General features: G+C 34.1%; 39 protein-coding genes and 1 other RNA gene. 9 read left to right on the top strand and 31 right to left on the bottom strand.

The window, feature by feature from the left end:
• Window positions 1-135 precede the first annotated feature (135 nt).
• From MJG50_RS18700 to MJG50_RS18685, 4 genes are all read right to left on the bottom strand, one after another.
• Complete coding sequence (locus MJG50_RS18700) at window positions 136-267, bottom strand: YuzL family protein (RefSeq protein WP_240257286.1); 132 nt, start codon at window positions 265-267, stop codon at window positions 136-138.
• Window positions 268-328: 61 nt separating this feature from the next.
• On the bottom strand, window positions 329-1,102 hold the full coding sequence (locus MJG50_RS18695; protein ID WP_240257285.1) for a class I SAM-dependent methyltransferase: 774 nt from the start codon (window positions 1,100-1,102) through the stop codon (window positions 329-331).
• A gap of 60 nt (window positions 1,103-1,162) precedes the next feature.
• Window positions 1,163-1,597: a BrxA/BrxB family bacilliredoxin gene (locus MJG50_RS18690; protein ID WP_240257284.1), complete on the bottom strand. Its 435-nt coding sequence runs from the start codon at window positions 1,595-1,597 to the stop codon at window positions 1,163-1,165.
• Between the two features lie 91 nt (window positions 1,598-1,688).
• Window positions 1,689-2,804: a conserved virulence factor C family protein gene (locus tag MJG50_RS18685; RefSeq protein WP_240257283.1), complete on the bottom strand. Its 1,116-nt coding sequence runs from the start codon at window positions 2,802-2,804 to the stop codon at window positions 1,689-1,691.
• 240 nt (window positions 2,805-3,044) lie between these two features.
• On the opposite strand from MJG50_RS18685, the gene MJG50_RS18680 reads away from it, so the two are divergent.
• Window positions 3,045-4,028, top strand: a complete 984-nt coding sequence (locus MJG50_RS18680) for a C40 family peptidase (protein ID WP_240257282.1) — start codon at window positions 3,045-3,047, stop codon at window positions 4,026-4,028.
• A 64-nt stretch (window positions 4,029-4,092) separates the two neighbouring features.
• Here MJG50_RS18680 and MJG50_RS18675 read toward each other — a convergent pair whose 3' ends face one another.
• Together MJG50_RS18675 and MJG50_RS18670 are read right to left on the bottom strand one after the other, a co-directional pair.
• Window positions 4,093-5,973 carry an ABC-F family ATP-binding cassette domain-containing protein gene (locus MJG50_RS18675; protein ID WP_240257290.1) on the bottom strand — a complete coding sequence of 627 codons (1,881 nt, stop codon included), beginning with the start codon at window positions 5,971-5,973 and terminating at the stop codon, window positions 4,093-4,095.
• Window positions 5,970-6,611, bottom strand: a complete 642-nt coding sequence (locus tag MJG50_RS18670; RefSeq protein WP_240257281.1) for an HD domain-containing protein — start codon at window positions 6,609-6,611, stop codon at window positions 5,970-5,972. The genes MJG50_RS18675 and MJG50_RS18670 overlap by 4 nt, the downstream gene beginning before the upstream one ends.
• A gap of 199 nt (window positions 6,612-6,810) precedes the next feature.
• On the opposite strand from MJG50_RS18670, the gene MJG50_RS18665 reads away from it, so the two are divergent.
• The gene (locus MJG50_RS18665) at window positions 6,811-7,053 is read left to right on the top strand and encodes a hypothetical protein (RefSeq protein ID WP_240257280.1); all 243 of its coding nucleotides are present in this window, start codon (window positions 6,811-6,813) and stop codon (window positions 7,051-7,053) included.
• Window positions 7,054-7,055: 2 nt separating this feature from the next.
• Here the strand turns inward: MJG50_RS18665 and MJG50_RS18660 are convergent, their stop codons facing one another.
• Both MJG50_RS18660 and MJG50_RS18655 read right to left on the bottom strand, forming a co-directional pair.
• Window positions 7,056-7,898 carry a DegV family protein gene (locus tag MJG50_RS18660; RefSeq protein WP_240257279.1) on the bottom strand — a complete coding sequence of 281 codons (843 nt, stop codon included), beginning with the start codon at window positions 7,896-7,898 and terminating at the stop codon, window positions 7,056-7,058.
• Window positions 7,899-7,917: 19 nt separating this feature from the next.
• Window positions 7,918-9,606: a formate--tetrahydrofolate ligase gene (locus MJG50_RS18655; RefSeq protein ID WP_240257278.1), complete on the bottom strand. Its 1,689-nt coding sequence runs from the start codon at window positions 9,604-9,606 to the stop codon at window positions 7,918-7,920.
• 195 nt (window positions 9,607-9,801) lie between these two features.
• Between MJG50_RS18655 and metA the strand changes: the two genes are divergently transcribed.
• Window positions 9,802-10,710: a homoserine O-acetyltransferase MetA gene (gene metA / locus MJG50_RS18650; RefSeq protein WP_240257277.1), complete on the top strand. Its 909-nt coding sequence runs from the start codon at window positions 9,802-9,804 to the stop codon at window positions 10,708-10,710.
• A 54-nt stretch (window positions 10,711-10,764) separates the two neighbouring features.
• Here the strand turns inward: metA and MJG50_RS18645 are convergent, their stop codons facing one another.
• From MJG50_RS18645 to MJG50_RS18630, 4 genes are all read right to left on the bottom strand, one after another.
• Window positions 10,765-11,445 (bottom strand): class I SAM-dependent methyltransferase, encoded by a 681-nt coding sequence (locus MJG50_RS18645; RefSeq protein ID WP_240257276.1) that lies wholly within the window; start codon window positions 11,443-11,445, stop codon window positions 10,765-10,767.
• Window positions 11,446-11,461: 16 nt separating this feature from the next.
• On the bottom strand, window positions 11,462-11,830 hold the full coding sequence (locus MJG50_RS18640) for an SCP2 sterol-binding domain-containing protein (RefSeq protein ID WP_240257275.1): 369 nt from the start codon (window positions 11,828-11,830) through the stop codon (window positions 11,462-11,464).
• 105 nt (window positions 11,831-11,935) lie between these two features.
• Window positions 11,936-14,089 carry a type IA DNA topoisomerase gene (locus MJG50_RS18635; RefSeq protein WP_240257274.1) on the bottom strand — a complete coding sequence of 718 codons (2,154 nt, stop codon included), beginning with the start codon at window positions 14,087-14,089 and terminating at the stop codon, window positions 11,936-11,938.
• 93 nt (window positions 14,090-14,182) lie between these two features.
• Window positions 14,183-15,124: an HD-GYP domain-containing protein gene (locus tag MJG50_RS18630; RefSeq protein ID WP_240257273.1), complete on the bottom strand. Its 942-nt coding sequence runs from the start codon at window positions 15,122-15,124 to the stop codon at window positions 14,183-14,185.
• A 238-nt stretch (window positions 15,125-15,362) separates the two neighbouring features.
• Here MJG50_RS18630 and cspD point away from each other — a divergent pair, with 238 nt between their 5' ends.
• Window positions 15,363-15,563 carry a cold-shock protein CspD gene (gene cspD / locus MJG50_RS18625; RefSeq protein WP_240257272.1) on the top strand — a complete coding sequence of 67 codons (201 nt, stop codon included), beginning with the start codon at window positions 15,363-15,365 and terminating at the stop codon, window positions 15,561-15,563.
• A gap of 86 nt (window positions 15,564-15,649) precedes the next feature.
• Here the strand turns inward: cspD and MJG50_RS18620 are convergent, their stop codons facing one another.
• Both MJG50_RS18620 and MJG50_RS18615 read right to left on the bottom strand, forming a co-directional pair.
• A complete protein-coding gene (locus tag MJG50_RS18620) occupies window positions 15,650-15,826 on the bottom strand; it encodes a zinc-finger domain-containing protein (protein ID WP_240257271.1) in 177 nt (58 codons plus the stop codon).
• Between the two features lie 66 nt (window positions 15,827-15,892).
• Window positions 15,893-16,552: a ribonuclease H family protein gene (locus MJG50_RS18615; protein ID WP_240257270.1), complete on the bottom strand. Its 660-nt coding sequence runs from the start codon at window positions 16,550-16,552 to the stop codon at window positions 15,893-15,895.
• Between the two features lie 114 nt (window positions 16,553-16,666).
• Between MJG50_RS18615 and MJG50_RS18610 the strand changes: the two genes are divergently transcribed.
• Window positions 16,667-17,053, top strand: a complete 387-nt coding sequence (locus MJG50_RS18610) for a reverse transcriptase-like protein (protein ID WP_240257269.1) — start codon at window positions 16,667-16,669, stop codon at window positions 17,051-17,053.
• Between the two features lie 36 nt (window positions 17,054-17,089).
• On the opposite strand, the gene MJG50_RS18605 is transcribed toward MJG50_RS18610, so the two are convergent.
• Complete coding sequence (locus tag MJG50_RS18605; protein ID WP_240257268.1) at window positions 17,090-17,368, bottom strand: DUF6123 family protein; 279 nt, start codon at window positions 17,366-17,368, stop codon at window positions 17,090-17,092.
• Between the two features lie 60 nt (window positions 17,369-17,428).
• Window positions 17,429-17,890, bottom strand: a complete 462-nt coding sequence (locus MJG50_RS18600; protein WP_240257267.1) for a divergent PAP2 family protein — start codon at window positions 17,888-17,890, stop codon at window positions 17,429-17,431.
• A gap of 103 nt (window positions 17,891-17,993) precedes the next feature.
• Between MJG50_RS18600 and sspL the strand changes: the two genes are divergently transcribed.
• Window positions 17,994-18,131 (top strand): small, acid-soluble spore protein L, encoded by a 138-nt coding sequence (sspL, locus tag MJG50_RS18595; RefSeq protein WP_240257266.1) that lies wholly within the window; start codon window positions 17,994-17,996, stop codon window positions 18,129-18,131.
• Window positions 18,132-18,302: 171 nt separating this feature from the next.
• Here the strand turns inward: sspL and MJG50_RS18590 are convergent, their stop codons facing one another.
• From MJG50_RS18590 to MJG50_RS18570, 5 genes are all read right to left on the bottom strand, one after another.
• A complete protein-coding gene (locus MJG50_RS18590) occupies window positions 18,303-19,151 on the bottom strand; it encodes a 5'-3' exonuclease (protein ID WP_240257289.1) in 849 nt (282 codons plus the stop codon).
• Between the two features lie 320 nt (window positions 19,152-19,471).
• On the bottom strand, window positions 19,472-23,158 hold the full coding sequence (locus tag MJG50_RS18585) for a dynamin family protein (protein WP_240257265.1): 3,687 nt from the start codon (window positions 23,156-23,158) through the stop codon (window positions 19,472-19,474).
• A 304-nt stretch (window positions 23,159-23,462) separates the two neighbouring features.
• Window positions 23,463-23,996: an isoprenylcysteine carboxyl methyltransferase family protein gene (locus tag MJG50_RS18580; protein WP_240257264.1), complete on the bottom strand. Its 534-nt coding sequence runs from the start codon at window positions 23,994-23,996 to the stop codon at window positions 23,463-23,465.
• Between the two features lie 2 nt (window positions 23,997-23,998).
• Window positions 23,999-25,090 (bottom strand): type III polyketide synthase, encoded by a 1,092-nt coding sequence (locus tag MJG50_RS18575; RefSeq protein ID WP_240257263.1) that lies wholly within the window; start codon window positions 25,088-25,090, stop codon window positions 23,999-24,001.
• Window positions 25,091-25,271: 181 nt separating this feature from the next.
• A complete protein-coding gene (locus tag MJG50_RS18570) occupies window positions 25,272-26,360 on the bottom strand; it encodes a PRK06851 family protein (protein WP_240257262.1) in 1,089 nt (362 codons plus the stop codon).
• Between the two features lie 465 nt (window positions 26,361-26,825).
• Here MJG50_RS18570 and MJG50_RS18565 point away from each other — a divergent pair, with 465 nt between their 5' ends.
• The 3 genes from MJG50_RS18565 to MJG50_RS18555 are packed head-to-tail and all read left to right on the top strand — an operon-like array spanning window position 26,826 to window position 29,158.
• Entirely contained in the window at window positions 26,826-26,981 is a 156-nt protein-coding gene (locus MJG50_RS18565; RefSeq protein ID WP_240257261.1) for a cytochrome c oxidase subunit 2A, read from the top strand.
• Between the two features lie 54 nt (window positions 26,982-27,035).
• Complete coding sequence (locus MJG50_RS18560) at window positions 27,036-27,506, top strand: cytochrome c oxidase subunit II (protein WP_240257260.1); 471 nt, start codon at window positions 27,036-27,038, stop codon at window positions 27,504-27,506.
• A complete protein-coding gene (locus tag MJG50_RS18555; protein WP_240257259.1) occupies window positions 27,506-29,158 on the top strand; it encodes a b(o/a)3-type cytochrome-c oxidase subunit 1 in 1,653 nt (550 codons plus the stop codon). Before MJG50_RS18560 ends, MJG50_RS18555 begins: the two co-directional genes overlap by 1 nt.
• Before the next feature lie 42 nt (window positions 29,159-29,200).
• On the opposite strand, the gene MJG50_RS18550 is transcribed toward MJG50_RS18555, so the two are convergent.
• From MJG50_RS18550 to MJG50_RS18505, 10 genes are all read right to left on the bottom strand, one after another.
• Window positions 29,201-30,721 carry a carboxypeptidase M32 gene (locus tag MJG50_RS18550; RefSeq protein ID WP_240257258.1) on the bottom strand — a complete coding sequence of 507 codons (1,521 nt, stop codon included), beginning with the start codon at window positions 30,719-30,721 and terminating at the stop codon, window positions 29,201-29,203.
• 60 nt (window positions 30,722-30,781) lie between these two features.
• Window positions 30,782-32,713 carry an ATP-dependent DNA helicase gene (locus MJG50_RS18545; protein WP_240257257.1) on the bottom strand — a complete coding sequence of 644 codons (1,932 nt, stop codon included), beginning with the start codon at window positions 32,711-32,713 and terminating at the stop codon, window positions 30,782-30,784.
• A 47-nt stretch (window positions 32,714-32,760) separates the two neighbouring features.
• Window positions 32,761-33,900 carry a THUMP domain-containing class I SAM-dependent RNA methyltransferase gene (locus tag MJG50_RS18540; protein ID WP_240257256.1) on the bottom strand — a complete coding sequence of 380 codons (1,140 nt, stop codon included), beginning with the start codon at window positions 33,898-33,900 and terminating at the stop codon, window positions 32,761-32,763.
• Window positions 33,901-34,032: 132 nt separating this feature from the next.
• Window positions 34,033-34,430, bottom strand: an RNA gene (gene rnpB / locus MJG50_RS18535) — RNase P RNA component class B.
• A gap of 83 nt (window positions 34,431-34,513) precedes the next feature.
• Window positions 34,514-34,819 (bottom strand): cell division regulator GpsB, encoded by a 306-nt coding sequence (gpsB, locus tag MJG50_RS18530; protein WP_240257255.1) that lies wholly within the window; start codon window positions 34,817-34,819, stop codon window positions 34,514-34,516.
• Between the two features lie 87 nt (window positions 34,820-34,906).
• Window positions 34,907-35,464 carry an SLOG family protein gene (locus MJG50_RS18525; protein WP_240257288.1) on the bottom strand — a complete coding sequence of 186 codons (558 nt, stop codon included), beginning with the start codon at window positions 35,462-35,464 and terminating at the stop codon, window positions 34,907-34,909.
• Window positions 35,465-35,618: 154 nt separating this feature from the next.
• Window positions 35,619-35,855, bottom strand: a complete 237-nt coding sequence (locus MJG50_RS18520; RefSeq protein ID WP_240257254.1) for a spore coat protein — start codon at window positions 35,853-35,855, stop codon at window positions 35,619-35,621.
• Window positions 35,856-36,241: 386 nt separating this feature from the next.
• Complete coding sequence (locus tag MJG50_RS18515) at window positions 36,242-37,516, bottom strand: ribonuclease H-like domain-containing protein (RefSeq protein WP_240257253.1); 1,275 nt, start codon at window positions 37,514-37,516, stop codon at window positions 36,242-36,244.
• Window positions 37,517-37,550: 34 nt separating this feature from the next.
• Window positions 37,551-39,824 (bottom strand): DEAD/DEAH box helicase, encoded by a 2,274-nt coding sequence (locus MJG50_RS18510; protein ID WP_275695668.1) that lies wholly within the window; start codon window positions 39,822-39,824, stop codon window positions 37,551-37,553.
• 147 nt (window positions 39,825-39,971) lie between these two features.
• Window positions 39,972-40,619 (bottom strand): phosphatase PAP2 family protein, encoded by a 648-nt coding sequence (locus MJG50_RS18505; protein WP_240257252.1) that lies wholly within the window; start codon window positions 40,617-40,619, stop codon window positions 39,972-39,974.
• Window positions 40,620-40,914 lie beyond the last annotated feature (295 nt).

The following is a 40,914-nucleotide window of genomic DNA, read 5'->3' as shown; positions in this document are numbered from 1 at the left end:
CTTTAAAAATCTGAGGCATCCGCCGGAGGCTTTAACTTTATTCAGTCGGGGTTTGTACCCTCACTGAATTGGAAACTGATTTGCATTCTTCTCACCACTTATAGAAGTGGGAGACTTCTGCTGAATAAAGTTAAATCACATTCTTTTTTTCTTTAATCTTTTTGAGTCTTTTTTATATTTACCAGTCTCAGTTTCAGTTGTTCCTTGTCCCTCAATTTCAGGTGAACTTAATCCCATAGTTGAAGGGTCCTTGCGATGCTTTGGCACAAATATCACCTCCGTTATTAAAATAACCAAAGGTGTTAAAAAATATCAATGATTCCCATTTTTACAATTCAATTACACCGAAATGAAATTTTGCGGTTTTTCTTTTAAATACTGTGAAACCCAGTTTTTCAAATTGGTTATTTTTCCAATGGTCTTTCAGCACAATTCTATTTCTAGCGACTCTTTTCGCTTCATTGATCACTTCCATTGATAATTTACCTTTTATAGCAAATTTCCTCAATCCTCGAATTCCATCAGATTCTTCAATCGTTTCTTCAAACATCGGATCAAAATAGACAACATCGTAGCTATTATCTGGACAATGCTTCAAGTAATTTATATAATTATCATGTTTTACTTGAATGTTTGCCATTGCTATATTGATTGGCAATATCCCGCTATCCCAAGATAGAAGACCTATTTTAAGCAAATAATATAAGTATTTATTTCCTTCAATTGCTGTTACCCTTCCTGTCTCCCCTACAAAATAACTAGCAACAATACTATCTGACCCCAGTCCGAGAGTACAATCTAATAGTGTATCACCTTTTTGTAATCCGGACACTTGAATAAACGGATCATAATCCCCTCTCATTAAACGTTTAATCCGAAACATGCTTGAGTTAGGGTGGAAAAATAACGGTTCATCTGAGTGAATTGGATGTATTTCAATACGATTTTTCCCAACTACTAGAACGTCCTCATGGATGTCAGTCTGCATTTGTTTTATTGCTCTTTTTTCCCTATGAATATAAGAAATTCCTAATTCTGTTGATACCTTTTTAGCTAACTCTATCATATCAACATTCGTTCTTCCTGCAGTCGTTACAATCAAAATACATCACCTTATATTGGACTTAATGTGAAAAAAAAGATGTCATAATGACACCCTTCTTTAACAATATTTATTTATTGCAGAAGCGATATTGTCCATAATCACTTCCATTGGATATGATTCGATATCATGCCGCGGGATAAAGTGGACTACTTCTTTTCCTTTTAATAGGGCCATTGATGGTGAAGATGGTTCAAAGCCAACAAAATATTCTCGCATTTTTGCTGTTGCTTCTTTATCTTGACCCGCAAAAACTGTCACGAGATGGTCAGGTTTTTTCTCACTAGAAACGACTGCTTGAGTTGCTGCAGGTCTTGCTAATCCAGCTGCACAACCGCAAACGGAATTCACAACGACTAATGTCGTACCTTCCGCACTCTCCATAAAATTCTCAACTTCTTCTGATGTTGTAAATTCGTCAAACCCAGCATTTACTAATTCTTGACGCATTGGTTTAACAATTTGCTTCATATATTCATCATATGCCATTGACATACAAAAACCTCCTCCTTCTTCATTCATATGCACTAGCATACAACAATAAGGCAAGTAAAATCAATTTACTACTATTACGAACTTATTATATTTATCGATTTTCTGTCATTTGTTTCCAAACAGATCCTTTTGCTTCTTCGCCGCCTTCTATTCGTTCAATTGCTAGTTTGATTTGCATTTTCACTTCAAATTCCGGGTCATCTTGAGCAACCTTTAAAGCAGGTAATGCCGACTCATCGCCCACCTCAAATAAGAACATTGCTGCTCGCCACCTCACAAGTTTACTTTTATCTTTTAATGCTTCTGTCATTGCTCCAATTGCCAAAGCATCACCTATATCTGATAAACAATCTCCTGCTGTACGTCTTACAGTAACAGACTTATCTTTCAATGCTTCAAATAGGTATGGAAGAACAGAAGGTTTTTCGATCATTCCTAAATATACGGTAGCTAATCGACGAATCGATGGCTTTTCATCATGTAATGCTTTACTCAAAACCGCTAAATCATCTTCAGTTGGGTCCATTTGTTCCAAGCAAGCATATCGCTTTGTCCAATCAGAGTCATCAAGCATTTCAATTGTAACCTCATATGTCTCTCTTTTTTGAATAGGAGCATTTGATTGTCTAGAGACTTGACTAACAAGCCTATTTAATCGCTCATCAGAATACGCAGCTGAAAGCTCATCAATTACCTCTTTCCCAATTTCCGTTAAATCTCCATAACGGACACCCTGCTCCTTCCACTCCCGCTCAAGCACAACATTCTCTGCAATCTTTTGCGCCTCTAGTAATGCATTTCTGAATTTTTCAGGGATTGCCACTCGTACTTCTTGCTCACCATCATGCAATTTAACCTGCATTGGGATTCCTTTGTACATTTGGACAAATACTTTTACCTCACCATAATGTTCATCAACCTTTTTTTCAGCTGTTTCATTTTGATCGATCACTTCACCAAAAACTTTCCTTACATTTGGTAGGATCATCTGCCAATCATATTTGGCATTGCGCTCAATCGCGAGGAAGTCAGCAACATGATAAACTCCCTTTACACCTTCAATTGACATAATCTCTTTAATGATAGGAGGAGCCTGCTCAATGTTATCCTTCTTATAATTATTGCTTTTCCCCTTTGGAAGCTCTTGATCTAATATGACTTTCATTGTATTTGGACTTGGTGTTGGTTCAATTGACAATATTTTCATTACATCTACTCCTTTAGCATTTAGAAATTGCTATTGATTAATTGTATCATAGGGTTTCAACGTTTTTCCATTGATTGAATCCGTACAAAATAACTTGTCTTATTTTAGCACTAGAGTTGTTAATTTCATTTATTTTGTCATAATCATGTCATCAGAAAATATGCTTTAATAAAATTGTATTTTTTCTACGTTACTTTCTAGAATCATCAAACTGTAATTAACACCAAGGAGGAAACTTCAATGAAAAAAAGCAATGTAACTCGTGAAGCCCTAGTTGTAACATCAATTGCCGCCGGATTTTTTTTTGGTGCTCCACTTGTAGCAGATGCATCTGAGCAAAACTTAGACCCGACTCAACCTAACACATACCAATTCAATACAAATCAAATATTAAGATACGGTCATACTGGTTATTCAGTTCGATTTTTACAATTTGAGCTTAAAAAACAAAATTTTTATTATGAAACGATTGATGGCCTTTATGGCCCTCAAACACAGGATGCGGTAAGACGATTTCAGAAATTATATGATTTAAAAATTGATGGCATTGCGGGTGTAGAAACTCTACAAAAATTAAATGATATTATCCTCAAACCAAAACCGAAATTTTTAGGATTAGGAGACGAAGGTCCAGAAGTTGAACAAATTCAAGAAAAATTAATGAGGTTAAACTACTATAACGGAAAGATTGATGGGATATTTGGTAAGGTGACAGAATCCAGTATTATCTCTTATCAAGAAAAATATAAAATAGTAGATACGAAGGGATTGGCAACAGAGGAAACTATTGATCACATCCTCAAAAACAAAAATATTAAAGGGCCTACTATTAGGATAAAAAAGGTTCAGGTTGCATCAACTAATTCAGTAGATTCAAGTATTATTTCAATTGCGATGAATTATCTAGGCGTTCCATACGTTTGGGGAGGCACTTCTCCAAGTGGGTTCGATTGTAGTGGTTACCTTCAATATGTGTTTGCTGAAAAAGGGATAACAATTCCTCGTACAGTTGCTGGGATTTGGAACCATGGTCAAAGTGTTGAAAAACTTAGTGTTGGGGATGTTGTATTTTTCCAAACATACAAAAAAGGGCCTTCACATGCTGGTATTTATATAGGAAATGGGAATTTCATACACTCTGGGCTTAGTAATGGGATTAGTATTGCAAGTCTTGATTCAAATTACTGGAAAAGTCGTTATTTAGGTGCGAAACGAATCGGCTGAAATTAAAGAGGTATGAGAGTCTTCTCGAGTTCATACCTCTTTTTAGTTTACATCATATTTTTACTCATTCACCAACAAGTTCGGATAATTCAGTCCAGCGTTCCATTAACTTTTCTAGAATTTCATTTTCCTTCTCATGTTCTTCAATCGCCCTTTGAGCTACTTCATAGTTACTTCCAGCATTTTCAATTTCAGCAACTAATCGTGCACATTTTTCTTCTTGTGCTACTATTTTATCCTCTATCTGCTCCCATTCTCTCTGATCATTATATGAAAGTTTTTTCCTTTTCGACTTTGTTGAGCTTTCTACATTTTCCTTTATTACTTTTTCTGGTTGAATTTTTTGCTGTGTTGCCTTTGTTTCTAAATAATCTGTATATGCTCCAAAATAAGAAGTGATTTTGTTTTCTCCTTCAAAAATTAACAGCTGATCTGTTACTTTATCTAGAAAATAACGATCATGCGAGACCGTTATCACTACTCCGGGAAAATCCTCTAAATAATCCTCTAATACGGTAAGAGTTTGTGTATCAAGATCATTCGTTGGCTCATCAAGTAAAAGAACATTTGGTTCGCCCATAATAATTTTTAATAAATATAATCTTCTCTTTTCTCCCCCAGATAATTTTCGAATCGGGGTTCCATGGGTATTCATTGGAAATAAAAAGCGTTCAAGCATTTGTGCGGCTGAAATTGTCTTCCCGTCAAGTGTTTGAATGACTTCGGCAGTCTCTTTGATATATTCAATTATCCGTTGATTAACATTCATATCATGATTTTCCTGTGTATAATAGGCAATTTTAACGGTTTGACCAACATCAATTGTACCAGTATCTGGAGTAACTCTTCCAGATAAAATATTTAATAAAGTCGACTTACCACTACCATTTTTGCCAACAATTCCAATCCGATCCCCTGGTTTTGTTAAAAGATCAAAGTCCTTTATTACTGTTGTATTCCCATATACTTTTGAAACATTTTTCAATTCGATAACTTTTTTACCAAGTCTACTTCCGCCGACAGAGATTTCCAATGAGTCTAAATTATTCGAGGTCTTTGTATTGTCAATTTCTTCAAATCTTTTAATTCTTGCTTTTTGTTTCGTAGTCCGTGCTTTCGCACCTCTTCGAATCCAAGCTAATTCTCTTCTATACAGGTTTTGACGCTTTGATTCAGAAGCTTGTTCCTGTTCAAGTCGGGAAGCTTTTGCTTCTAAAAAGGTCGAATAATTCCCACTATAGCTATACAGATTTCCTTGATCAAGCTCAATAATCCGATTTGTAACACGGTCAAGGAAATATCGATCATGTGTAACTAATAATAATGCACCTGTGTACTTCGCCAAGTAGTCCTCTAACCATGTAATTGTTTCGTAATCCAAATGGTTTGTTGGTTCATCAAGAATTAATAAATCAGGGACCTCAATTAAGCTTTGGGCAAGAGCAACCCTTTTCTTCTGTCCTCCAGACAATTCCATTACACTTTTTGTAAAGTCTACAATTCCTAATTTAGATAATATTGCTTTTGCATTCGAATTTGCTTCCCAAGCATTCGCCGCATCCATCTTTTGCTGAACAGCAAATAAATTTCCTTGTATATCTGTATTTTCTGGGTCTCGCTCAATCAAAATTAAAGCTTCTTCATATTCCTTTAATAACTTTAATAAAGGGGTATTCCCTTGAAAGACTTGCTCGAGAACAGTATGATTGTTTGAGAAATTAGGCTGTTGTGATAAATAACTTATTGTATATCCTTTCGAGTGGGTAATTTCCCCTTGATCTGCCACTTCAATTTCTGCAATTATTTTTAATAAAGTCGATTTCCCAGTACCATTTATTCCAATTAACCCGATTCTCTCCTTTTCGGTAATACTAAAAGAAAGATCTTCAAACAAGATTTTATCAGCATAGCTCTTTGTTACATGCTCTACATTTAAAAGTTTCATCCCAGTCCATTCCATTCCTTGTAAAATTGATTCAAAAAGTCCTGCATAAATTCGTGTCTTGAGTTCGCCAATTCTTTGGCTGCTTTAGTATTTAGATTATTAGATAACTTAAGTAGCTTCTCATAAAAATGATTAATGGCTGTTGATTTTCCATTTCGATATTCATCCTTCGTCATTTGTTCACGATATGGAATTGCTGGATCATAGATTAAATCACCATGTGCACCAGCATAAGCAAATGTTCTGGCAATTCCAATAGCACCAATTGCATCTAAACGGTCAGCATCTTGAACAATCATACCCTCTAATGTCTTCATAGGAGGACGATTTCCACCTTTAAATGACATAGTTGAAATGATTTCAATAATCTCCTCTTTATTTGAAACATTTTTGTTCGATAACCATATTCTTACTTTATGTAATCCTTCTTCTTCTGACATATTTAACTTTTCATCTGCCACATCATGGAGAAGTGCCGCCATTTCAATGGTAAATAGATCAGCATTTTCCCTTTTTCCGATCAATAATGCAGTTTTACGCACTCTTTCAATATGCCACCAATCATGCCCACTACTTTCATTTTCCAAAATCTTTTTCACATAATCAGCAGTATCTATTAAAATCTCCTGTCTGTCCATTGTCAAATGTACCCCCAATAATATTATTACTATACATTTAATTGTACCATATGTAGATTAGGGCATTTTTTTTCAAAAAGAATCTCAAATAGGCTTATAAATCATAAGATATTAATGTATAAAAGAAATAATCATGCACCACGAAATATAAAAACTGGAAAACGATTGTTTTCCAGCCTATAAGAAAGGAGCTTATAATATGTTTTATAAGAACTTTAAACGTGAAATTGGAACAGCATGGTATGGAAGACATGTTGTTATAATAACTTGTAACTCAATCACAAATCAATTTATAAGGATCCATACAAGTCTCCATGCACCAACAGAACCACCAAATCCAAATTGTGCAGAGACGATCTCACAATTCATTAGTATTGGTTACAAAATAGCAGCAGTTGTTCCAATTTCAAATATTGAAGTTCAATATACGTTGATAAAATAGGATTATTTATTAATCCAACTTATCCCGATCGTTTCTTCACCAGCATGAACACCTAGAGCTGTTCCTAATGGATAGGCGTTTATTTTAACATGTTCTGCAAATTCTCTTATTTTCTTTTTCCACTCCATCGCTTTGTCATCATGTAAACCGTATAAAATAAATACTTCCTCAATATTATTTGATTTCAATGATTTTTTTAGATAATCTAGCACTCTTTCTGTTGCCTTTTTTTCAGAACGAACTTTTTCTTTTACGGAAAGAGTACCATCTTCAATTGAAATAATTGGTTTAATTTGCAACATACTTCCTAGATAATACTGCGCCGTATTCATTCTTCCACTTCGATGAAGTTGCTCCAAACTTCCAATTAATACATAAGTCTCATTACAATCAGCTAACCTTTTAATATGTCCTTCTATTTCTTCAATGGAGTCTCCGGTTTGATATCGTATAATACCTTCCTTTAATAAAGCAGATAAAGGATAGGTTAAGATTTTCGAATCAATTACCGTTACAGGAATTGAAACAATTTCCGAAGCTTGTAACGCTGAAGAATAGGTTCCACTAAGTTTTGAAGCCACATGAATTGAAATGACACGATCATAATTCTCGGCTAACTGGTTATACAAATCTACAAAACTGCCTATAGAAGGCTGTGATGTTTTTGGAATTGTAGATGTTGTTTTTAACCTTTTAAAAAATTCGTCGGGTTGTATTGTAACTCCATCGAGAAATTCTTCCTCATCAAAAAAGATCGTGATTGGAATAACGTATATATCTTTATTTCTCCTTAATTCTTCATCTAAGTAAGCGGTACTATCTGTAACCCATGCAATCCTCTCCAAGTAATTGCCCCCTTTCATCCTAGAATAATCCGACAGCCTTTCCTTCTTCATTGACGTCCATATTTAATGCAGAAGGCTTTTTTGGTAAGCCGGGCATTGTCATCACATCACCAGTTAGGGCAACTAGAAAACCAGCACCAATTGATGGCTTAAATTCTCTTATCGTTATTGTAAAGTTTGTTGGTCTGCCCAATAGAGTAGGGTCATCAGATAATGAGTATTGCGTCTTTGCCATGCAAATAGGGAGATTATCCCATCCGAATTTTTCAAATTCAATAATTTGCTTTTGAGCTTTACTTGAAAACTCAACATCCTTTGCACCATATACCATAGTTGCAATTGTTTTAACTTTTTCAATTATTGAAGATGAAACATCATAAAGTGGCGCAAAACAATTTTCTGCAGAATTGATTGTCTCCAGCACTAATTGTGCAAGCTCTACCCCTCCGTCTCCACCTTTTTCCCACACATCTGCAAGTGCAACGGGATATGATTGTTCAGCACACCATGTTTTAATTTTTTGTACTTCGTTTTTTGTATCAGTGACAAATCGATTAATTGCGATAACAAATGGTAGTCCAAATGCTTGAATTGTTTCAATATGTTTTTGAAGATTCTCCAGCCCATTCGATAAAGCCTCAAGGTTTTCCTGTTTAAGATTATCTTTCGGAACACCACCATGCATCTTTAATGCTCTTATTGTAGCTACAATTACAACGACCTCTGGTTTAATACCAGCCGCTCTAGCTTTTATGTCCAAAAACTTCTCAGCACCGAGATCTGCGCCAAAACCACCTTCAGTTATAACAAAATCCGCTAACTTAGCTGCCATTTTTGTTGCAATTACACTATTACAGCCATGGGCGATATTTGCAAATGGTCCTCCATGGATAAGTGCAGGAGTATGCTCAAGTGTTTGAACAAGATTAGGTTTTAGTGCGTCCTTTAACAATAGGGTGAGTGCACCTTCTACGCCTAGATCAGCAACTGTTACTGGCTCCTTTTTTATGTTATACGCAACGACAATTTTCGAAATCCTCCTCTTAAGATCTTGAATATCCGTTGCTAAACAGAAAATTGCCATTATTTCAGATGCAACGGTAATATCGAAGCCATCTTCTCTAGGCACACCTTGAAGAGGTCCCCCAAGCCCTACAATGACGTGACGTAATGCACGATCATTTAGATCAACAACTCGTTTCCATACTACTCTTCTCACATCAATTTGCAGCTGATTTCCTTGATGTATATGATTATCTAGAAGCGCAGCTAATGCATTATTTGCAGATGTAATCGCATGAAAGTCTCCAGTAAAATGTAGATTAATATCCTCCATCGGAATAACCTGCGAGTATCCACCACCTGTTGCTCCACCTTTAATTCCCATTGTCGGCCCTAAGGAAGGCTCGCGCATCGCAATCATTGCCTTCTTCCCTATCTTTGCGAATCCCTGACCTAGTCCAACAGTTATCGTAGATTTCCCCTCACCTGCTGGTGTTGGATTAATTGAAGTCACGAGAATTACTTTACCATCTTCTTTTGTTTTCAATCTCTCCATTAGATCTAAAGAAATCTTTGCTTTATAATGGCCATAAGGCTCTAATTCTTCTTCTAATAAATCTAATTGTTCGGCAATATCTTTTATTGGTTTTATTTCCGCCTCTTGCGCAATTTTTATATCAGACTTTATTTCTGTTGACAGCTCCATCCTTTTACCTCCAAGAATAATAATAAAATGTATTGTGTAAAATTTTTTCGATTATTTCTATTTTACCTTATTTTGAATACAGTAATATAAGTAAAATAACTTTTTTTCATAATTGTTTAATTAATTCCCATTGATTATTTTTTTTAGAATATCTATAATTATACAAATATAAACCATGGGGGAGGGAATATAACAATGCCAATCAATATACCACGAAATTTACCAGCAAAAGAAATATTGGAAGGTGAAAATATTTTTATTATGGATGAAGACCGGGCATATACCCAAGATATTCGTCCACTCAATATATTAATCCTGAATTTAATGCCTGAAAAAGAAAGAACTGAGACACAGCTTCTTAGATTACTAGGCAATTCACCATTACAAATTAACATCACTTTCCTTTTTCCTGAGACCCATACCGCCAAGACGACTGGGCAAAATCATTTGGACAAATTTTATACAAACTTTCCGGTGATTAAGAATAAGAAGTTTGACGGCATGATTATTACCGGTGCACCTATTGAGCATCTATCATTTGAGGATGTAAATTATTGGGATGAACTAACAGAAATTATGGAATGGACAAAGAAAAATGTAACCTCTACTTTACATATTTGTTGGGGGGCCCAAGCAGGTCTCTATTATCATTTTGGTATAAATAAGTACCCATTACCTAGTAAATGCTTTGGTGTCTTCGAACATCAGTTATTGAATAAAGACGTAAAACTTGTAAGAGGATTTGATGATGTCTATTCAGTACCACATTCACGTTATACTGATGTATCATTTGAGGATTTAAAGTCAAATCCTAACCTCGATATTCTATCAGTTTCAAATGATGCCGGTGTTTGTCTGGTTGCATCAAAGGATGGTAGACAGATTTTTTTAACTGGGCATCCCGAATATGATGTAACAACATTGAAAGAAGAATTTGAGCGTGATCAAGTAAAAGGTGTAAGAGTGGATGTACCTAAGAATTACTTTCCTGAAAACCGACCAGAGAATTTGCCAAAGCATACATGGCGATCACATGCTAATCTGTTATTCTCTAATTGGTTAAATTATTATGTATACCAAGAAACACCATATGAGTGGGAATAGCATATCAATCTTCCTCACAAATCAAAAAGCTAGAGCTAAGTGAAAAGAATTGCTCTAGCTTTTTTTTATTATAAATATCCACATAAATGATAATGATTGTTTCAATTCTTCTGGCAAACCATCTACTGTTTCGTTCCTAACCCCTTCTTTATAAACCGCTTTACCATCAAGTATATCCCAACCATTTTCTTGAACTAATTGCTTAAATTCCCATGGCATCATAGTATTGCAAATGACTGTCTCATTATATAAACGCCGAAATGAATTTTGTCTTGGACCCGCTGTAGGTCCAAGCAACGCAATACAACCTATTCCACCATTTTTCGTTACTCGATTTAATTCATTGATCGCAACTAATGGTCTCTCAGTCCATTCTAACGAGTTAATTGCCATAACGGCATTAAATGTTCCATTATCAAATGGGAGTGCCGATAAGTCAGATTGTAAAAAACTTAGTTTTCCAGCATATTGTCTAGGGTTTGCTTTTTCAATCATCTCAGTCGAAAGATCGATTCCAATTACATCATAGCCATTCTCTGATAATTTATAGGAACCATAGCCATCCCCACAACCAGCATCCAATACTTTTGAACCTTTACTAACATACTGTGAAAAAAACGGAATAATTGTAGAACGACTGCCTGAGTCCCACATCCTTTGACTTTGTTGATTCCAAAAATCAGCACGATTATTCCATTGTTTTTCTGATTCAGAATGCCAATTAAAATTTGTCATTTTTTCTCCAATCAACTTAAGATAGATGGTCTTTCATATTATATTGTTGAAGTAAGCTTTCGAGTTTTAACGCCTTACCGATATCACCGTTCATTTTTAACTTTCCTGTCATGAATGCCATTGTTCCATTTAACTTACCTAATAAAAATAGTCTAAAATTTGCAAATGATAATTTTAATGTACAATCTGCTTTTAGTTCAGAGCCAATCAAAACTTTGGCCTTACTATCTCCAAGCTGAAGTTGATATAGCGCTTCTTCATCTCCACTAATTTCAAATTGGTAGACAACATTTATTCCTTCAATTGGACCAGGGTTCTCGTTTAATATTTCTTCTATTTTCTCCATTACATTGGCTAATGAATCGTCATTAATTGTTTTAGACATATATTATTAATTCCCCCTATATTTTATATATACGATTATTTTACAATATTTGTTCCTAGTAAACAATCGTTCTATTAGAATATTGGAATAATTTTAACAACTAATTCATTTTAGAAATTCCATTTTCCAGCTATAATACTCATTATCGGGGTTTTTCTCATATTTTAAATTTGCATCAAATTTATTACCTTTTTTACTTGTTAAGCCTTTAACAGTTGCAACTCCATTTTTCAAAAGCATTTTCACCATTGTTTTTGTAGGCTTTTTCTTCATCGTTGCTAGAAATTTATCATTTTTCCAAATAACAAATTTACAGCCATTTTTCCAATTACTACAACCAAATCCTTTTTTTCCTTCGATTATTCCATGTCCACAAACAGGACATTTCCCCAATACCTCAATCGTAGTCTTTACCTGTGATAATTCATTGATTATTTGATCTTTATCAGTTTTTATCTTATTAACTGACTCTGTTGTGAAATCAAAAATAAAATTTAAAAAGTTTTCTTTCGTAAACTTTAGTTTTTCGATATCTGATAAGGTCTTTTCCAAACGACCAGTAAATTCTAAATCAAATAGGTCTTTAATTGGAAATGTTTCTACTAATTTCATACCAAGCTCAGTGCAAATTAGATTTTTATTTTGAGAAGCAATATACCCAACATCTTTAAGTTTTTTTATTGTTTCAGCACGTGTGGCAGGGGTACCGATACTATAACCACTTAAAATTGCAGCCATCATGTCCTCACTATCTTCATCTCCATAACCCCTCCCACATGTTTCCATCACTCTTAGTAATGTTTTTTCTGTATGATGTTTCGGTGGTTTTGTGGTATGAGAACTCAGATCGTGATCAATAATACTGACACGATCATTTTGATTAACAATCGGTAAAATTGTATCCATTGATTCAATTTGCTCTACCTTTTTCCAACCTTCAACAAGCTGAACCTTCCCCTTTGAAATAAACTCACCTTTTATTTCACTATTATTAATCTTCGTAAAAATCTTCGTTTCCTCATGAACAGCAACTGGCATAAACTGCATAATAAAACGATTTTTTATCGCAGTATAGACAATTTCTTCATCTCTTGTTAATGACTTCGGTAATAGATACGTTGGTATGATTGCACTATGACTTTCAACTTTGGAATTATCAAATACCCGCTTTGATTTTGTAAATGTAATTTCTTGTTCATATGATAAACCTTTTTTTAAGATATCTAATACCTTAGCTACCTTACCTACCAAACTCTCTTCTAAAACAACACTAGCTGTACGTGGGTAAGTAATATATTTTTTTTCATAAAGTGATTGGGAAACTTTTAATACCTTATCTGAGGTCCAACCTTTAAACTTGCTAGTAACGAAGCCTTGTAGATTAGATAGATTAAATAAATATGGGGGATACTCCCTTTTCTGTTCAACCTGTTTTCTCGTAATTGTTGCAGTTTGACTGATTAAATGTTGTTCGATAAATTCCAAGTCTTCTTTTGCCTTGAATTTATCCTCTTCTTGATCAAAATAAATACCTTCATATTCTTTATTGTCTTCCGTCTGAAACGTAGCAGCTAGCTTAAAGTATTCCTCTGGCTTGAAATTTTCGATAGCTTTATCCCGATCATAAATTATTTTTAATGTCGGTAGAAGAACTCTTCCTATATTTAATACTTTTCCTTTCCCTTTTTGATACTTTAAAGTTGCTACAGATGTTAAGTTAATTCCAATTACCCAATCTGCCCATTGACGACTAATACCTGCATCTTGAAGTGGCCTCATTTCTGAATTAGGCTTAATTTGCTGTAGTCCCTTTAATACTTCATCAGGTGTCCACTCATTTAATAAAAGACGATACACTTGTTTATGTGTCTTAAGATTATAAATGATTGTATCCCCAATAATTTGGCCTTCACGATCAAAATCACATGCAGATATAACCATGTCTACATCATTTCGTTTAATTAATTGATAAATTAATTTTAATTGCTTTTTAGCACCAAAGTCCTCCTTGTCCCTATTTCTTGGGTCACTTTTTACTTTATATCTAAACTTTTGAGGAATAAAGGGGAACTTTTCCAAACTCCATTTCGCCATTTTCTCATCATAATCCTTTGCATCAAGCAGTTGCAATAGATGACCAAATGCCCATGTAATAATATAACCGTTACCTTCATAATAACCATCATTTCTGCCCTTAATATTTAAAGCATCAGCAATATTTTTTGCTACAGATGGTTTTTCCGCAATAATCACTTTCAATTCAATGTCTCCTTTTTCATTTTAAAACTGCGTCTTTAAAATATTCTATCATAAATAAAGAAAACTCGGCATGGCCGAGTTTTAAATTTCAATTCAAATAATACGTTCAATTTGTATACTTTTTTCAATTGATAAATCTATTATTTTATTATTAATTTGTACCAATGGGTTTGTTAAATCGTAAGGATTCACCATCTTGATTACTCCATAGCTCCCATCTGTTAATAACACTTTGTTGCCAATAAGTGAATTCATAATTTTTGATATAAAAGGAACTAGAATTGTCGGATCAAATTTACCAAAAACATCGTCATTCATTTGTCTAATTACTATATAAAATGGGGTAGCATCATGATACACCCTATTTGATGACATTGCATGAAAAACATCGGCAATAGCTACAATTTTTGCTAAATAGCTAATTTCATTCCCCTGTATACCGTATGGGTATCCTTTCCCATCCTCACGTTCGTGATGCTGTAATGCTACAAGACTTATATCTTCTGATACTCCTTCAGATTTTTTTAAGATTTCGTAACCGAGTATTGTATGTTGTTTAACAATTTCATATTCTACTTTTGTTAATTTGCCAGGTTTATTTAAAATTTCTAGTGGAATTTTCACCTTTCCAATATCATGTAAAATTGCAGCAATAGTCAGTTTAGCTAACAATTTTTCAGGTAATGAAAGCCACTTACCAATTAATGTTGCTATTATGCCTACACCTATATTATGGCGATAAGTATATTCATCTGATGATTGTAGCTTAAAAAACAAATGGAAAAAGTGTGGAGTTGCTGAAGCTACTTTTATGATTGGAAGAATATTTTCTTTAATTTCATTAAGTGGTATTGTGTCACTTTGTTTAACGATATTAAAGATATCTTGAATTTGATTAACAGCATCGTCAATTTTCTGTGAGATTAAGGATATTGTGCGTTCCGGGAAGCTTTTATCGTTTTCAAGCATCTGAATTATATGGTCAAGCTCATGTGATTGCAATGATTTAATTTCTTGTTTTGTATTTTTTAACATATAAGCTCACTCCCAAAACATGGCTATTTGATTCCTATTATATCAAAAAATGGAATCACTACAATATTTTTCTTTTCCTTCTTAAAGTATCTGACAATTTACTCAATTACCTTATTTTCCCTTGACTTGGTTCCCTTTTTTTTGTATATTAAAAGCGTCATTTAGTATCATTTCATGTTACTAAACGATAATTTTTACATAGCAATATTGTGCTATTAGGTATTAGGAGGAAAGAAATATGCAAAACGGTAAAGTAAAATGGTTCAACAATGAAAAAGGATTTGGTTTTATCGAGGTTGAAGGTGGAGATGATGTATTTGTTCACTTTACTGCAATTCAAGGTGAGGGTTTCAAATCTCTAGAGGAAGGTCAAGAAGTTTCTTTTGAAGTTGTTGAAGGAAACCGCGGACCACAAGCTGCAAACGTAGTGAAACTATAATTAAATGATTTGATATATATAGTTACACGAAAAAAAGGCTGACATTGTTCAGCCTTTTTTTTGTTGGGTTATTTGTGAAATATGCTCTATGACAACTGTTTTCCATATTCCTTAAGCTTCTCGCCTACCGTACATTTTTCAATACAAAAAGATTGAGCATAACGTTTTCCATATTCTTTTCGAAAATAATCTTTCACAAAACAATCCTGACAGTATGTGTCGAGTACTTCACCAACTTCCAAAATCAGTTTTCTTCGTTTCAAAGTTAATTCAGCTCCTGTTTATAACTTACTCTATAGTAAATAATTATGTTTGTTAGGCTTATTTACTTAACCTTTAATTTCAATTTTGCTCGAAACAACCGTACCTTCTAATGCTTGGGAAGCTAGCTTATCGCTTTCACCATTTTGTTTACGAGAGATGGGATCATACATAGGATATATATTCAAACTTAAAATTTTTTCCTCAATTCGGTCAAGCCATCGATTTAAATTGCCCTCAAAACAAGGCCATTCACCAGATAATTGTTTTAACACAACATGGGAATCCCCTCTGAAAGTAACTGAACAATGCTGCACACCTATTTCTTCTAATGTATTAAGCATTAACCAAAATGCAGCATATTCTGCTTCATTATTTGACTCCAGCTCTTCAAAAATTTCATTCACTCTTACACGATACTGCCTCTTACTTTGAGAATAATAGATGGCCACACCCAAACCGGCTTTTCTTGTTTGGAGGTCGAAACCACCATCAAAATACGCAATTACATCCTGTGGCTCAGTTTCAATTATTTTTAATAATTTTTCAAGCTCTTTTTTCGTCCATTTTGTTTGTTTTTCATCATAAAAGGAAATTCCCTTCGTTCTTCCTGTTTTTTCAAAATCATCTGATATAAGAAGTGCCTCATCAGCAGGTAATTCATCTGATAATAGACAAACTTCCTTATTTTTAGGGGTCTTATATATCCACTCAACCTTAAGTTTCATAATGTCAGTCCTCTCTAAATGAAACTTAGTTTCATTTTCCCAATATTTTCATACATTATACACTTTTTAATATGGTAAAATACAACTAGTTTTAACAATGTGGGGGTAAAACGTTTGATCGAAGTATATATTGATGGTGCAAGTGCTGGGGATCCTGGCCAATCAGGAGCAGGTGTATTTATTAAAGGAAATGGTGTCGTTGAACAATACTCTTTCTCTCTTGGTATTATGTCTAATCACGAAGCAGAGTTTCACGCATTAATAAAGGGATTAGAAATTTGTATTGAAAAAGGATTCAAAATTGTTTCTTTTCGAACTGACTCACAATTAGTAGACCGTGCGATGGAGAAAGAATACGTAAAACATAAAAACTTTATTCCTTTATTAGACCGTTCACTTCAGTTATCCAAAGTGTTTGATCTTTTTTTTATAAAATGGGTTCCTAGCAATCAAAATAACGTTGCAGATAAATTAGCAAGGCAAGGAATTAGGCAAAAATAATTAATGTGATAAAGCCCTCTACTTCTCTGAGGGCTTTTATTGAATGATTTTTTTCATTTTCGTAAATTGTAATGCTTCTGTTCGAGTCAAAATATTATTTTCCTTTAACATTTCTAATAATGAAATAAAGAAGCTACCATCGAATTCTTTTTGTGCTTTTAATGTGAGTTCAATGGCAACTATGACTAGATCTTCTGAAGAATCAGTGTAACTCTGTCCAAACGCAATAAAACCAATCGCATCTTCCCCTAATTGAAATCCCTTTTGCGCTAAGAATTGTAGATATTCATCCACTTTTTTTCCTATTATCAACATTTGACATCATCCCAATAAAATAGCTTTTATAATTATCTTAGCGCAATCTTTGTCGAAAGACTATAATTTTTTTGTGAGTAAATAACCGATTGTTCCTGTTAACATTCCAAATAAAGCTCCTCCGACAACTTCCTTAGGTTGATGACCAAGCATTTCTTTCAAACGATCTTCTTTTCGATCATGATAGTGATGATCCTTTTGTCCTTCCATCCGTTCAATCTCTTCATCCAATTCATTTACCTTTAATGTTAATTCTCCAGCTTGTCTTCTAACTCCTTGTGCATCGTACATAACAATTAATCCAAATATTGATGATAATCCGAAATCAATTGTTGAAACACCTCTTCTTAAGGCGATATAGGTAGCTAATGATGAAACACCAGCTGAATGCGAGCTTGGCATACCGCCTGTTTCAAACATTGTCTTCCAGTCCCAAAAACCTGTTTTAAACTTTTTTATCGGAATTTTTATAAACTGCGCTAGGCCAATCGAAACTAGTGCAATATAAATTGCTCTGTTCACTTCCCTCACCTCATGAATAGTTTTCAAGTTAAGAATCATTTCTATTCAGAACATAATACAAACTTTGTTGGAAATAATACGTAATGGAGGTGAAAGATAACCAATGGCACAAAAAGCAAATAATAGAGGTAAAGCCTCAAAAGGAGTAAATCCACAGGGCTATAACGAAGATACTGCAGAATCAATGGCACCAAAAAGTCAATTAGAACAAAGAGCTAAAAAGAAAAATACTAAAATATAAGAAAAAATGCGCAAGCACAAATGGAAAGCGCAAGCACCTTGTTCAGGCCCGACAAGCAAATGTTCTGATGCAAAAAAGTCGCACTTTGACTTTTCTTGCATCAGGTTATTTGACCTCGAGGGCCTAGGTGCTGGAGTTAGATATAAAAAAGGGGTACTCATCATGAGTCCCCTATCCAATAAATTGATCTAATCCTTTAAATTCTAATTCTGAAAATTTTTCTAATACTTTTATCCGATTAATTTTGATTTGTGCATCATCCAATGAACATAATACAGGTACTTCACAATGAATTTTCGCAAGCTTACGTGATAAATGGAGCATTTCAAGGTCTTCTTTAATTTTTCCTTTTTGTGATTTTGTTAAAGACTCGACATTTTCTAAAATACCTTCAATTGAGTTATATTCTTGAAGAAGTTTTAGAGCAGTCTTCTCACCAATCCCTCTTACACCAGGATAATTATCACTAGAGTCTCCCATTAACGCTTTTAAATCAACCATTTGCTTCGGACTTATTCCTTTTTCTTCATAGAAATAGGATGACGTATATTCAGCGTAGTTTCCAATCCCTTTTTTTAATATAAGAACCGTAATATTCTCATCTAAAAGTTGTAAAATATCCTGGTCACCAGTCAATATAATCACTTCAGAGTCCTTACTATATTGACTAGCAAGAGTACCAATACAATCATCAGCCTCATAACCACTTAAACCCACATTTGGTATATCAAATGACTCAACGACTTCTTTTACAAGATCAAACTGCGGTATTAATTCATCTGGTGGTGCACCACGATTTCCCTTATACTCAGGGAAAAGCTCATTACGGAATGTAGAGCTGCCCATATCCCAACAACAAATCACATGTGAAGGCTTATACTTATTGATCGCTGTCATCATATGTTTGACAAATCCATGCATTCCATTCGTAGGGATGCCTTTACTATTTACCATAAAATAACCGCTCATCGCTGTTGCGTAAAATGATCTAAATAATAAAGCCATTCCATCAATTAACATTACTTTCTGCTTAATCAAAATATCCCTCCTGTCCAATTTTTCATAATTATTATTATAACATAAGAATGACTAGTAGAAATTGTCTATTCCTGCCATAAGACATTTAAAAAAACCCCCTAAAAGGGGGGATTCGCTTACTTGCTTTTCATTTTCTCTGCTTCTATTTCCGCGTATGAAGGAAAACGATATGGCATGGAATTAATTTGCTTATTATCTTTTTCGATTTCTTTTCGGTCTTGCTTATTTATTTTCATGAACTTTCGCTCCTTATTTTACGTTTTGTTTCATAGTATTAGCGAAAGAAAGAAAATAAATCCACATTATCGGACATTAATAATAGTACTTAATTGATTTTTAACATTTTCAAGATAATCGATATTAACATCTTCAGTTAATATTTTCATTACCCCTTCAAAATAATCATTTACTTCACGTATTGCTTTTTCTTGGAGCATATTAACGGTATCTCTAAATTGGATACGATAAGTATCCTGAATAAATTTCTTATTTTCCTCCAAATAGAAATCAACAGGCTCTTGCAAAAGTCCTTCAATTTCAGCAAGCATCTCTCTTTTTCCGTTTTTCTCAAAAAATACTTTCGGATTTCTAAATTGAGCCAATGCTTTTTTATATTTCAATTTATCTTCGTCCTGAAGTGCGTCATTAAACTCAATTTTATTAAATTTTTGATCAGTTAGATTCGATATTGTTACACTAGAGTGAATCATTTGGATTTCTTTATTTAACCCTACTACCATCTCGGTAAATAATTTTGAAATAAATTTTTCAATACGTAGAGAGGTTGCCCGAAGCTCTTGTGATAAGTCAAATCCAAAAGCTTGTAGCATTTCACCTAAACAGGCTTGCAACGCCTTTTTAATATCCCCACCATCATCCTTAAGAGAAGTCGGATTAAATGCCTCCTTGAACAGATCCGGAAGTCTAATAAAAACTCTTCGTTTTATATAATAGATAAGCTCCTTGATTTCTTGTTCCATCAAGCCTACTTGGAGATCGTGATCTTTTACTTTGATAATCGATTTGATTTGTTCAAGTTGCTTCGTTGCTTCCCTCAGTTTCGTTTCCTTTACATCTTTACTTTCCAAAGCAGATTCAATATATGATTCGACTACTATATATGCCCTTTCCATTTCTGCATAGGCTGCAGTTACTGCTACTTCCGTTAATTCTTCAATTATAAATGATTGAAAATCATGTTCAAATTTATCAATGCCTGAGCTTTTTAAAATCCCTTTCTCTTTTTCGGTACTTTCCTTTTGTTTTTCAAGTAATGCTACCCTACTTGAGATTGGATATAGTCGTGGAAGACGGATTCCATAGCTGATTAGCTCTCCTTCAACATAATCCTGCACTTCATTTAGCTCATTAGGCGAATTTGCCAAATCAGCAGCATTAATTATAAAGAACATTTTATCCATACTAAATGTATCTTTTACACGACCTAATTGAATCAAAAACTCACGGTCCGCTTGTGAAAAGGCATGGTTGTAGTACGTAACAAAAAGGACAGCATCAGCATTTTTTATATATTCAAATGCCACTCCAGTATGACGAGCATTGATTGAATCCGCTCCAGGAGTATCTACCAACGTAATCCCTTGCTTTGTCAATGGACAGTCATAATAAACCTCAATCCACTCAACAAAGCAAGCTTTATCCTCTTTTGCAACAAATTCACTAAATTCATTCATGGTAATTGTTAAACAACTACCAATATGGTTTGAAATATGCTCAAACCCATCAATGACCGCATTCAGAAATGAATAATGTGGTTTTTCCTTTGCATTTATATCCGTTCTATTTGACATCCTTATTCTGATAAGCGTTAAAGATTCATCTAGTGAATGAGCTTTTTCACCAAAGACCTGCAAAGAATGGTTAATATCTTGTAGTAATTGCTGTTCAGATTTAAGTTTTACAACAACAGTGCCATGTTGATGCTCAGTTGTCGGAAATGTAATTTTATTGATTGTTGCGGTTGTTGGATTCGGTGAAACTGGAAGAATCTGTTCACCCATTAGAGCATTTGCAAATGAAGATTTACCAGCACTAAATGCCCCGAACAGTGCGACTGTAAATTGGTTATTCTCAAGGCGTGATGCCTTATCTTTCATATCATTTGCAATTGTCGATAATCCAGTAATGGGTTTGATTAGCTCTTCGGCTTTTTTAAGATGTTGAATTGTTTTATTAGCATTTGTTTTTCCATTTAGCACTTTACCTTTAGAATTAGAATCGTCTTCAAGACTTCTTTTTTCCTCTACTTGTCGCTTTTCTATTTCGTTAAGGATCTCCTCAGTTGATGAAATCTCTATCTCTTCTTTTATAAATTCAGCAATAAAATCAGCAATATTGACATTACGGCCTTGATATTTTCCTGTGAGAATCTCCTGTAAGGATTGACGTAGTTCATTTCGATTTCTTTTAAGCTTTTCCAAGGCAGCTATAGAATCCATATATTCCAAATATTGATTTAGCTCCACCTTTAATTCTTTTTCTTGTTCAATAACATTGTTTTGCAAATGTACCACTAGCTCATTCAATAAATTAATTGCTACTTGTTTGTACCTTTTCTTTATCTCATTACTTACATCATTTGTATACGTTAATATATACTCGCCAGTTGGTCTAGCACTTGGTTTACGCAATTTATCGAGGTCAATTGGTTGGATACTTACTGACATTTCTTGTACCTTTGATAAAAGGAAATTCATGTTCGCGTCTTTTATCGCTTTCGTAATAAACTCCTTTAAATGCCATTCTAATGAAGTTGATATCTTCTCTTGTAGATCATGGAAAAATCTTTGATGTCTGTCATCACGTTCCCTTTCCGTCTTATTTTTCGAAAATAATAATCCAACCTTAAAATCTGATTGCATTGATTCTAAATAGACTCTTGCAAGTTCTCTTGTTTGAAATGGCATTAAATTTGCATTTGTAATTAGTTTGTCAACACCTGCCAAATAGGAATCACGGATATCATCACGTTCAATTTGTAATTGATTAATTTCCTCTTTTAAATCATCGATCGTTTTCGGAATAAGTTCCTTTTCTGCAGGTGTTAAGATTGATAATATTTCTTTATGACGTTCAGATTCTCCAGAATTTTGTTCATCTAAAAAAGCTAAATGGTCAAGGATAATTTGTTGTGCTGCGTTATAAACGCCATCGAGTAAAAGCTCATCCTTATGATTAATTTTTTCCAAAAGTAAACTTTTTACATCTTCCAGTTCATTTTTATCGTCATTACCACCTTTTAGAGTCGTAAAGAAAATATTTGAGTAGGAAACATTCCAATTATTGAATGCTTCCTTCACTCCTTCTTGAAAGCTAGAAAAGCTTAGTTCTGATTCTTTATGCTTATCAATTTGATTGACTATTAAATATAGTGTTTTATGATGATCGGTTAAATCCTTAGTAAATTGGAAATTCAATTCAGAAAGTACATGATTGTAATCCATCACATAAAAAAGCACATCGGCCAAATGAAGGGCCGATTCTGTAGATAACCTATGTGCAACATCAGTTGAATCAATTCCAGGTGTATCCATTATTGTTACATCTTGAGGCAAATGGCTATTCTTATGGCTTATTACAATAGAATCAACCGATTCACCATCTTTACAATATGATTTTATTAGATCGTAATCATAGTTTTCCGGGTATTCGATTATTTTTCCATTTTTATAATATATACGTGCATACTCTCTACCAGACCTTACTTTAACTAAATTTGCACTAGTCGGTATTGGACTCGACGGAAGCAAGTTTTCTCCCACAAGATGATTAATCATACTCGATTTTCCTGCAGAGAAATGGCCACAAAAGCCAATCATAAATTCAGAATGATAAAGTTTATCCATAAGCTGTATTATTTTTAAAGCGTTCTCATGATCTTCATTTTTTCTTACCATCTCATAAAATAAAGGTAAACGATTTAATAACTCATTTTTACTTACTTTTGGTGTTTTTACTGTTTGAATCATATCTCTTCCCCTTAAAAATACTTACATTTCATCTATATATTAGTATTTTACTCTATAATCTTATTTTTTGACATAAAAAAACCAGGGTATCCCTGGTTTTGTGTCATTACTAATCGAATGAAATACTTTATTATTTAGTGTGAATGACTAACCTTCTTAAGAACGTGATACATTATGTAGCTGTATACACTGATTGTAAGCGCTAGAAACGTGTAGATCATTCCATTCACCAACCTCTAAAAAATATATTGATAGTGATAATTATTTTCATCTACGCTCATTTTACCAACAATTACCGAACTTTTCAATTACTTTTTAATTCTATATGCTTCTCATTAAAATACCCTTGAAGTGCCCGCTCTTCAATTGGGATTCTTATCGAAAGTATAATCAAATTCATCAATGTGAATATGACAGCAGTTCCATATGCTTGAAATAAAAGTGGAATGAGGATGATTTCAAATGAGACGATAAGATAATTGGGATGTTTCAAATATTTATAAGGACCTACTTTGACAATTTGGTGTGTGGGAAGAACGATTATTTTCGTATTCCAATATCTACCTAGTGAAGAAATTGCCCAAAGACGAACAATTTGTGTAACAAAAAATAAACCAAAGAGTAATGGATAGAAATATGAGAGATTTTTATCAAATAGACTCACTTCTACCATCAAAGTCAAGAAAAAGAAGATATGCATGAGCACAATAAACTTATAATGCTTATGACCGACTTCATAGCCACCTAGTGATTTAATCCACTTTTCATTTTTCCTTGCATGCACTAATTCAACAATTCGTTGTAATATGATAAATAGGATAAATAACCAAAAAATCATCATTAGTTCCCCCATTGAATCAATAGTATTTCCGAGCTAAAACCTGGTCCAAGAGCAGCAAGTAGGCCAATTTCTCCATTTTCCCCAATGTCTGCTTCCATAAATTCTTTTAAAACATAAATAATTGTGGCCGAAGACATATTGCCATATTCACTTAAAACTTGTCTTGAAACCTTCGTCATAGTTGGCGGAAAGCTAAGTGAAGTCTCATAGGCATCTAGTACTTTTTTTCCACCTGGATGGGCAACAAAATGCTGAATATTATTTAATGACATGCTATGCTTTTCTAATAATAGCTCAACATTTCCTCTTAACCATGTTCGTACAATTGTTGGTATGTCCTTAGAAAAAATCACATGTAAACCATTATTTTTTACTGACCAACCCATTACATCCTCTGAATTCTTCATTAGCGTCGATTGAGAATCAATAATTGACGGTAACACCGAATTATTAGAAAACTCCTTCCAATCAACATCGTCTCCGATTACACAAGCACAAGCCACACCATCAGCAAATAATGAAGTACCAATTAGATTACTTTTTGATAAATCACTTTTTTGGAAGGTCAGACTACAGAGTTCAATTGCTAGAACGATTACTTTTGCTGTCGGATATGCTTTACAATATTCAAATGCCCTTGCTAATCCCGCTGCACCACCAGCACAACCTAATCCCCAAATAGGGATTCGTTTCGTATGTGGAGAAAAGTCCAACTGATTCATTATCCTCGCTTCAATACTAGGGGTTGCAATTCCAGTACTTGAAATGAAAATAAATGCTGATATCTCATCAATTGGAACTGGAACCTTGAGAAAATTACTATTTAAACAATTATTTATTGCCTTCACACCAAATTTAATTGATTTCTCAATATATGTATTATTTTTTTCTTCAAAACTATGTTCCTCTCCATACCAGGATAAATTTTCACTAATATGTCTTTTTCTTATCCCACCATTTTCAAATATTTTCAGCATTCGATGAATATCAGGTATTTGTTCTTTAAATAAATCCCTAACAAATTTAGTAGAGCTGTCCTTATCAATGATAGTTGGTGGATTACATATACCAATTGATAGAACCTTTGGCATGCTGATACCCCCCTTTGGTGATATAACATTATTAAGGTTACTTTTACCAATTTAAAGATATGTATACAAAAAAAGCTTTCCCATTGTGTACAGGGAAAGCTCACGTTTTAAAGGAGTTGTTGCTTTTGGTTGTTGTGCATGTTTAGTATACCGTAAAAGTAATTAAGAATCACTAGTAAAATTATGGCTTTTGAATAATGTAACTAACAATTTCCTCCCTCTTCGCATCAATTTTTGCAAAGTCCATCGCTTCTTTGTAGAACTCTTCTAGTTTGTCGTGTAATCTTTTTGCCTCACTTAAATAATTTGTCGCAAGTGTCATTTTGTTTTTATACGCAAGATTTAATTCATTGATCTCTGTTTTGAAAGTTGTTTCAATTTTTGGATCCATACATAAGGAGAACATATCGACGACTTCATCAAGCTCTCGGAATGGATCAATTGCATGTGGTGATGTACCATCGAGGATTGCTACGCTAATTGAAGGAATGATTACCATATCAATACTTTTTGGATCAAATGCACAAAGAAAATATTCAACAGATAATCCTAGATTTTCAGCATGCTTTCCAATTTTTTTCATAAGAGTTGATTTTCCGCTACCTGGTCTTCCTTTTATAATATATCTTTTGTTAATATCCTCTGTAATATTATCAATAAAATTAACAGCACCCTTTGGTGTAGCAGCACCGAAAAATCGTTTCCGTTTCTTTGGTCTATTCTCCCTATCGAAGGATTTACTAAATATTTCATCAATTAGAGATGATAATACCTCATCAGCTTTTTTAAAATCCATTGATGAAACATAGATTTCCTCGCGCTTTAAATGAATTTTCTTTGCTTCTGCAAAAAATTTATATGCTGAAGAAAAACTTTTTGAGATGTCATCTGTTAATTCGATAATGCTATCTCGATGTTTACTTAAGTATAGATCATTTCGATATTGACCAAGGTCGATAACCTTTTCAACTACTCCAGGGTACCTAGGTTCGATTATATGTGGTGCCGTTCCGTCTACAAATCCTAGTTTAAGTTCCGGTGCAATAAGACCATCAATAGATTGATTATCCGAAGAACAATGTAAATATTCTAAATCATATCCTTTTTCCATGAAGATGAGCCCAATCTTTCTCATAAAGGTTGATTTCCCTGTACCAGGACCACCTTTTAAAATATAGAGAGTTTCAAGGTCTTTTAAGGCCTCATCATATAAAGAATAAAAACCGATACTCGAATTAGAGCCTGCATAGTAATTTTTTATTTTTGCCATTGACTAAATTACCTCCTTGTAGACATCAGCCTATTTTAGAGTATGGCAAAACCTATGTCATTGTGATTTATTTTGTGCGATTATTATTTTTTTGAACGTGTATATCGATATGAGCAATTTTTTTACTTCCACATTTTATGCATTTTTCATCACTTTCTAGCAATAGTATCCGACAATTTGAACAATAAAACCGAATCATTCTTACCACCTATTTCGCTTTTTCTTTAAGATATGTTTGCCGTTCATTATCTGACAATAAAACTATGTCACAAATTATTCACATTACCACAACTTTAAATGTGATAAATATCACTGAAATAATGATTTTACACCATTAACATAGTGTTTAGGTGAGGAATGAACAATTTGTGAAATCCAATAAACACGCTGGATTTTGCGTTTTTGTTTTGTATTATGAAATTGTAAATATTGTTTATTCTTACTATGTGAAAGGGGTTGTAAAGAATGCCTAAAACAGAGCTTACAAAAACGAAAACAAAGTCAAAGGTTGAAGATGATCATTCTTCCTTAAAAGGGACACTAGCTTCTGTTTTTATTCTAGGAGCATTCCTAATTGTTTCATGGTTAGGTGTGTATTTTCTATTTTTAGACAGATTGTAAATTTAAAAAAGTGTTTTTGATGAAATTATGTGAGAGTTGAAAGGAGAAAAAGCCATGCATTTCCATAAGTTTGAAAAAATATGGCTAACTTTTGGTATTGGTACGTTAATCGTATTTTTAGCAGTAGTTGGAGTTGGCGCATTTGCGATGGGACACCAACCCGCAAGTAATATTCAAACAATTGACCCTGAAAAAGTGGATCAAACTGCACCATTTGACAACCCAGGTTTAAAACATATCGAAGGCAATAAATATGAATTAAATATAGTTACACAAGCATTTGCTTTTACACCGAGTGAAATAAAAATACCGAAAGGTGCAGAGGTAAAAATTAATGTAACAACAAAAGATGTTGTACATGGTTTTTCTGTAGCTGGCACAAACGTTAACATGATGCTTGAACCAGGTTATATAAGCACTTATACTCAGAAATTTAATAAAACAGGTGAGTTTTTAATTGTATGTAATGAATATTGTGGAGCTGGACACCACTTAATGAGCGCAAAAATTGAGGTGACCGAGTAATGATTAAATCAAATAGTAAAGTAGCACCAAAAGATGCAAAGCTTGCAATGGTACACATTTATGTTGCTTTTATCGCACTTGCACTAGGTGGGACAGCAGGATTACTACAAACTTTAGTACGTTCCGGAAAATATGAACTACCAGCAGGGATTGGCTATTATCAATTATTAACAACACATGGTGTATTATTAGGACTTGTACTTACTACCTTTTTCATTATTGGATTTTTATTCGCATCACTTAGTAAAACAGCTGGCACATTAAGCGATAAAGTTCGTTTATCTGGCTGGATTGGTTTTTGGGTAATGACAATTGGTACAGCTACAACTGCGACAACAATTCTATTAGGAGAGGCATCTGTATTATATACTTTCTATGCCCCGCTACAAGCACATCCAGCATTTTATATTGGATTGGCACTTGTGATTGTTGGTAGTTGGATTAGTGGCTTTGCTATGTTTACTCATTTTGGTAAATGGAAAAAAGCAAACAAAGGTGCTGTTACTCCACTTCTAAGTTATATGGCAATTATGACGATGATTTTATGGTTAGTTTCCACACTTGGAGTAGCAGCAACTGTACTCATTCAATTTATTCCATGGTCATTTGGTTGGGTTGAAACGATTGACGTATTAGTAAGTCGGACACTATTCTGGTATTTTGGACATCCACTCGTTTATTTCTGGCTATTACCAGCTTATATGGCTTGGTATGTAGTGATTCCAAAGATTATTGGTGGAAAAATTTTCTCAGATGCATTAGCAAGACTTTCGTTTATATTATTCTTATTATTCTCAATTCCGGTTGGATTCCATCACCAATTAACAGAACCTGGTATCGATCCAGCATGGAAATATTTACAGGTTGTATTAACCTTCCTAGTTGTAATTCCATCTCTAATGACAGCTTTCTCAATGTTTGCTTCATTTGAAATGTACGGTCGTTCGAAAGGCGCAACAGGTCTCTTCGGTTGGTTTAAAAAATTACCTTGGGGAGATGCTCGTTTCTTTGCACCATTTGTCGGCATGTTAGTATTCATCCCTGCAGGTGCAGGTGGTATTATTAACGCAAGTCATCAAATGAACCAAGTTATTCATAATACGATTTGGGTTACTGGCCATTTTCATTTAACAGTAGCTACAACCGTAATCTTAACGTTCTTTGGGATATCATATTGGTTAATTCCACACTTAACAGGGCGTGTAATGACAAAAGCAATGAACAAATTAGCTATCGTCCAAACAATTGTATGGACAATCGGTATGGCATTTATGTCTACATCAATGCATGCAGCTGGTCTATTAGGAGCACCTAGACGTTCATCATTTTCAACCTATGGTGATGCAGCCCAAGCTCATGAATGGATCCCTTACCAAATCGCACAAGCAATTGGTGGATCAATCCTATTTATCGGGATAATCCTAATCTTGATTATTGTTATCAATCTTGCATTCTTTGCACCAAAAGGTGAAACAGAATTCCCTGTCGGAGAAGTTGCAGATGAGGCAGAAAAGACTCCTAAGCTTTTAGAAAACTGGAAGCTTTGGGTTGGGGTGTTGGCAGTATTGATTTTAATCGCGTATACGATACCATTTATAGATATGATTCAAAATGCCCCTCCTGGTTCAAAAGGATTTAAAAATTTGCTATAATGAAAAAGCTGCTCCGTCTTTTGGAGCAGCTTTTTTGTGTCATTAGGATAATTGATAGATGGCATGATACTTTTCTTCTAAATACTTGATTAGGTGATTAACATTTAATCCCTCTCCAGTTACATCATTTAGAATATCTAAAGGTTTTTTTAGCATTCCATATTGATGGACTTTTTCAGTTAACCACTCTTTAATTGGAATTAGATTCCCCTCTTCCAATAATGAATTGAAGTTAGGTAAGTCTTTTATCATTGCATTCCTTAATTGGGCAGCATACATATAACCTAAAGCATATGAAGGAAAGTAGCCGAAGCTTCCACCAGCCCAATGAACATCTTGAAGAACACCTATTGCATCATTATCAGGTTGTATTCCTAAATACTCTTCATATTTAGCATTCCAAATTTCTGGTAAGTCTTTAACTTCTATTTCATCATTGAAAAGACCCTTCTCAATTTCATATCTTACCATTACATGTAGTGGATACGTTAACTCATCTGCATCAATTCTTATAAGTGATGGTTTTGATTCATTGATTGCCTTGTAGAAATCCTCTACAGAAACATGATCAAATTGGCCGTCAGAATGTTGCTTCAATAAGTCATAATAACGACTCCAAAAAGAATGGCTGCGCCCAACAATATTCTCATAAAATAGTGACTGTGATTCATGGATACCTGTTGATGTACCCATACAAAGATTTGTTCCAACTAAATCAGCTGAAATATTTTGTTCATATAAAGCATGTCCACCCTCATGAATTGTACCAAAAATTGCAGGTCTAAAATCTAATTCATTATAATTTGTTGTTACACGTACATCCCCTGGATTTAATGAAATTTCAAACGGATGTACAGTTTCATCAAGACGGCCTGCATCAAAGTCATAGCCCATTTCCTTTAATAAGGCCACACTTAACTCACGTTGCTTCTCTTTTGGAAACTTTTCATATAAAAATGATGTAACTGGTTTGTGTTGTGACTCTGAAATTGCTTTAACTAGTGGAACGATTTTTTCTCTAAGCTGTCCAAAAACAGTGTCTAGTATTTCTACTGTCATCCCTGGTTCATACATATCAAGTAATGTATTATATTTATTACCTTCATAGCCCCAATACTCTAGGAATTTTTTACTAGTGGTAACTAGTTTTTCTAAGTATGGCTGGAACATTTTGAAATCGGACTTTTCCTTCGCTTCTTCCCAAACAGATTCAGCCTTTGATTGTAAAATTACAAATTCCTTAAACTCGGCTGCTGGAATTTTTTTATTACGTTCATAATCTTTCTTACATTCCTCAACAGCTTTCTTTGTTATCTCACTTATGACTTTTTCAGCTTCAACATTTGTAAGCTCTTCAATATAAACTGCCATTTCATCAGAGGTTGACATATGAAAGACTTCAGAAGATAACATACCGATCACTTCAGATCTTTGTTCAATCCCTTTTTTAGGTGCTCCTGTTCTTAAATCCCAGTGCATAAGCCCAATCGCTTCATTATAACTAGTCATTTTTTTCAGATATTGTAAAAACTCTTGTTCAACATTTTGAATGTCCTTAGTCATGGTTATCCTCCTAAAAAAATATATTCCTATAATACTTCAACAAAAAAAGGGAAATTCCTTTTAGTTGGACAATTTCTTTGACGGTAAGATATTTTTTATTTTATCAAAACAAGAGTTTTCAAGATTTTCTTCTAATAAAATGCTGATTCGTCCGCGATCATTATTTGTACGGATCAATCTACCTATCCCTTGTCTAAGTCGTAATAGCATATATGGTACATCAACCATCCAAAAGGAGTTCTCTACATCTTTACGCTTCGCTTGAAATACGGGATCATTCGGTGGAAATGGCAGTGACCAGATAATCACATTAGATAGTGATGGACCGGGGATATCTAGTCCTTCCCATAATGAAACTGCACATAATATACTATTTTCATTATTTTGAAATCTGGAAACTAATTGACTAATTTCTTGATCTCCTTCAAATAGAAATTCAAAATCCGATTGGCATTCACATTCTTTTTTAAATTTAATGAGTTCTTCCTTCGTATTAAATAATAGTAAAGCTCTTCCATCTGTTTTCTTGATTTCCTCAAAAACATATTTTACCTTTTTATCGAACGATTGATTTACTGAAAATATAGGCAATTGAATGTGCATTTGTTCATCATAATCAAATGGTGATTCCACTGAGAAGGATTGAAAATTTGTTATCCCTAAACTACTAGCAATGTAATCAAATGATTTATTCTCTGATAATGTTGCTGAAGAAAAAATAAAAGGGATTTTTTTCGAAAATACTTTTGTACCGAGAATGTCCTCAACTGCATGTGGCATGATAACCAATGTACTACTATCATCAACAATTTCTACCCATGCAATTGAATCATTTCTTTCTATTAAAAGCTTTAATGAAAACTCCATCTGATCAAGATATTCATCAACAATATTCAATTCATAATGGTCGATTGTATATGTTTCACTTTCAAAAACCAAAGCCTCTCCAATTTTGTCAAGCATATTATACAAACGATTAGCTTCATTCAGTAATCCAGACGTGAAGTTAATATCGAATCGATCTGATCCCTCTACTTTTTGACAATGTTTTTTTAATTGAGAAAAGAATAGCTCATTTTGCTCAATAGTTGATTCTATTAATAGAGCAAATTCCTCACGAATATCATTTTCCAATAATCTTGTAAGTAATGATTCAAGCGTAGATTCCTTCGTTCTATATGTAAGTGCCTTTTGCGCTGAAAATTCTAATAAATGGCCTTCATCAAATACGACACAGCTACTCTCCGGTAAAAATGGTAGCTGTCCTTCTCTTTTTCTTGCTTCCATTGTCCACACATGCTCCATGTAGAAATCATGGGAGCAAATAATTAAATCTACGGCCTTTCGATAAAAGTCTCTTGATAGTGTTTGTCCACACCGATGGCGCATATCACATGAGAAGCAATCCTGAAAAGAATCCCAAGAAATTAACTTCCATTCCTCATCCGTTAAATTAGGATATGTTTTACGATCTCCATAATGATGAAATGTTTGCAATGTAGAATGATTGGTTACAAAACTCGGTAAACTCTCATAAATTTCAGCAATATTTTCTGTTTGTGAAGAACGGTTAACATCATCTAATTTTCTTAAGCAAAGATATTGATCCTGGGCTTTTGCTAAGCGTACATCAATATTTAAATCTAGTGCCTCCGCAATTTTTGCAATATCTCCTTCTGGCTTAACAAGCTGCTCGATTAAGGATTCATCTGCACAGGAAATAATTGCTGGCTTCCCAATGTATCTTGCATAGCATATTGCATAAATAAGATATACAATCGTCTTTCCTGTTCCAACTCCTGCCTCAGCAAAAACAATTGACTTTTCTTTAAATGCCCTTTCGAGTTGAAAAGCCATAAATATCTGTTCATCCCTTAGTTCAAATCCTTTTTCAGGAAGAATATCGTAAAAAACGTCCCCAATCCAGTCATTTAGTTTATTAAAAAAATTATCATTTTTAGTTACATTAAAAGGAAGCTTTTCTCTTATCATTTTATAGTCCTCCAACAAGCTAATCTTTCACTTCTGTTTATGAACTGTTATTTTCTTGGTGGACGTTTTCCCCAGAATTGATAATAATCTGTGCGAATAAATCCATTAAATAATTTTCGTTTTTTTGTTGCAGGTTTTCCATAAAACTTCTCAAATTCGGGGTGTGAAGTAAGCATATAAACTGACCATGTTTCATGCTCTCTAAAAGCATCGCCCATTTGTTTATACATCATTTCTACTTCCTTCTTCTCTCCCAATCGTTCTCCATATGGTGGGTTACCAATGATTACACCATTTTCTTTTGTTGTTGTGAAATCCTTAACCTGCATTTGTTTAAAATTAATAATCCCACCTAAGCCAGCTTCTTCAGCATTTTCTTGAGCAATTTTGATCATTCTATGATCGATGTCAAATCCACCTATATCAATTGGCTGATCATATTTTGCTAAGTCTTCAACCTCTTGTCTTGCCTCATTCCAATTTTTCTTCCCTATCCAATCCCAGTCCTCTGATGCGAAGTCTCGATTAAATCCCGGTGCAATATTTTGACCTATTAATGCTGCTTCAATCGGAATTGTTCCTGATCCACAAAACGGATCAATAAAAGGACGATCTGCTGTCCAGTTTGTAAGCTTAATTAAAGTAGCCGCAAGTGTTTCCTTTAATGGCGCTTCCCCCTGTCCTGCCCGATATCCTCGTTTGTGAAGTCCGACTCCACTACAGTCAATTGTTAATGTGGCCACATCTTTAAGAAGAGCCACTTCAATTCGAAATAAGGGGCCATTTTCTTCAAACCAGCCACTCGATTTTCGATAATGTTTTCTAAGACTTTCAACCACTGCTTTCTTAACAATACTTTGGCAATCTGACACACTAAATAATGTAGATTTTATCGATTTACCAATGACCGGAAATTCGGCATTTTCAGGAATATACTCTCCCCAATGGATTGCTTTTGTCTTTTCAAAAAGTTCATCAAATGTTGTCGCTTTAAACTCAGCAATTTTTAGCTTCACCCGATCCGCTGTACGGAGCCATAGATTACTTCGACATATCGCCTTCTCATCTGCTTCAAATGTTACCTTGCCGTTATCAACCGTACATTCATATCCAAGATCCTGTACCTCTTTAGCAACAACAGCTTCAATCCCCATTGCAGCTGTTGCAATTAACGTTATTTTTCCCACTCCATTCACCCTTACCATATAAAAAGTTGTCGTATCTACAAGAATAAATAATATGTAATCATAAAGCAAATACAAAAGCTCTCCATGATGGAGAGCTCTATACGTATGTCTTATTATTGTTCATCAATAACGTTCTGTAAGCCATGTTTTGTTCCAGCGTACTTCAAGCGGCTTAAGCCTCGTACACTAGTGGTAATCATCTGTCTACAGATGAATTTCATCATCTGTCCTTCTCATCGTTCATTTCCTTAGAGAAAGTGCCCCTACCATTGTTTGGGTTTCTCGCTCGAGGGGTTTACCGCGTTCCACTCTTGTAATTTCTTACAAGACTACGTCACTGTGGCACTTTAAAGGTAGTCAAACCATATCCCCTAAAGGACTTAGGTTTTTTCCCTGCCGTTAGCCCAGTATACACCAGACTACCCTAGCTTATTTTTTGGCTAGGCACGAACACTACGGACATCTCAGTCCGTGCGAGCATGGACTTTCCTCTACAAAGTATAAAAACTTTGCAGCGATTACCCGAACGTTATTAATGCGTGCAAATGATAGTATAATAAATTTCAAAATAAAATGCAACTATTTCTGACTGTAAACTTTTAACATTTTAAAATCAGTCAAAGAGTTTACTTCCGAAAACATGCTTTTCTAGATTTGATAAACGTTTTAAAATATCAAAATTTGTAGTGCCTGTTTGAGCTTGTGGTTGTGGCTGCTTTTTAAATGATTCATCCAATTGACGTTTTAATCTAGTATTTTCATGTTGTAATTCTTCAATCTCTTGATGTAATATTTCGTAATCCTTAATTATAACATCTAAGAATTTATCAACCTCTTCTTGCTTATAGCCTTTCATTCCTGTTTTGAATTCTTTCTCAAGAATATCTTTCGCTGTTAATTTAATTTTATCTGATAACATATTCTTCACCTCGATACACTTTCCCCATTATTCCTACTCTATTTTTTCAGAAATTTCATGTATTGTCAATTTAACATTAACTTTTTTCTACATATCGCCATTTTTGAATTGTTCCTCTTCAACAATCATTTGTAAATCATAAGAATCAATTGTATATATTGCATAGTCGCTATTTTCACTTCGTTTTTTAGCTTCAGCATACATGTACTGCGGACTTCCAGCCTTTTCTTCTTCATACATAATTAATAACGCGTCACTTTTATCAAGAAAAAAAGTATTCTTCAATCGAAATTGAACTGGATTATCATATTTCCTATTCGTTATACTATTTACATAATCTGCTTGGGATAATATGAATTCGTAATACTCTCTGCTTTCTTCTTTCCACTTTTCCTCTTGTCCTAAAAAAGGGGTAAAGACGCCAAGTTTCAATTCAGGGTAGAACTCTTGTAGTTCAATGGTAACTTCAGCAGCCCAAAGTTCTACACCCAATTGGCCACTAATAATTACCCATTCAAGACCATCTTCCAAAAAGGATATTAAATTTTTTCTTAGTGCTGCCTTTATATAGCCAACAGCTGGATGATTATGACCAAATATTCCAAGTTCAAAAGGTTTATAACCTGTTACTGCAACTATCTTAATCACGGTTTGCTCCTTATTAACATTCATGTACAAATATTAGATTCATGCTATATGTAAAACAGGAACCTGTAATAGTTCCTGTTTGAATTAATTGTTAATTCTTTTCACACTTTTATTAAACACACAAAAAACTTACACTAATTGTCTAGTCATTTTACCTTCCAAAGAAGGGACCTGGTGGTCTTCCACCACAGTTAAAATGTTGATTTGAAACTTCATTTGCAACAGATTCAGTGTGTGGGAAATAGTGCATATGCTGATACATATGATGATTTACATTAGTTGTGTGTGATGGATGAATATGTGGAACAATCGTCTTACAGCAATGATGCTGCACACAGCATTTTGTTGGATGAACAATCGGTTGCATTACATTGGGTCTACAATTCATTTTTTTATCTCCTTTCCTTCATCTGCCTTTCCTTAATAGCCTATGAAGGAAGGGTGATACATGTACTAATGTAAACACCTATTTTTCTATATGAAGTTAAAAAAGTCTAAAAAAGATCCAACTGTTTGAACAAATACTTTATTATAATAAAGCATAAGAGCCGTCTCGAATACTAGACAAGATGAAAACAATTAAACAAATAACTACGAAATATAACCATAGTATTTTTTTATACACGTAAACTCTCTCCAATTAAAATAATAAACTCTGCATTTACAAGTAATCATTTTACATGGTATTACATAGTTCTACAATAACAAATGAAGGAAGTTCAAAAAATTCATATAATCGACAAATTTTTTATCGAAATATCGCTGATTATGCGCTTACCCGGGGAATATTTCCTTCTCTTTTTGAAATTTCCTTTCCAACCGATTCAATCTTTTTACAAAGTCAACTTCTTCTTTTTTCTTCCTTTCACCCTTCTGGTTTTTCCAGTATTCAAATGAAGAAGAAGCAAAACTAAGTGCCTTTTTAAAATCCTTAACACGATGTTCATAATGCTTTGATAATTCAATTCCTGAGATGACTTTCTCACCTTCAAATCCTATTTCAAATATTTCATGAAATAAATGGATCGATTCATCCACTTTATTCTGTTTCTTATATAGAAAAGCAAGCGCTAATTTTGCTTTCATTACATCTAGTTCGTTATGTTCAGCAACCTGTTCGTACAGGCTTTCTGCTTTTTTTGTTTCACCTAATGTATCAAGCCATTTTGCGACCTCAAATTGTTCGGAAATATTATCGTTTGATTCCGACTGGAGAATGATCCCAGAAAGATGTATATACAATGAGATCAACGATAGAATATCAATCTCATTATGTTGTAAGATTCCAAATATCCCTTCAGGATCTTGATTATCAAGATAATCAAAATAAAGAATTGGAGCTAAAAATCCAGGAACATCTCCTACTCTCTTTATCCCTAAAATCTCTTTTTCCACATTCGCTAATCTAACAGATTCAAGTTTGTTCTTCCATAGTCTTCTTGAAGCATGATACAAATCAAAATGACCAAATTCAGGAAGTTTTGGAATCGCATCTCTTATTAGAGTATGCCTTGTTTTAACTTGTGGCCAATCAAATGCTTTCCCGTTGTACGTAACAAGTGTTTTATAGTCTACAATTGATAAAAAACTTTGATATAAAGCAACTTCAGCTCCAGGATTAGGTAAAAAGTGTTGTTTTAAAATGATTCGATCTTTTTGAACTCGTGCATGACCAAGTAAAAAAATCGTATTTCCTGCCCCACCACCAAGTCCTGTCGTTTCCGTATCAAAGAAGAAAAGATCAGACATTTTGTGGCCATTTGTCGATAAAGGATGATTCAACCCTTGTGAATTCCACATATCCACTACATTTGCTAATTTTGAAAATGGATATATCCCATGTTGATAATCAAGAGGGTAATCAACTGTTCTAACAAAGCAAAATGAGCCATCAAAATAAAAAGGTTCTGCTCCAAATGAACGCCACTTTTCAAGAAATGGAATCTCATGATCTTTCATTGATGTATGAATAAGTTTTTTGTTAAATGCAGTATCCACTTCTTTAACAATATGATTTTTATAACGATTCAATTTCCCCTTAATTGACATAAGCGCTCTCCTAACTAGCCTATTGATAAAGGTTTTAACCAAGTCTCAACTTAGTGATAAGATTTAGAGCATCAAGTTTTGCATTCACGTGTATAACATCTGTCCCAATACATGAAGGACAGCCAGATTCACACGAGCATTTATGGATCATCTGTTCTGCCTCAAATAATATCCGTTCCATCAGATCATACACCTTTTCACAAAGTCCTATTCCTCCAGGATATCTATCATATAAAAAGATTGTAGGTTGCTCGTTATGTGTCGCCTTAACCTGTGGGACAACATGGAGGTCTGATGGATCACACATCGTTAATAAAGGGGCTACATGTCTTATAACATTTGCCACACCAATTAATCCTTCTTCAATCCTATGCTTACTTAAACCCTCTATTTCATTCATTTTAAAGGATATCCATGTAGAAGAGGTATGAAGTTCCGCTTCAGGTAAGTGGATTGGACCAGAGCCAATATTTTCATGGGTTTCAAATTTAATTTTTTTAAATATTGTAGCCATCGCCTGTACTGTAACATCCCCAAAACCAATCTCTACCGAGTCCAATGATTTTAACTTATCAATCTCTAACACTCTTAATTGAACCGCTAAATTAGCATCTGTGAAATAATCAACTTCTACCTCACGCACATATGCCTTTTTTTCCTCCCAATCAAGTTTTTCCACTTGATATTGAACACCTTGATGGAGATAGATTGCCTCTTCATGTAAGAGTGTCATTGAACTAAATCGATCCATCTCACCAATTACCTTTACTGCAGCAATATTTGTTTGGTCAATGATTACGACATTTTCCTGTGATGCCGAACGTAAGCTAATGTTATGTGCTGGAAAAGAATCATTCATCCAATACCATTTATCACCAGAATAATGGAGGACTCTTTCTTCCGTTAAAAATTCCAATATATCTTCAAGCTCCAATTCACCAAAGGTGTCTCCTTGCTTAAATGGTAATTCATATGCTGCACATTTAATATGGTCAACCAAAATCACAAGATTATTTGGATTAATTCTTGCAGTTTCTGGATTACGGCTAAAGAAGTACTCTGGATTTTGAATCATATATTGATCAAGAGGACTTGAGCTTGCAACCATCACAATAACTGCCTCGCCTTGGCGTCTCCCTGCACGACCCGCTTGTTGCCAAGCACTTGCGATTGTACCTGGATACCCCGTCATAATACATACTTGTAATTGGCCAATATCAACGCCTAGTTCTAAAGCATTTGTACTAACAACTCCATAAATATCACCATTCCTTAAACCTTGTTCGATATCACGGCGCTGTTTTGGTAAATAACCGCCACGGTATCCTCGAATCGACTTAGTGCCTAACTCATTTTTAACTAACTCTTGCAAATAGGTTAATATGATTTCAACTCTCACTCTGCTTCTAGCAAACACAATCGTCTGGATTTTATTTTTTAAAAATTCACTAGCAAGGTTCCTCACTTCTAAAGTTGCACTTCGGCGAATATTAAGTGGCTTATTTACGATAGGAGGATTGTAGAACACAAAGTGCTTTTTACCTGTCGGTGCGCCATTATTATCAATTAGTGTTACTGACTCACCTGTTAATTGCTCAGCTAGTTCCTGTGGATTTGCAATCGTTGCTGATGTACACATAAAAACAGGATTACTCCCATAAAAAGCACAAATTCGCTTCAATCTTCGAATAACATTAGCCACATGGCTTCCAAAAACCCCACGATATGTGTGAAGCTCATCAACGACAATATATTTTAGATTTTCGAATAATGAAACCCATTTCGTATGATGTGGCAATATCGCAGAATGAAGCATATCTGGATTAGTGATAACAATATGTCCTGCTTTTCTTACCTTTTGGCGTATATTTGCGGAAGTATCTCCATCATACGTATAGCTATTAATTTGGACATCCATTTCCTCGATAATCTCATTTAATTCACTCTTTTGGTCTTGTGCAAGCGCTTTTGTCGGGAACAGATATAGTGCTCGACTTTCGTTATTTTCAACAATTGTTTGTAAAACCGGAAGATTGTAACAAAGTGTTTTCCCTGATGCTGTCGGTGTAACAGCAACATAACTCGCACCATCTCTAGCAACTTCATAGGCCAACTTTTGATGAGTATATAACGAGGAAATACCTCTTTTTTTTAATGCCACTTTTAACCTGTTATCTACTGAACTAGGTATTTCTGCTTCTATAGCAGGTTTTCCCTCAATTGTATGCCAATGAACAATATTCTTTGAATACTGTGGAGTTTGCTTTAATAATGTAATAAGTTCATGTACGTTTTTACGTCCGATCATCATAACTCACCTCTAGTTTCTACTACCTATTTTATCGAATAAACGTTCGTTTTAAAAGAGATAAATACAAAAAGTATTTGGTAGATTCCAGGGATTAAAGCAAAAAAAGACAAGAGCTACTTTTTATGCTCCTGTCTTTTATATAAGTTATTTTTCTTCTACGTAAACAGTCTTCATCTTCCTACTAACCCTAAATGTAATGAGTTCAAATGCGATTCCGTAAAGAAAGGTCACTAGTAACATTGATCCAATCATGTCAAATATCACATGTTGTTTCACGAACAATGTTGAAAGGATAATTAAAGATCCAATTACATGAATACTAATTGTATTTAAAATATGTTTATTTTTGATGTTAATCGAAGCTAGCATAATCACAAATGTTGTTAACACATGGATACTAGGAAAACAATTATACGGCTGATCATTTGAATAAATCCATTGAACTAGCATTGTTAGAAAACCATCACCAGATAGAGTAGGTCTTGGTACTGTTGTTTGGAAGAAATAATAAATGACAAAACATACAAGCTCACCCATGGTAATCAGGATAAGTGATTTTATAAAAACCGTTGTATCTTTAAAACAAAAGTAGATTAAATAACAAAATATATATGCATACCAAATTATATAAGGAATGATAAAAATCGGTAAAAATGGAATTGCTTGATCGAATGTAGTGGAAATATCTACAGCATTATTAGCTCTATTATTTAATAACGTATAGATGATGGCAAGTAGAGGTATTACCAGTAAGAATAATAAATATGGAGCTTTTTTAATATATTTTTTCAAAATGTACCCCTTCCCCATTTTAAATATTTTTATCTATTAAAATAGCAATCTAGAATTTTGTCGAAACATGTATTATATTAACATATATTAATTTTAAATAATAGTTTTTAATTTAATTGGACATTATTACAAATTAAAAACACCATTACTCAGTAATGGTGCCAGATTGTCGACAAAAGGCATCGAGAGGATTCCCTCTCGGTGTCTCTTGTCAATTTGGGATGGAATTGCGATTAAAAAACGTTGATTTCCGCTCCAGGTGTTTGCTTTCCGGGGGGCGTTCGCCGAGCCTCCT

It is taken from the genome of Fredinandcohnia quinoae, from assembly GCF_022427965.1.
GTDB classification, from domain to species: Bacteria; Bacillota; Bacilli; order Bacillales; family Bacillaceae_L; genus Ferdinandcohnia; species Ferdinandcohnia quinoae.
This window is presented reverse-complemented; position numbering and strand designations above follow the sequence as displayed.

Bases quoted from the DNA above. Each gene is read 5' to 3' on its own strand.
- MJG50_RS18560 (WP_240257260.1), top strand. From the start codon at position 27,036: ATGCATTTCCATAAGTTTGAAAAAATATGGCTAACTTTTGGTATTGGT.
- MJG50_RS18640 (WP_240257275.1), bottom strand. From the start codon at position 11,830: ATGTCTAAAACAATTAATGACGATTCATTAGCCAATGTAATGGAGAAA.
- MJG50_RS18550 (WP_240257258.1), bottom strand. From the start codon at position 30,721: ATGACTAAGGACATTCAAAATGTTGAACAAGAGTTTTTACAATATCTG.
- MJG50_RS18615 (WP_240257270.1), bottom strand. From the start codon at position 16,552: ATGAAACTTAAGGTTGAGTGGATATATAAGACCCCTAAAAATAAGGAA.
- MJG50_RS18605 (WP_240257268.1), bottom strand. From the start codon at position 17,368: ATGTTGATAATAGGAAAAAAAGTGGATGAATATCTACAATTCTTAGCG.
- sspL (WP_240257266.1), top strand. From the start codon at position 17,994: ATGGCACAAAAAGCAAATAATAGAGGTAAAGCCTCAAAAGGAGTAAAT.
- gpsB (WP_240257255.1), bottom strand. From the start codon at position 34,819: ATGTTATCAGATAAAATTAAATTAACAGCGAAAGATATTCTTGAGAAA.
- MJG50_RS18665 (WP_240257280.1), top strand. From the start codon at position 6,811: ATGTTTTATAAGAACTTTAAACGTGAAATTGGAACAGCATGGTATGGA.
- MJG50_RS18680 (WP_240257282.1), top strand. From the start codon at position 3,045: ATGAAAAAAAGCAATGTAACTCGTGAAGCCCTAGTTGTAACATCAATT.
- MJG50_RS18545 (WP_240257257.1), bottom strand. From the start codon at position 32,713: ATGATAAGAGAAAAGCTTCCTTTTAATGTAACTAAAAATGATAATTTT.
- MJG50_RS18585 (WP_240257265.1), bottom strand. From the start codon at position 23,158: ATGATTCAAACAGTAAAAACACCAAAAGTAAGTAAAAATGAGTTATTA.
- MJG50_RS18515 (WP_240257253.1), bottom strand. From the start codon at position 37,516: ATGTCAATTAAGGGGAAATTGAATCGTTATAAAAATCATATTGTTAAA.
- MJG50_RS18570 (WP_240257262.1), bottom strand. From the start codon at position 26,360: ATGGCAAAAATAAAAAATTACTATGCAGGCTCTAATTCGAGTATCGGT.
- MJG50_RS18510 (WP_275695668.1), bottom strand. From the start codon at position 39,824: ATGATCGGACGTAAAAACGTACATGAACTTATTACATTATTAAAGCAA.
- MJG50_RS18555 (WP_240257259.1), top strand. From the start codon at position 27,506: ATGATTAAATCAAATAGTAAAGTAGCACCAAAAGATGCAAAGCTTGCA.
- metA (WP_240257277.1), top strand. From the start codon at position 9,802: ATGCCAATCAATATACCACGAAATTTACCAGCAAAAGAAATATTGGAA.
- MJG50_RS18580 (WP_240257264.1), bottom strand. From the start codon at position 23,996: ATGATTTTTTGGTTATTTATCCTATTTATCATATTACAACGAATTGTT.
- MJG50_RS18520 (WP_240257254.1), bottom strand. From the start codon at position 35,855: ATGAATTGTAGACCCAATGTAATGCAACCGATTGTTCATCCAACAAAA.
- MJG50_RS18590 (WP_240257289.1), bottom strand. From the start codon at position 19,151: ATGTTAATTGATGGAATGGCTTTATTATTTAGATCATTTTACGCAACA.
- cspD (WP_240257272.1), top strand. From the start codon at position 15,363: ATGCAAAACGGTAAAGTAAAATGGTTCAACAATGAAAAAGGATTTGGT.
- MJG50_RS18685 (WP_240257283.1), bottom strand. From the start codon at position 2,804: ATGAAAATATTGTCAATTGAACCAACACCAAGTCCAAATACAATGAAA.
- MJG50_RS18630 (WP_240257273.1), bottom strand. From the start codon at position 15,124: ATGTTAAAAAATACAAAACAAGAAATTAAATCATTGCAATCACATGAG.
- MJG50_RS18690 (WP_240257284.1), bottom strand. From the start codon at position 1,597: ATGTCAATGGCATATGATGAATATATGAAGCAAATTGTTAAACCAATG.
- MJG50_RS18565 (WP_240257261.1), top strand. From the start codon at position 26,826: ATGCCTAAAACAGAGCTTACAAAAACGAAAACAAAGTCAAAGGTTGAA.
- MJG50_RS18645 (WP_240257276.1), bottom strand. From the start codon at position 11,445: ATGACAAATTTTAATTGGCATTCTGAATCAGAAAAACAATGGAATAAT.
- MJG50_RS18575 (WP_240257263.1), bottom strand. From the start codon at position 25,090: ATGCCAAAGGTTCTATCAATTGGTATATGTAATCCACCAACTATCATT.
- MJG50_RS18675 (WP_240257290.1), bottom strand. From the start codon at position 5,973: ATGAAACTTTTAAATGTAGAGCATGTAACAAAGAGCTATGCTGATAAA.
- MJG50_RS18655 (WP_240257278.1), bottom strand. From the start codon at position 9,606: ATGGAGCTGTCAACAGAAATAAAGTCTGATATAAAAATTGCGCAAGAG.
- MJG50_RS18670 (WP_240257281.1), bottom strand. From the start codon at position 6,611: ATGGACAGACAGGAGATTTTAATAGATACTGCTGATTATGTGAAAAAG.